A 57,671-nucleotide genomic window follows, 5' to 3' on the forward strand; every position below is an offset into this window, starting at 1 on the left:
CAATCCCCCGTCAGCCGCTACGTAGCCCGCGCCCGAACGATCAGCGACAAAAAAGATATCCGCATCCGGGAAGCCCTGCTGCATGAAGCCGGTTATACCCCCTATATCAAACATTTTGAAAAGCTGCTGCCGCAGGACCTCAGCACGGATTCCTCCGCATCGTATCCTGTAAAAGTGGCGGACGGCTATTATCTCCGCGCCGGCTATTTTGAAGAAGTGATGTGGCCCGCCACACTGGCATCGCCGGTGCTGACCCGGGGAAAGTTCGTGTACAGCGATGTAAGCATGTACATGCTGCGGGAGGTTATCGAAAAGATCGTTCACCGGCCGATGAACGAATACCTGCATGATATGCTTTACAGGCCGCTGGGATTGCAGACCACAGGTTTCCTTCCCCGCAACCGTTTTGACAGTACACGCATCGTTCCCACTACGGAAAACGACAGCTGGTTCCGCAATATGCAGCTGCGCGGTTATGCGCACGATCCCGGCGCCGCTATGGCAGGCGGGGTGAGCGGTCATGCCGGCCTGTTCTCCGACGCCAACGATCTTGCCATCCTGTACCAGATGTTCCTGAACCAGGGCGTGTATGGCGGCAAGCGTTATTTCAAGCCCGCTACGGTGGCTTTATTCACCTCCCGGCAATCAACGGTCAGCCACCGCGGCCTGGGATTCGACCGGCCCGATCCGGAGAAAAAATATCCTTCTGCATATGCATCTTCACTATCTTACGGTCACAGCGGCTATACCGGTACCTTTGTGTGGGTGGACCCGTCCAGTAAAATGATCTGTATCATACTGACGAACAGAGTATATCCTGAAGTGACGGATAATGTGAACACCCTGCTGCGTTTGAATACCCGCGGACTTATCCTGGACCAGGTGTACCGCTCGACAGGCAAAAAGAATAATTCATCAACAAAATAAAAGCATGTCTCCTGTAATCTTGTTTTCACTTGTCATCGTTTATTTTCTGTTGTTGCTCGGAGTAGCCTGGTTTACTTCCCGTAATGCGAACAATGAATCGTTTTTCATCGGAAACCGTGGTTCCAACTGGATGCTGGTAGCTTTTGGCATGATCGGCACCTCGCTGAGCGGCGTTACTTTCGTTAGCGTACCGGGCACTGTGGGCATAGAATCCTTTACCTATTTCCAGATCGTGATCGGGAACCTGGTCGGATACGGCGTAGTGGCATTCGTATTGCTGCCGATCTATTACCGGCTGCAGCTCACATCCATCTACAATTATTTACAGGGGCGGCTTGGATTTTTGTCTTACAAAACCGGTGCATCGTTCTTCATCCTTTCCCGCACGCTGGGCGCTACCGCCCGCCTGTACCTGGTGGTGAACGTATTGCATCTTACCATCCTGCAGGATTTTGGCATGCCTTTCTGGGTAGGGGCTTTCGTGATCCTGCTGATGATATTGCTGTACACTTTTGAAGGTGGTGTTAAGACCATTGTGTGGACGGATATGCTGCAAACGGCCTGTATGCTCATCGGTCTGGTGGTATGCGTGGTGTATATCCTCAGCGATCTTGGCCTTAGCCTGGAAGCCGGAACAAAAGCGCTGGCGGATAAAGGGTATTCCAATATTTTCATCACCGATCCTGCCAGCAAATATTTCTTTGTGAAGCAGATCGTGGCGGGCGCATTCATCTCTATTACAATGACCGGGATGGATCAGGAGATGATGCAGAAGAATATAAGCGTACGCACACTGAAAGATTCCCAGAAGAACATGATGACCTTCGCGGTGATCTTCATGCTGGTGGTATTGTTGTTCCTCTTCCTCGGCGGCCTGCTGCATCTTTTCGCGGAAAGCAAGGGGATAGCGGCTCGCGGGGATGCACTGTTTCCGACTATTGCGCTGGAATACATGCCGGGCGCCGTGTCCATCATCTTTATCATTGCATTGATTTCCGCTTTATTCCCCAGTGCGGATGGCGCTATTACTGCGCTGACTTCCTCATTCTGCATAGATATTCTGGGCATTCAGCGGGATGCTTCGCTGGATGATAAAAAGCGGAAACGTATCCGGCAGATCGTGCACCTGGTGTTTGCTGCAGTGTTCCTCCTGTTCGTAATGGCTTTCAAATGGATGAACAACCCGAGCATGATCGGGCTGATCCTGAAGATCGCGGGATATACCTACGGTCCGTTGCTGGGCCTTTTCGCATTCGGCATTCTCACTAAAAGAACGGTGAACGACAAACTGGTGCCGTTGGTTGTGATCGCTGCTCCCGCTATCTGTTTTATTATAGATGCATATCAGCAGCATATTTTCGGTGGGTTCCAGATAGGGCTGGAACTGCTCTTTATTAACGGGCTGCTGACTTTCCTCGGTCTTTGTATGATCCCTGCAAGGAAAGTGCAGCCATAAATCTGTATGACATGAGCCCCTCAACAAAAGCAAAATTTGTAAAGGTAACGGAACAGGCATCCCGTTACCGGCATCTCGAAAAAATGAGCGTGAAGGAATTACTGGTGAATATCAATACAGAGGATAGCGGAGTGCCTGCCGCTGTTGCCGCAGCGATCCCCGGGATCGAGGCCTTTGTGCTGGCCGCAACGGACAGAATGCTGGCCGGTGGCCGTCTCTTTTATATCGGCGCGGGCACCAGCGGCAGGCTGGGTATCCTTGATGCCTCGGAATGCCCGCCAACTTATGGCGTACCGTTCGACCTGGTGATCGGCCTTATTGCGGGAGGCGATAATGCCATCCGCAGGGCGGTGGAAAATGCGGAGGATGATACTGCCCAGGGCTGGAAAGACCTGCAGCAGTACAATATTTCAGATAAAGATGTACTGTTGGGCATTGCCGCCAGCGGCACAACGCCCTATGTGATCGGGGCATTGCAGGCCGGCAGGGAGTTGGGTGTGCTGACCGGCAGTATTTCCTGCAACCCGGGAAGTCCCGTCAGCGAAGCGGCGGAATTTCCGATAGAAGTAGTGGTAGGGCCGGAGTTTGTGACCGGCAGCACCCGCATGAAAAGCGGCACCGCGCAGAAGCTCGTGCTGAACATGATATCCACTTCATTGATGATCCAGTTGGGCAGGGTGGAAGACAATAAGATGGTGAATATGCAGCTTACTAATGACAAGCTGGTGGACCGGGGGGTGAAGATGCTGATGGAAAAAGCCGGCATCCCGGATTATGAAGCAGCAAAAGCGTTGCTGGTGCAGCATGGCTCCGTAAAAAGGGCAATGAGCGCAATGGGCGTTTGATCAAACTATGCAGTATGAACACGGAACAGATCGTGCAGGCCTTCCGGGAAGTAAAAACCGGGCTGGAAGGGGATATTTTTTTTGAAGATACCGTGCCGGACCGGACGGTGCTGATGGCCTATGCCACAGACGCCTCCGTGTACCAGGAACATCCGATGGGTGTGGCACTGCCGAAGAACAAAGCAGATATCTGCCGGCTGGTAAAGCTGAGCAAAACGTACAACATCCCGCTGATCCCCCGCACGGCCGGCACTTCACTGGCCGGACAGGTGGTGGGGAACGGGCTCGTAGTAGATGTGTCCCGCTACATGAACCGGATACTGGAAGTGAATACAGCGGAAAAATGGGTGCGTGTGGAACCCGGCCTGGAGCGCGATGTGCTGAACGAGTTGTTGTTGCCGCACGGGCTTTTTTTCGGTCCTGAAACGTCCACCTCCAATCGTGCAATGATCGGGGGGATGATCGGGAACAATTCCTGCGGGCTGCATTCCATGGTCTGGGGCACTACAAGGGATAATCTGCTTTCCGTCAATGTGGTGCTTGGGAATGGTAATGAAGCAGTATTTGCGGATGTGGATGAGCATAGCCTGCAGGAGAAGCTGGCATTGGAGGGCTTTGAAGGATCGATCTATCGCTCCCTGCATGCACTGTTATCGGATAAGGATAACCAGCAGGCAATTGAAGACGGATATCCGGCAAAGTCGCTGCGCCGCCGGAATACAGGCTACGCATTGGATGCGCTGGTAAATACAACGCCTTACCTGGGCGGCTTCGTACCTTTTAATCTCTCTCACCTGATCGCAGGCTCCGAAGGCACGCTGGCCTTCATAACGGAGGCAAAACTCCGGCTGATGGAGCTGCCACCGAAGGTGAACGGCCTTGTCTGCGTGCATTGCACCAGCCTGAAAGAATCCCTGCAGGTGAACCTGATCGCGGTACGCCATCCCGTTACGGCATCTGAGCTGGTGGATGATGTGATCATGAATTTTACAAAAGATCATCCAGAGCATCAGCAGAACCGGTTCTTCATTGCAGGCGATCCTGCAGCCGTACTGATGGTGGAATTCATGTGCCATACGGAAGAAGCATTGAAAGCGCAGACAGATGCTTTTATTAATGAAGTAAAAGCGCAGGGGCTTGGTTATGCATATCCTTTGCTGCGCGGGGCGGAGATCAACCCCGCCTGGAACCTGCGCAAATCCGGACTGGGCCTGCTGCGCAATATCAAGGGCGATGCGCAGCCAGTAAACCTTATCGAGGACTGTGCAGTGGACCCGGAATATCTGCCGGACTATATTGCGGACCTGCAGGAGGTGCTGCGTTCCATGAACCTGCAGGCGTCCTATTACGCCCATGCCGGCGCAGGCGAGCTGCATGTGGAGCCGCTCATCAACCTGAAAAGCAGTGAAGGGAAGATCATCTTCCGTTCCCTGCTGGCGAAAACAGCGGCGATCGTAAAAAAGTATAAGGGGTCGCTGAGCGGGGAACATGGCGACGGCCGCTTACGGGGCGAGTTCATCCGCTTCATGCTGGGTGAGCATTGCTACCGGCTCTGTAAAACGGTCAAACAGATATTTGATCCTTCGAACATGCTGAATCCCGGCAAGATCGTTGATCCGCCGCCGATGGACCAGTCGTTCCGCTTCAAGGAACCGGCCCGGGGGCCGAAGGTCAAAACCCATTTTGATTTTTCTGAAGAGGGCGGTATTCTGGCGCTGGCGGAAAAATGCTCCGGTTCCGGAGATTGCCGCAAGACCCATTTCGCCGGAGGTACGATGTGCCCCAGCTATATGGCCACCCGCTTTGAAAGGGATACGACCCGTGCAAGGGCCAATGTGCTGCGGCAGTTCCTTGCGCAGGACAATACGGCCAAAGCATTTGATCATGACGAGATACACGAGGCAATGGACCTCTGCCTTTCCTGCAAAGGCTGCAAATCGGAATGCCCCTCCAGTGTGGATGTATCCAAACTCAAAGCAGAGTTCCTCCAACAATATTACGATCAGCATGGGATTCCCCTGAAAGCCCGGATGATAGCAGAATTCCCCAGGCTTACTAAGCTGGCTTCCGCCATGCCGCGGTTATTCAACTTCGCGATAGCGAACAAGTACACCGGCGGGCTGTTGAAACGGGTGATGAATATGGCGCCGGAGCGTGAAGTGCCGGCATTGCATGCATTCACCCTCAGATCCTGGTACCGGCGGTTCAGGCGGGAGAAAAAAGGGATGGAATATACCGGCAAAGTGTACCTGTTCTGCGATGAATTCACCAATTATAACGATGTGGGCATCGGGATGCGGTGCATTGAACTGCTGACGGCACTGGGTTATGAAGTGGTCATACCGGACCACCAGGAGAGCGGGCGCACGCATCTCTCCAAAGGCCTTGTGAAAAGAGCGAAGGCCATTGCCGCGAAGAATGTGGAGCAGCTGGCGTTCATCGCTGACGGCCCTTATCCGCTCATCGGTCTGGAACCTTCCGCTATATTGACCTTCAGGGATGAGTACGTGGATCTTGTGCCAGCCGCGCTGAAAGACAAAGCCAGGGCGCTGGCGGGGAAGGTGATGTTGTTCGAGGAGTTCATGGCCGCGGAGATGGACGCCGGAAGAATATCCAAAGAACGTTTCCGGACGGAAAAGCGCGAAGTGGTCATTCACGGGCATTGCCACCAGAAAGCCCTGTCATCCGTCAATTTTATAAAGAAAGTATTATCGTTTCCCGAGCATTATGAAGCCAGTGTGATCGCATCCGGCTGTTGCGGCATGGCCGGGTCTTTCGGGTTCGACCGGGAGCATTACAGCACATCCATGCAGATAGGGGAGCTGGTGTTGTTCCCCGCGGTGCGGAAACAGGCGGAGGATGTGATCATTGCGGCGCCCGGCACCAGCTGCCGGCACCAGATCAAGGATGGTACCGGCAGGGAGGCTTTGCATCCTGCGGAGGTGTTGTGGGAAGCGCTGGTATGATGCTGGCCTTTGAGCACCCTCCCATCAGTGAGGTGGGGGGAAGCATTGGTCTGTTTGTTTTATCAGGGCCGTTCCAGGGCAGATATGTGGAGCCCCGGAGCGGCAGCTTTTTGCTTATTCCGCCGGAGGTGAATATTTCACGATATCGATACCAATGCCGTTGGGGTCCTGCACCGCAAAGTGACGGTCGCCCCAAGGTTCATCCCGTATATCGATCTTGATAGGGATTCCTTTTTTCTTCAGCTCATTGTACATTTTGTCAACATCTTCTACTTCTATCGTCAGGTACATGCCCTGCCCGGTGAATGGCTTCCGGAAAAGCGGCTGCTGCGATGGATGGTCAGGCAGCAGGAAGCTGATGGCCGTTTCCCCGCCCGGAGTGTGCAGCAAAAGATAGAATTCATTCTCGAAGGTTACGCCCATGCCCAGTACTGTTGTGTAAAAGGCTTTGCTTTCCACCAGTTTGGAGGTTACGATGCCTGCATTCAGTTTCATTTTCGTGTTGTTTTGATGCGTTTGTGCGTACAGACCGGCTGTGCAGCAAACTGCAATGAGGGTGATCAATAATGTTTTCATACCCCAAAGTTGCCGCAGCGGCGCGGGAAAACATAGTAAAAATCGGACATTATCGGTCCTGTTGCGCCTGGCGGGGAGTGGCGCCGTAAAAGGTCTTGAAATCCTTGATGAAGTGGGACTGGTCGTAATACCCTGCATCGAATGACCCGGCCCCTTTTCGCAGGCTGTTCTGGAAGCGCACCACTTTGCTGAAGGTCTTCGGGGTATCGCCGATGTAATATTCAAACAGCCTGCGGAGTTGCCGGGGACTGATGCCGGTGTCCAGCATTTTTTCCGTGCTCAGTGTTCCTTCGTGTTGCAGGATGATGCGGATCGCTTCATACAGTCGCCCATCTGCATTGAACGAACGGTCTTCCGTGAGCCGGCCAAGATGGATATTGAGCATTGCGCTGATCTGTTCCAGGTCATGGTCCGGGTGAATATTGTCCGCAATAAATCCCGCCATGGAAGGAACAACCGCCCGGAGGTCTTCAAAACGGTTGCTCAGCTCGGCAGCGTTTACCGGGAACAGTTGCGGGAACATGGTAGGGAGGAACCTTATGCCGATATAATGAAAGCTGTGCTCCAGCCGGAATTCGGTGTACTGGTTGCAGAAGCCCATCACGAAGTTCTCCTGCGGCTGCTGCAGTTCAAAGAATATATCGATGCAGCCGTCCGCCACTACGCGGTAATTGAATGGTGTTTTCAGCGGCCGGATGGTCTCCAGTTCCCAGTAACAGTGAATGAAAGGCGCCAGTGCCGCTGCGGGCAGTATCTCCCGGTAGCGCACATCGTTCCCTGCTTGCCGGATCAATGGCTGAAGGGGTTGATAGAGGTTTTTTATGTCCGTAATGATCTTCAGCGGAATGTTTTTGTAAAGATAAGGTGGATTTTGGCACAATCATCCCCGTAAAAGGCACATTTGCACGCGCCGGAGCAGGCAAATGGGGTCTAAGTTTGTGAAAACTCATGTTATGTTACTTTCCAACAAAAATGCTGTTATATACGGGGCTGGCGGCTCTATTGGCGGAGCGGTGGCGCGTGCTTTCGCTGCAGAAGGCGCAACAGTTTTCCTGACCGGTCCGCACCGGGCATCATTACAGATCGTTGCGGACGATATCCTGGGCGCCGGCGGCAAGGCTGAGATATCGGAACTGGATGCGCTGGACAAAGGCGCGGTAGATGCGCATCTGGGTATGATGGTGCAAAAAGCCGGTTCCGTGGATATTTCCTTTAATGCGGTAGGCCTTAAAGACACGCAGAGCATTCCATTGACAGAAATGGTACTGGATGATTTTCTGCGTCCCGTCAGCATTGCGATGCAAACACAATTCCTGACGGCAACCGCGGCCGGCCGGGCAATGATGAAACAGGGAGCAGGGGTGATCTTGTCCATAACGGCAACACCCGGCGGGATCGGGTATCCGCTGGTAGGCGGTTTTGGGCCGGCCTGCTGCGCGATCGAGAGCTTTTCCCGGGACCTGGCCTCGGAACTTGGGATATATGGTGTGCGGGTAGTGAACATCCGGTCCGGCGGCTCGCCGGACACGAGGATATTCCGGGAAGCGCTGGAAAGCGAACCGCAGATAGGCGCCGGTTTTCTGCAAAAACTGGAGGACGATACCATGCTCAAGAAATTGCCGCTGATGGCGGATATTGCCAATACAGCGGTTTTTCTGGCATCCGATAAAGCAGGAAGAATAACCGGCAATACGGTGGATGTGACCTGCGGCACTACTGCCGCGCTGAATTACAAAATGCAGGTTATCCCGTTCGTGTAACCAATATGCATAAACGACCGGAGCAGTCATTCAGGCCGCTCCGGTCAAAAAAAGAGAGAACGGTCCGTTTACAGCGCGGAGATGCTCGCCTGGTTGCGAATGAGGCGGGTGCATAGCTGCTGCCTGCTGGCAGCATTCCAAATATCTTCATATTGTCGCAATACCCCTCCAACAAATGCATTTTTGCCTCCCTTAAAATTTGCCGGATTATCTCACTTTTGTTGTGAAGCCACGGGGCCTGATCATTACCATTTAACAATCCTAAAACCGTATAATCATGAAAAAGACAAACATCATCTTCTGGATCCTGACCGCACTCTTTGCACTTTACATGGGAGGGGGAGCTATTCCCGGCCTGATGGGCGATGCCCAATCCGCTGCAGTGATGGAACAGCTGGGATATCCTCCTTATCTCATGGTATTCCTGAGCCTGGCGAAGTTGCTTGGTTCCATAGCGATACTTGTTCCTGGTTTTCAAAGGATCAAGGAGTGGGCATATGCCGGGCTTTTTTTCGATCTGACCGGTGCTACCTATTCTCTGCTGATGAGCGGAGAAGGCGCGGGCGCGATGGCTTTTATGCTGGTGGGCTTCCTGCTCTTCGCCGGATCATATATCTTCTATCATAAAAGGCGAAAAGCCGCCGTTGAAGCAGGTTTGCGCCCGGCTTACTGAGATGCTTCAAAAGTTTTTATTCCGGACAGGCGCCGGGGAAATGCGTAAACGCTGCTCCCCGGCGTTTTCATTTTTGAATAACCATCATTTAACAATTTACCCCGCTGGAATTACTTTAATTAGCCATCGTTAACTCGTTTTTGTTACCCGATACACAAACAAAATGACAGCAACTTCAATGAGGTTCTTCTATCAAAAAGAACAATTCCGGGACCCGGATCAATGGTCCGTTATCTGTTATTCCACAGTTCATGAAATTTCTTGATTATGGAAAAAAGTTTTTAATTCCGGAAAATATTTCTAAATTTGTAAAGCGATAAAGCATGGTAATTATTTCAAAAGCTCCACTCAGGGAGTTTTATGAAAAGCATCCTGATGCCCAGGATGCATTGGAAAAATGGTATGACGAAACGAAAGCCGCGGACTGGCGGAACTTTGCGGAATTGAAATGTACATTCAATTCCGCCGATGCGGTAGGCAAAGACAGGTATATATTCAATATCAGAGGAAATCACTACCGTTTGATCGCATTGATCATTTTCAGGATAAGAACGGTTTTTATATTATTTGTTGGCACGCACTGCGAATACGACGGGGTGAATGCCGCAACCATAACTTTCAAGTAACATCATGAAACACCAGATCACTTCCCGGAAAGCTTACCATGAAACCATGGTAACCATCTACAAACTGATGGACAAAGGCGAGGACAACCTGAAGCCCGAAGAGCTGAAAAAACTTTCGGCGATGGTCGTTGCCGCAGAAAAATACGAAGACGAAGTGCTTGGGCTGAAGCCGCAGAAGGAACCGGAGACGATAGCCGAGGCGGTTGAGCTGAAGATGTTCGAGCACAAACTGACCCAGTCCAAACTCGCGGAAAAGCTTGGGCTGGCGAACTCAAAACTTTCCGAGATACTTTCCGGTAAACGGAAACCGGACGTACAATTCTTAAAGGTACTGTACAAAGTCCTGAAGATCGACGCAGGCTTTTTGCTGGAACACGCGTAGGCAGCTATTACCAGCCAACGTATGCCGGCGGTTTGATGCCATTCAGCCGCAGGTAGACCAGCAGCTGCCCCCGGTGATGGGTTTGATGGTCATTCAGCAGGTTGATGATCTGCAGGCGGGTCATCGGGCCGGCAAAGAATTTCACGTTGTCTGACAGTTTCTCCGGCGAGAAATTCCGGAGCGCATTCAACGCAAAGTCGTAGGCCCTTTCCAGTGTCTTTATTATTTCTTCTTTCTTTTGCAGCGTTGCATCGGCTTTTGTAACGGGATTATTTCCCTCGCCAATGTAGGAGGAACTTAACCAGCCGAGGTTGGTGCCCAGGTGCAGCAGCTGCTCCCCGAAGGACATTTCTTCCGGTACAGGTTTGTAGGCATATTTTTCCTCCGGCATCAGCCGGGCTACTTTCAATGTGTATGCTCTCGCGTTTTCCAGTTTGATGACGGCCGCTTTGAGGAACAGGGAATCTGTTGTTTGTGCGGTTACGGAAAGGTTGAGCAGTAAGATGCTGCAAAGCAGTGACCAGGAAAATCGCATATCTCGGTTTTTAGCCAATGAAGATAATCATTGATCGCAGGAATCTGGCCTTTTTATTAATCTTTGTAGATCAGTATCCCGATCCTGCCGTCTTTGGTCGCACTGCCGCGGTACATCCCTTCGGTATTAAATGGCATGGCCATGTTCCCGTTTTTGTCCAGCGCTATCAGCCCTCCGTTGCCGCCGAGGTCTCCCACTTTTTTGATAACGGTTTTACCGGCTTCCTGTACAGACAGCCCTTTGTATTCCATGAGCGCGGAGAGATCGTAGGCCACTACATTGCGGATATAGAACTCCCCCCATCCGGTGCCGGAAACAGCAACGGTATTGTTATTGGCATAGGTACCGGCGCCGATGACAGGGGAGTCCCCGATGCGCCCGAATTTTTTGTTGGTCATGCCACCGGTGGAAGTGCCTGCGGCCAGGTTGCCTTGTTTATCCAGCGCAACGCAGCCTACGGTGCCGAATTTTGTATCAGGGTTTGCCAGGGCTTTCAGGGAATCCTGTTGCAAGGCCCTTTGTAACCCTTTCCAGCTTTTCTCTGTTCTGAAATACGCTGTGTCCACTATTTCGATGCCCGCTTCCTTTGCGAATTGCTCCGCGCCGCGGCCTGCCATCATCACGTGCGGGGATTTTTCCATCACGGCACGGGCGAGCGTAATGGGGTTCCGGACGGTGCGTACTCCTGCCACAGCACCGGCAGCCAGCGTTTTACCATCCATCACGGAGGCATCCAGCTCATTGCTGCCGTCATGTGTGAAAACTGCGCCTTTGCCGGCATTGAACAGCGAATCGTCTTCCAGCATGCGGATGCATGCTTCCACTGCATCAAGACTGGAACCGCCGGACTGCAGGATGGCATATCCTTTTTTCAGCGAGCTTTCCAGTGCTGCGGTATAAGCCGCTTCCATGTCTGCCGTCATGTTGTTCCTGGTAATGGTGCCGGCGCCGCCATGGATCACCAGGACGTAATTTCCGGCCGGTTCTTCCTGGGCGCTTGTACAGGAAGATGCAAGCAAAAGTAACAGCAATGCGGGAAGCCATTGTCTCCGGGTCATGTGGGTGTGTTTTAATATGATCTTTCATCAAGATAATATTTTCCACCCGGTCATCCTACAGTTCCCCTTTCCGGTGTTTATCGCAATGGGGTAAATTCTACCCGGCGGTTCCGGGATTTTCCTTCTGCCGAGTTATTGTCTGCGATGGGTGCGGATTCGCCTTTACCTTCGGTTTCCAGTCGTGCGGCTGTTATACCGTACTGTTCTTCCAGGGCTTTTTTGATGGCTTCCGCTCGTCGTTTCGACAATTCCATGTTGGCATTGTCCGATCCATCCCCGTCCGTATGCCCGGTAATTTTCAGACGCAGGGCCTTGTTCTCCTGCATGACCATCGCTATTTCCCGGATGACGCCATAGGACAGGGGTTTGATACCGGCGGTATTTACATCGAAAAGAATGGCTGTTGTCGTTATCTTTTCTCCGGCCAGCAGTTTGCTCCTGAAGTCGGAATTACCTTCGGCAATGCGGAGGTTCCCCACAAAAAACGGCTGCCTGGCGGCTGGCAATATATCCACCGCCCTGAAATGGAAATTGTTGCGCAGGCTGGCAGGCTCAAAGGCCCTGGGCAGATCGAATACCTTATCCTGTTCAAGATACAGGCGTATCCGGGTTTTATTGACACTGATACTGACCCGCAAAGGTTTGCCGGCCGCGCTGTTCACCGGCCAGGATTTATTGTCCTCCCTCCCGGAATATATGCTGGTGCTGCTGCCTACGAGGTCTTTGATATGATCGACTTTGAAATAGAGGAGTTTTTTACCGGCCAGTTTATTTTTTACAGGATTGATGTGCTCGGAAAAACCGAAGGTGATAGGCGGACGCGCGCCGGCTTCCGGATAGAACAGATCGAATGTTATGGTGAAGTTTTCCGGCAGTGGTTTATTGTTTTCAGGATAGGTGATGGTGTTGTGCGGAATTTTCAGCCATCTTTCCGGTTGCCCGTTGAGCGTGACCACTTCGCCGGATCCGTTGGTGTTCCAGTGTGCGGGAAAATCACCGATGTTGTCTGACAGCAGGTCATCGCTGAACAGTGCGGTCTCTCCCGGAACGAAGTCGTACCGGGAGTCTATTTTTGCCTGCGTTGTTACAGCGGGGGCTTGCCTGCCGGCGGCAGGCTTCTCTTTTTTGGCAGCATCGTCAATTCCCTTTTCTGCTTTGTCAAGCCCTTTATCTATTGTTCTGTCAATTTTCCGGTCTACCCGGTTCCTGACCTTTCTTTCGATCTTGTCCAGTATCTGGGCCTGGCATTCGTTGATCGTAAGCAGGGTGGCAGCCAGCATGGTCAGCAGGGGGAGGAGTTTCATATGCACACGGTTTAATGGATCGTAATAGCGTTTTCATCATATAGATCGAAAGCGGCTTTTACGGCCTCATAGTCTTTCAGGTCAACGGGAGGGCCTGCCTTCCGGGAAATGGTATTCATCTCGTCTGCCGGGATGAGGATCACCCTGAGCTTGTTGGCGTTCGGCGGGTTGGTGCCGGCCGGAAGGTCGCTTCCATCTTCGTTATAGGCCACGATCCTGATATAGGTTGGCGCCACTCTTGTGCCGATGAAGTAATAATTCACAGCAGGATTAGCAAGAAAGATATGCCCCGGGATCTGGTGCCAGGTATCGGTGGTGAGCGTTCCGCGGATGACGATGTACATCAATATGACGCCGTTTTCTTTGATGTCCGCCGGAATGGGCAGGATGGTATTCCCGATATCGAGCAGGTGCGAGGTGTTCCAGGCAAGCTCGGAAGGTCTGGTGACCATATAGGATATGACCCGCGCGATGCGCAGCGGAACACCTGTGCCCCAGCTGCTTGCCGTTTTAGGGCCATACATCACGGCGGCAGCCCGGTCAAAATAAAAATCACCGGCAACGCCGGTTGCGGCGCTGGGTGCGCCGGTGCCGCTGTGTATGCGTGAACCATTGGCGCCGTTAGTGCCAGCGGCGCCTGCGGGGCCTCTCAGCGCAACGGGCGTCCCCCAGCCAGTGGCAGTTTTGGGACCGTATAGCTGGGCCGCAGTTTTATCCACGAAATAGTCCCCGTTCACACCGATAGTCGTGGCGGGAACACCGGTGCCGCTGTGTATCTGTGATCCGGGCACACCGGCCGGACCGGCAATGCCTTGTACACCCTGAGGCCCGGTGGGGCCCGGTTCGCCTTGTGCGCCGGTAGCGCCGTCCTTACTGCATCGTACGGCGGCAAAGGAGAGGAATAATAGTAAAAACAGGTAGTGCTTCATTTTTTTGCAGCTTGATAGTGTATTCATCATGCAAGCTTAGCACTTCCGTTTGACGTGAAATTGTAAAAAAGAAGCAAATTTCAAATGCGGTCATTGAGCAATATTGGTCAGCAATTCATCCCCGGCAGAATAGGCGGAGGGTATTTTACCATAGAACAGCTTGAATTCCCTGATGAAATGCGCCTGGTCATAGTACCCGAACTGATGTGCGATCTCCGTCCAGTGGCGCCTGGTCGCTTGCTGCTTTATATGGAGCAGCAGGCTGTTGAAACGGGCAATGCGCTGAAATTGCTTCGGCCCCATTCCGATGATTTCCTTCAACTGGCGTACCAGCGTACTTTTAGATACACCTTCATCTTTACATATTTTTTTTATGAGCCGCGGCTCCTGGCTTTGTCTCTGGATCTTTTTACGGATATCGTCAAATTGCCGGACGATGGCCGTATCTTTTTGCCGGCAAAGACATTGCAAAAGGAATTGCTCCACGATAGACCGGGTCGTTTCCAATGTCGGGCTGTCTTCCAGTTGATGTTGGAAGGCAATTGCCTTCCTGCCCAGTATATCAGACAGGTCGAATGTTTCATTCAGGCAGCTGTGCTGGCCAATGCCGAGCAACTGGTATGCGCCGCAAGGTTTGAATACGACAAAGAAAACCTGGTACTGGTCATCAATACCCACATTCCAGAACTGTGTAGCCTGACCGGCAAAAGAAACGGATGAAAACTTGCGTACCGGCTTGTCCCCGGGCTTTAAGCAGACGTTCCTGCCGTGCATCACGATTGACAGGCTCGTGCAACCAGGCGGTACCATGCCGAAAGCTGACCATTGGCCGGGCACACCCACCGACATGAATGCATACTGGTGAATATAAGGCTGTAAAGCCGGATGCGGTAATAGCAATATGGGATGCATAATTGAATTGATGGGGTCGAACGATTAAAAGACAGTGACTGATCATTATAAAAGTACAACAAATTCCTTGCGAAACGATGGGGATGTGATCGCCGCCCGGCAAAGGAAGTAAGTATTCCGGGCCGGTGTGCTGTGCCGCAAAGGTGCCGCAGCCGGGAAGTACTTAAATATGGGCATTTCCGGTTTTTTACTATTTTTAGGGCAGAATCAACCAAACTACTGCCGGGGAGACAGGCTTTACCAGGAATGTACCGAAACTCAGATAATGAAAGCGGACTGCTGCAGCGGATTTCCGAAGGCGATGAACAGGCCTTTGCAGCATTATACAAGATATATGTCCCTCGCCTTGTCCCCGTTATCCGCCGCACGGTACAATCAGAAATAATGGTCAATGAAGTGATACAGGAAACATTTGTCAGGCTGTGGATCGGAAGGGACAAGCTTGGTGGTGTCAGGGATGCCGGGGCCTGGATATACCGGATCGCGGCGAATGTATCGTACAATTATCTGAAACGAAGGCTTGTGGAACAAAAAGCGCTGAAAGTGGCCGGTACAAGCCGTACAGAAGAGCATGAAGATATTTCAGCCGGTATCTACCTCCGGGAATTGCTCGGCTCCGTCAGGGAAGCGGTTCAGCACATGTCCCCACAACGGCAGAAAATTTACCGCCTTAGCCGGGAACAGGGCCTGACCGTTCCTGAAATTGCGGCTGAACTTGGCCTTTCAACAAACACCGTACGTAATACCCTGAGCAGCGCTCTTGATTTTTTACGTGACTATCTGCAGAAAAAAGGTCATTCTCTCCTGCTGATCTCAATCGTACTCAGCCATTTTCTTGATGATTGCATAACATCCTGCAGGCAACTGGCCGGCTGAATTTTTTTTTACCGGCATTGGTACAAAACGGTTTTTCAATTTACTTATAGGTTAGATGGTGGCACGAACATGTTGTTCGGGTGCCCGTAATTCCCCTGACATGGAAAAGGAAACACTGATCAACTTGATGAATAAGCACTTCTCCCGGGAAATGACGGAAGAAGAAAGCAGAATGCTGACGGCATTTGTTGAAGATGAACGCAACAGGCCGGAGGTGACTGCAGTGCTGGAAGCATGGCTGGCGGGTGAGCAGGAGGAAGAAGTATTTGACAGCGAACGGTATATGCCGTTGCTGCACGAGATATTGCGTGCGGACAAATCATCTGCCCTGCCTGAGCGCGTTCCGGTCAGGCTATGGTTTACACGTTACCGGGCCGCTGCCGCGGCGATATTGTTCTTGTTATGTGCCGGGGGATATTTAATGGTCCGCGAGGCCCTCAGGCCGGATGTTGCGACCGTTTTACCGGACACCGGTATTCCTCCCGGCCGGGACAAAGCCATGCTGACGCTTGGTGATGGTGCTGTTGTATCGCTGGACAGCGGCGCAGCCCGGGTTATTCAGCAGGGGGCGACCATGGTCACGCAACAGGGCGGGCAATTGCGCTATAACGTAACCGGTGGTAATGGCCCGGTAAGTCTCAATACCTTAACCACTCCCAGAGGAGGCCAGTTCAGGGTAGTGTTGCCGGACGGCACAGCGGTCTGGCTGAATGCCGCCAGTTCATTAAGATACCCTACCGCGTTTGAAGGAAAATACCGCAGGGTTTCGGTTACCGGAGAGGCCTATTTTGAGGTAGCGGCCAATGCGGACATGCCTTTCCTGGTTACCGTTGCTGACCGGATGGAGGTGTCCGTCCTGGGTACACATTTCAATATAAATGCCTATCCTGACGAAAGCGGTATCCACACTACCCTGCTGGAAGGAAGTGTGCGTGTCAGCGAACGCTCTGCCAAAAGCGCCGTACTGCTGAAGCCGGGGCAACAGGCACAACTCCGGTTACCGGCAACCGGTGAACCTGCCGGCATCATGATAACGGATGATGTCAACACCGCGCAGATCGTAGCCTGGAAAAACGGCGCCTTTGACTTTGACGGCAAGAAACTGGAGGAAGTCATGCGGCAATTATCCCGGTGGTATGATGTAGATGTGATCTATGAAGGAACGGTCCCGGACAAGCAGTTCTGGGGCCGGATGGGAAGAGATCTTACGTTGTCCCAATGCCTTGCCATTCTGGAAAAGATGGAAGTCCGTTTCCGGCTGGAGAACGGGCGCCGGCTGGTTGTACTGCCATAAAAGAACCGCTACGGTTCGGACCCGTAGCGGCAGACAGTTTGATATATGCTGAAAAAGTCCTGTGGGGGACATTCTTTATCAACCAAACCATTGCAAAAGTATGCAAAAAACTCTTTTTCGTGCAAGCCCGCCTGACGGGTGTTGCCTTTACCGGGTTGTCGGACCCCTTGTTGTAAAGGCGGTCATTTTTCTTTTCTTTTGTTTCACACAGTTGACAGCCCGTGCACAGACCGGGCAGATCACCTGGACCGGTGAGAAAGTAAAACTGGCACAGGTCTTCCGGATGATCGAGAAGCAAACCGGCTTTTTTGTGATCTGTGATGCTGCGTTGCTGAAGCGGGCAAAGCCGGTAAGTATCAAGGCCGACCATCTGCCCCTGAAAACATTTATGCAGCAAGTGCTGGAAGGGCAGCACCTTGAATACGCGATCGAGAACAACACGATCGTTATTTCGCGGAAGCCGCCGATGCAACCGGCTTCTACCCCGCGGCCCGTCCAGCCTTTTGATCCGCCTTCCGCTGTTGCGGGGCAGGTGACGGACGAAGAAGGTCAGCCGCTTGCAGGCGCGTCTATCCTCAACAAAAGATCCGGGAAAGCGGCCGCAAGTGATCAGCAGGGACGATTCACGCTGGATGCCGGAGAGGGAGACGAGATACTGATCTCTTATCTCGGCTTTAAATCGCGGCAACAGAAAATAACCCTTCCCGCACAACCCTTGTCTATAGCACTGGATCATGATGTGTCCGTGCTCCCTGATGTACAGGTAACGGTGTCAACCGGTTATCAGAATATCCCGCGGGAGCGGGCTACAGGCTCTTTTGCCGTTGTTTCGGCAGACAGGTTCCGGGACAAGCTGCGCCCTGATCTCAAGGCTGCGCTGGAAGGACAGGTAGCCGGTATGGTGCTGACCAAGGAAGGGGATATGGAAATTCGCGGCGTGTCCACCTTTCAGGCGGAAACAGCCCCGCTGATCGTGGTGGATGGTTATCCCATCTCCGGCGGGCTGGAGACCATCAATATCGACAATATTGAAACGATCACTGTCTTAAAGGATGCGGTAGCCGCGTCTATTTACGGTGCAAGATCTTCCAATGGCGTGATCGTGATCACAACAAAAAAAGGCCGTTTGGGAGCATTGCAGGTGGAATACAGAGGTTCCGCCGGGATAACGCTCAAACCGCTCCTGTCCAGGCTCAACCGGTCCACCGCCGCCGATTATGTGGATGCGGAGATGGCCCTGTTCAACGAGAACCCCAACCGGATGATCAATACCTATAACAACTACGGTTATCTTTCCCGTGTCAATTACCTGATGGTCGCCAAAGCCCGCGGGCTGATGAGTGAGGCAGCCGTGGATGAGGAAATTGCCAGGTTAAGGACAAATGACGGATTAGGCCAGCTGGAAAAATATCTTTTCCGTCATCAGCAAACGCATCAGCATAATATCTCGCTTTCCGGCGGCAGTGAAAAGAACCTGATGCATACCGCCGTAAAATATATCGGGAACAGGGGCAATATGCTGTACGCCGGGGATGAAAGGCTCATTATCGATTTCAACAATGAATGGAGGGCGGCAGATAATATCACCGTAAAAGTATTCTCCAATGTAAACTACAACACATCCAGGGCGCCGGCGAGAACCACGCAGGAGCTGCTGAACTACCTGTCCAATTCCTTGCTGCATCCCTATGACCTGGTGGTGGACCCGGAAACAGGGAATTACCAGGAAATATATGCCACCAATCCCAACAAGATCGACCGTTATGCCCAACTCCCGGGTATGAAAACGATGGAATACAACCCGCTGGCGGATCTTGGTCTGGAGCGCACCAGTGTGGAAAATCTGCAGCTTCGCCTGGGCGGCAGCATCAATGTACGCATTGCCAAAGGGTTGAGCATGGATGCCGGCGGCGTATGGACAAGAGGCAGCGCCCTCAACCGTACCCTGGTCAGCAAAGACGCATACAGGATGCGCCTGTTCTATAATGACGGCACTTCGCGTACTACCGCGGGCAAACACTATATTCCGGATGGCGATATGGTGAATGAATCGAGGAGCGTGAATCAGGCCTATACGCTGCGTGCGCAGCTAAATTACAGCGGAAAGTTCAACAAGCACGACATCATTGCCATTGCCGGCGGAGAGCTTATCAGGGATGTACTGAACAATAATACTTATCCTACCCGTTTCGGATATAATGACCAGGCAGGCACCTCTGCCGTTTTTAATTATGCTGATTACAATGCGGGAATGTACAATCCGGATATGCTGGGCACTAACCGTCCCCCGGTGCTGAATGGCGGTTACCAGTACCGTGACAACCGTTTTGCCTCCTGGTATGCCAATGCTTCCTATGAGTATGACCGGCGTTTCCTGTTCAGCGGGAGCATCCGGCTGGACCAGACGAATTTCTTCGGTACAGATCCCAGGTACCGGTACCGGCCCTTATGGTCCGCCGGCGGAACCTACAAGATGTCCAATGAAAAGTACTTTGACATCAGCTGGATAAACAGGCTGCACTTCAGAGGTTCCTACGGCATCAACGGAAATATTTCGCTGGACAATGGCCCGTTCCTGATCCTTTATGCCGGTACATATTCCAACATGACAGGGGATATCGCCTATGGGATCGTTTCACCACCCAACCGTTCGCTGCGTTGGGAAAAAACCAATACCATCAATGCCGGTACGGATATTTCGGTACTGAATTCCCGCCTGAACCTCTCGTTCGACTATTACCGGAGACGCAGTACAGATCTGTTATCTCCCGCTACTGTAGATCCTACTATCGGGTTTCCTTTTCTGACCAAGAACCTGGGGAAGATAGATAACAACGGGATAGAGCTGTCCCTCGAAGGCAATGTGCTGAAGGCCGGTGCATTTACCTGGAATATGCATGCAACGTTCAGCAGGAATTACAATAAGGTAATAGCGTACGATAATGAATACCTGTATGCCAGCTCGCTGACCGGCCCTGTGAACATTGCCGGTTATTCGTCTGATGCGCTGTTCAGTTACCGCTTTGCGCAGCTGGACAATAACGGCAATACGAAATACTACGATCATGAGAACAAGGTGACCGGCGGAGAGAACCTGATGATAGAAGATGTCGTGTACAGCGGCACGCTTCGCCCCAAGAATATTTATGCGGTCACCAATACCTTCCGGTACAACAATTTCGAACTGTCTTTCATGGTGATTGCCAAAACGGGAAATGTGCTGCGGAAAGACGCTTTCACCGGCGGCAATTACCAGAACAAACATGTGGCTGACCGCTGGCGGATGCCGGGAGATGAAGCCAATACGATATATCCCCGGCTGGCGGGATTCTCCAGCGATGCGTTCTATTTTCCGTTTGCCGACATTTTTGTGGAAAGCGCCAATTATCTCAAGCTGAGAGATGCCGCATTGTCCTGGTCGTTTGACCGCAGTTTCCTGCGGAATATCGGCCTCCGGCAGGCCAGGCTTACGCTGCAGGGAAGAAATCTCCTGTTGCTGGCGGCTAACAGCGACAAGAGAGATCCCGAAACATCGCAGGTGAACACCACACCGGGATTAGGCGGAACGATCGAACAGGGTTTCAGCTCATTGCCATTGCGTCCGGAAGTCTATCTCGGCCTTACGGTGAATTTCTAAATTATAAACTCATTTTATGATACGCTTCCTGACAAGTATTGGTGTTTGCCTGCTCCTCTTCGGATCATGTAAGGAGTACCTGGATGTAACACCGAAAGGCAGGCTTATTCCAACACAGGTTTCTGAATTTGACAGGCTGCTGGATAATGAAGAGATCGTGATGTCCTTTTTCCTGGATAATAACCTGGGATGCATGCTTGCCTATATGACGGATAACATTGCACTGTCCGAAGGCCTGGCCAATATCCATTACAAAGCCTTCAATCATCCGAATATCGATCGTTACTACGGCCATATTTACCGCGCTCCTTATAAAAATCCCAATGTCAAGGATGAGTTCTGGGACGGCGGAATTTACGGCACGGTAAAATATTTCAACAATGTTATTGATGGTGTGACGGCACTGAAGAATGCACAAAACGAGGCAGAGGCCAACAAAGTGCTGGCCCAGGCATATGCCGGCAGGGCCTGGGTGTACCTGCACGCAGCACTGGCCTACGGTCCGGTGTACCAGCCCGGAGCCTCCAATGATACCCGTACGGTCCCCTACGTTACCAGTGCGGACATCAGTACGCCGGTACCGGATCTTTCAACACAACAGGAGATGTTCAGGAGGATTGGGGAGGACTTGCATGCTGCCCTGCCATACGCCCCCGCCACCACCAATTACCCTTCCCGGCCTAACAAAACAGCCACGCTGGCCATGCTGGCTTACTACCACCTGTTCACGCAGGAATACGACAGCACCGTGTATTATGCCAACCTGGCCTGGACCGCGGCCACGGCTGCCGGAGGCCCCGCCCAGGTGTTATACGATTTTAATGCCTTGTCCTTTTCCGACCCCGGCAACCCGCTCTTCAGCAGTATTGTTAGTCCGGATAATAAAGCGCATTTACCCACGAGCCGCGAAATGCTGTTCTTCCGTTTTACGGACAACGGCGCCGGCAGCATGGATGATTCCTATCCTTCAGAGGAATTCGTCGCCCTGTTCGATCAGGATGATGATCTGCGGTTCCGGTATTTCCTGCAGGCCGCGCCCGGTTTTCAGACCGTTTTTGGCGGTACGCCTTATGATGACGGGGAGCGGATCCAGTATTACCGCGGCGCCTATACATTCGGCAATGCTCCACGGTTCCAGATGACGGCAGGGCTCAGTTACCCGGAAGTGCTGCTGATGCGCGCGGAAGGATATGCGAGAACCAACCGGCCGGATGAAGCGATCGCGGACCTGAACACTTTGCGCCGGTACCGTTTCAAAACAGGCACGCCGGAACTGACCGTTCCGGGAGACCAGGATGAGGTCATCCGCCTCGTACTGGAAGAAAGAAGACGGGAGCTGCCCCTCGGGCATGTGAAAAGGTTCATGGACCTGAAACGTTTATGCCTGGATCAGGGAAAGCCCTGGAGCAAAGCAATAATAACGCATACCGTGGGCACAACACATTTTGAAGCAACGGTAAACTCACCGGCATTCCGGCTGAATATTCCCAATACCATTCTGCAGTTCAATTCGGAATGGGGGATACCGCTGGATACACGACCATTCTAAAAAATCAAATAAAAACCAATAAGAATTATGAAAAAGAGTCTGGTAAAATTGTTCAGTAGAAGAGCCGGCCATTGGTTGTTCGCCTTTCTGATCATTAATGGTATGGCGGCCGGAACGGTTCATGCGCAAACACCCGCTGCCCGCCCGCCTTCAGCCACTGCGGCGCCCGCACCTGTAGCCGGAGACGAAGATATGCCTTCCCTGAAGGTAGGCGACCCCGCACCTCCGCTGACCGTGGAGAAGTGGATCAAGGGAAAACCCGTCAGCAAATTTGTACCCGGACATATCTATGTGATAGAATTCTGGGCAACCTGGTGCGGGCCCTGCCGCGCGGTAATGCCGCATTTGTCTGAAATGGCCGCCAGGTATAAGGACAAGGTCACGATCATCGGGTTCAACGTACTGGAGATAAGCGCCGGCAAGAACAAGAGCGGAGACTACGTCACCAAGGTGGCGAATTTTGTAAAGAACCTGGGCGACGGCATGGATTATACCGTTGCGGCGGATGTGAGGGAAGAAACCACTTATAAGGAATGGATGACAGCTGCCGGTATGGGAGGCATTCCCAGCTCCTTTATTGTGGACGGCAACGGAAAAATCGCCTGGTGGGGGCATCCGATGGTGCTGGAAGATGCCCTGGAACTGGTGATGGACGGCCAGATGACGCCCACCAAGAGAATGAGCTTGTGGCAGGAATTCAAAGCCAAAAATGAAAAACGCATGGCGCTGGCAGAACAGATGCAGCAGCTGAAGAAAGCGGGAGACAATGCAAAAGCCCTGCAGCTGGCAGATCAGCTGATCGCGGAAACCATCATGGGAAAATCGCCTTTCGTTATCGCGAAATATGAACTGCTGAAAAGCACAGACCCTGCTAAAGCAAAAGCATACGGGAATGAGATATTGAAAACATTTGCCAATGACCCGCTGACCCTGCAGGATGTTGCCAGAACCATTATCAACAATGAAGATGCGGCAGACAAAGCCCTTGCATTAGGAATAATGGAGCAGGCCATTCAGCGTTGCGCCCCTGACGATCCGTTTGCCTACAGTACGCTGGCGGGTATATATTTCAAAAACGGTGATCATAAAAAAGCGGTGAGCACACAGCAGTATGTCGTGAAACTGCTGGAAGATACTTCGCTCGTAGAGCAGCGACAGGAAATAAAAGATAAAGCCAGGGAAGATCTGGCCAAATATAAAGCCGGGAAATGATCCCCTCGTATCACGTCATCTGAAACCGCCATTATAATCCATTACAGGGAGCCTTCTTTCAGGGAGGCTCCTTTTTTGATATTTTTCTCCCCACTCTCCCGAATAACATTTTATTTATTATTTTAAAGTTATCTTATGCCCGGCTGAAAGGGAATTTATCATCGCTTTTTTACTTTTATCGCGTTTTTAACTTTTTAAACTATAGTTTAAAATGCACAAGATTTCTGAATTAAAGGGAAATAATGAAGCTGTTTTCAGGGACATCTTCAATGAGTATCAATATCCTTTATATAAGTTTTTATATCAAAAGATTGATTCGGAGTTCTATGCGAAAGAAGTTGTGCAGCTGACTTTCATCAAACTCTGGAAGTACAGGCAGCACCTGGACCCTGACCTGGATGTCTCTATCCAGTTGTTCAGGATCGCCAGAACCACCCTGATCGATGAGATCAGGAAACTGCAAACCCGGCAGCGGCATTACCAGGCTTTTCAGCCGGTGGGAAATACGGCTGACGACACCATGCACCTGGTATCCTACAAAGAAACAAAGGCCCGTCTCTTCAGATTGATCAATATGCTGCCGCCAAAGCGCAGAGAGGTTTTCAAGCTGAGCCGTATCCACTGCCATACCAATAACGAGATCGCCAGTATGCTGTCTATTTCCCCCAAAACAGTGGAGAATCACCTGACGCATGCCTTGCGTTTTATCAAGCCATTTTTTACCTTGCTGATAATATTTTCCTGATCTTGCGGGATTGCAAGCAGCGAAATTATTAGTTTTGTTTCCGCTGATCAACTTGAATGAAAGATAACAACAGAAATAATGACGATGCACAAAAGGAAAAGAAGATAGCCGATCTGGCAAAGTATCTTGAGGAGAACTCATTGACCATTGATGAATATCTTTCAGAAGAGGAGTGGAGCAAATTCCTCGAAAGCTCCGGCCCCGCAAAGGAAGGGGCGGTACCCGATGAAACCTACGGCCCCGTCTACAATGCCACCCTTCGCAAAAGCAAAATCAAACGTAATATCTATACCGGCGCAAAACTGGCGGCCGTCCTTGTCATATGCGTGAGCGCCTGGTTCCTGCTGGATGTGAACAGTTATTTTTCAAGATCCCCGGCAGTATTGCAGACGGCTTTTACCCATAAGAACATTACCGACGGAACGGAAAAGATCACCCTGCCCGATGGCTCGGGCATCCTGCTGCATCCAGGCAGCGAGATCAGCTATCGTGCGGGTTTCAATAAGGAGCGCCGGGACCTGGACCTGACGGGCAGCGCCATTTTCGATGTGGCCAGGAACGATCGCAGCCCCTTTACCGTGTACTGCCGTACCATTGCCACCACCGCCATCGGCACGAGATTCCAGGTGAACGGCTGGGGAGAGCATCCCTATGTGCATTTGTATGAGGGAAAAGTGATCGTTAAAGGGACCGGGGACAGTACTGTCAGCCGCTATCTCGCACCCGGGCAAGCCATTGCCTATGTGGAAAAGGAAAATACTTTTATGTCCATGAACGGGCCGGTAGAGCCGGTACGCGGAATGAAGGCAGCCAGCGTTGGCAAAACAAAAGCAAGCACACCGCAGCCCGCAGCCGCTACGCCGGTTGAGATCAAGGATGAGACCACCGGGGGACGGTCGTACCTGAACTTCCAGAATAAAAAGCTCAGCACTATTTTCGATTACCTGGCGGTGCGTTACAACGTAGAGATCCGCTATCCCACGGATATCGCCCTCTCCACCAATATGCTGCTTTCCGTGGATGCCGGCCAGCCGATCGACAAGATACTGGAGAATATTTGCCGCGTGAATGGATTGAAAGCCAACAAGTTGGATGACCGCACCTATCTGATCACAAAATAAGTTACGGCAGCATTAGGGGATCGTTGAACCCACATACGTATTGCGGATGAGATTTCATTTCCAAAGTCAATCCGCAGATATGCAGAAATTTTTACCGCTACGCAAGAAGTATCTCTTATTATCCCTTTTGCTGTTGATGGCAGGCGCCGGCTTTGCCCAGGAGAAAACAGCAACGATACAAGGTGTTGTATCGGATGAATCCGGGAAACCGCTTCCCTTTGTCTCCATTTCATCAAAGAACTCCGTTACGAAGAAATTGTACCGTGCGATCTCCGATACGCTGGGCAGGTTCAGCTTTGCGAATATGCCGGTGGAAGGAACATACAGCTTCGATTTCTCTTCCGCGGGTTATCAGAAACGTTCCATCACCGGGTATGTGATACAGGTGGGCGTACCGAACAGCGTATATGTGAGCATGACCATTGATGAAGCCAAGCTGAATGAAGTGGTGGTGGTAGGTTACGGTACACAAAAGAAAGTGAACCTTACGGGAGCTGTGAACCAGATCAGCGGCGATGATCTGCGGGACCGGCCGGTGACCAATATCAGCTCCATGCTGCAGGGCGCCATGCCCAACCTGAATATCAGAGTGGCGAGCGGAACGCCGGGAGAGATGGGCGACCTGAATATCCGCGGCGTGACTTCCATCAGCGGGAATACAGCGCAAACAGGCGCTCCGCTGGTGTTGATCGATGGTATTCCCGGTACGCTGGACCGGTTGAACCCGGAAGAAGTACAATCCATCTCCGTATTGAAAGATGCTGCTTCGGCTGCCGTGTACGGGGCCAGGGGCGCCTTTGGCGTGGTGCTGGTGACCACCAAAAGCGGTAGCTCAGGCAGAACGGTGGTAAGGTATAACAACTCTTTTGGCTTTGCCACACCCACCGTCAGCACCGATTTTATGACCACCGCCTATGACTGGATGAAACTGAATGACGCCGCACTGGCACATATCGGCGGCTATTCCGGTTATACCGAAAGAGATTATGAAGAACTGCTGGCCCGCAGAAACGATAAAACAGAAGATCCCTCCCGCCCCTGGGTCACCATCCAGAACAGGAATGGTCGCGACCAATACGTGTACTACGGCAACTACGACTGGTGGGATATCATGTTCACCAAATACCAGCCGACCCAGAACCACAACCTTTCCCTGAGCGGCGGTAACGACAAGGTGACCTTCATGATCAATGGAAACATGAAAACAATGGATGGCATCATGCGCATCCAGACAGATAAATACAGCTCCAAGACCCTGCGGTCCAAAGTTTCCGCCAAGCTTTACCCATGGCTGAAAGTGTCCAACAAACACCAACTTCTACCATTCCAGCTACGATTACTTCGGCCGCGAAGGCGGCGGCAGCGCGAACTTCACCCACATCAACGTGCATGCTTCACCCGCCTACGCCCCCATCAATCCGGATGGCACGCAGCTATATCACCGGTCTCAACAACTACGATATCGGGGACGGCATTTTTGCCATGCTGATAGACGGCAATACGAGGGGACGTAACCGCAAGTACGAGCTCACCACGATCAATGAGGTGAATATCACGCCGTTCAAAGATTTTAATATCACCGGCAATTACAGCTTCAATATGTACACGGACCCCAGCTATTACCGCCAGGTGCCGGGTAAATATTCGCTGTACCCGGGCGTGATCGAAACTACTCCGAAGTATAATGTGGACAAGCTGACGGAATCCCAGCAATTCAACCAGGTGCATGTGATGAACCTGTATGCGGATTATTTCAAGAGCTTTAACAAGACGCATAATTTCAAGGTGCTGGTGGGCTACAACCAGGAGCTGAATGTGCCAAAGAAGATCACCGCCGCCCGGATGGATATCTCCTCCGAAAGCCTGAACGATCTGAACCTCGGTACCGGCGAACAGACGGTATTCGGCGGTTCCAGCGAATATTCGCTGATCGGTATCTTCTATCGCCTTAACTATGACTATAAAGGCAAATACCTCCTGGAGACCAATGGCCGCTATGACGGCAGCTCCCGTTTCCCGAAGCATGACCGCTGGGGCTTTTTCCCTTCCGTGTCCGCAGGCTGGCGTGTAAGTGAGGAGGATTTTTTCCATCCCCTTAAAAATATTGTCAGCGACCTCAAACTGAGAGGCTCTGTAGGTTCGCTGGGCAACCAGGCGGTAAGCAGCGCCTATCCCTATATTTCCACGCTTGCCCCCGGCACCATGGCTTATATGCTGGATGGAGAACGCGCCAAATATTATGCTGTGCCGGCGCCGGTTTCTGCGGACCTGACCTGGGAGCAGGTGACTTCCTACAACGTGGGTGTTGATGTGAGCTTCCTCAAGAACCGCCTGAACGTCAGTTATGACCAGTATGTACGGAATACTACCGGCATGTTGAGCGGTGGTGTGCAGCTGCCCAGTGTTTTCGGTGCAACAGAACCGCTGGTGAATGTAGCCGATCTGCAAACAAAGGGTTTTGAGTTTACTGCCAACTGGCGGGATCAGTTCATGGTGGCAGGAAAACCCTTTCGCTATAACGCCGGCGTCACGCTGAGCGACAATCACACCGTGATCACGAAGATCATCAATTCTACGAGACTGACCAACAGTCTGTATGAAGGTAAACAGGTGGGTGAGATATGGGGATACGTTACAGACGGGTTCTTCAGGACCGATGCGGAAGCAAAGACCTATCCGGTGGATCAGACTTGGCTGAACCGGGTAAGGCAGGATAATAACATTCCCATCCGCGCAGGCGACCTTCGCTGGCTGGACCTGAACGGGGATGGCAAGATCAGTGCGGGCGCCAATACCGTGGATGATCCGGGCGATCAGCGGGTAGTAGGCAACTCCACTCCGCGGTATATGTATGCCTTCAATCTCGGCGCCAACTGGAACAATTTCGATCTCTCCATATTCTTTCAGGGCCTCGGCAAAATGAACTGGTATCCCGGTAATAACGCAGACCGTTTCTGGGGGCCTTATTCAAGACCTTATTTCTCTTTCATACCGGCCGATTTTGAAAAGGATGTTTATTCCGAAACAAATAAAGATGCCTACTTCCCGAACCTCCTGGCTTATGTGGCGCTGAACGCCAACAACGAGCTGAGAGCGACGAATAACAGGTATATGCAGGACCTGGCTTACCTGCGGCTGAAGAACCTTACGCTGGGTTATACTTTACCGCATAACCTGCTGAGCCGTTTCAAAGTGCAGCGCTTCAGGGTGTTCGTCAGCGGGGAGAACCTGGTGACGTGGACGAAGCTGAGAAGCAAGTACATCGATCCGGAGCAGGCGATGTCGCAAGCCCACGGACGGGTATATCCGTTCAGCAAAAATTATGCGTTCGGCTTCGATGTTTCCTTCTAAACCTGATTTAAAAAGACAACCGCCACCAGATGAAGCCGGCATCCATGGCTCCATCCGGCCCATAAAAAAATAAACGGATGAAAAATATTAACAGCAAATTGCTCCTGCTCATCTCCGCCTTGTGCTTCTCTGCATGCAGCAAGGACTTCCTGGAAAGGTATCCTACGGCCTCCGTTTCGCCGCCTACCTTTTTCCAGACCGAGAATGATTTCAAGACCTACACCAATCTCTTTTATTCTTACCTCCCCGACGGGGCGGATATCTACGGCGAATCTTCCGATAATATCGTGAAATCGTCCGTTGGCCGGGAGATCAGCGGCACCCGCCTGATTCCCACCACGGATGCCAAATGGGGATGGGCCCCGCTGCGCAGCATCAACTTTATGCTCACCAGCGAAAATGTAAAGAATTACAAGGATGTGGCCATACGCGACAAGTACGCGGGCCTCGCCAGGTTCTTCAGGGCCTGGTTCTATTTCGAAAAGGTGCGCTATTTCGGCGATGTGCCCTGGTACAATGTGGTCATAGAGACCACTGATGCGGAAAACCTGTTCAAGCCACGCGATCCCCGCACGCTCATCGTGGATTCCATACTGGCCGATATCGATTTCGCTATCGATCACCTGGATGCAACGAAAAGTGTGGAACGGGTAACGAAATGGACCGCGCTTGCGCTGAAGTCGAGAATATGCCTGTATGAAGGCACCTGGCGCAAGTATCATACGGAATTCAATCTGCCGGATGCGGACAGGCTGCTGAATGAATGTGTGGAAGCCTCGCAGATATTGATGGAAGAAGGGCCGTACACCGTGTACAATAAAACTACAGGGCCAAGTGGCAAACCTTACCAGGACCTGTTCGCGACATTAACGCTGGACCCGGTGGCAGACGAGATCATTCTCGGCCGCCGCTATTCCAATGAACTGTCATTGAAACACGGTCTCCAGTTTTACATCACTGCCAGAACACAGGGCAAGCCCGGTCTGGAGAAAAGGCTCGTCAACAGTTACCTGATGGCGGACGGTTCCCGGTTTACCGATATTCCCGGATATGCCACCATGCAATTCTTCGATGAAGTGCGGGACCGTGATCCGCGCCTGGCGCAGACCATCCGCACACCGGGCTATACGCGTATCGGGCAGACCACGGTTATTGCGCCGGACTTTGAGGCGACCATGACGGGGTATCAGCCCATCAAATGGATGAACGATCCTTCTTTCGACGGCAACGGGCAGTCCATCCAGGACCTGCTGTTGTTCAGGCTGGGAGAAGTGTTGCTGAACTACGCGGAAGCCAAAGCCGAGCTGGGCACCCTTAACCAGACGGATATCGACAAATCCATCAAGCTCCTGAGAGACCGCGTTGGCATGCCCAACCTGGATATAGCCGCCGCCAACGCAAACCCCGATCCTTACCAGGCAGCATTGTACCCGCGCGTGACCGGCGTCAACACAGGCGTTATCCTGGAGATCAGAAGAGAACGCCGCATCGAACTGGTGATGGAGAACGATCTCCGGTGGGAAGACCTCATGCGCTGGAAAGAAGGGCAGCTGCTCACAACACCCTTCCAGGGCATGTATTTTCCCGGCGCAGGGTTTTATGATCTGGACAGGAACGGTGCGATGGACGTGGAGATATATACCGGTGCGAAACCACCGGCCACCGGCCCGTACCAGATACCCGCCAGCGATCTTTCCGGCGGTACAAGCGGCAACATCGTCACTAACCGGAACATCGTTAAAACATTCGATGAATCAAAGGATTACCTCTGGCCGCTGCCGATAGAGGACCTTACACTGAATCCAAAACTGGACCAGAACCCGAACTGGAAGTAAACCTGAGAATATGGACTATATGATACGCAAGATATTTTTACCGTTGGCTTTGTGCGCAGGCATATTATCCTGCAACAAAGACCCTTACTTACCCAACACTGAACCCGTTTATCTTGAACTGGGGAATGGAGATGCTACTTACGGCGGAGATAATGATCAGGAGCAGCGGCTGGATGTGATCCGGTACATGACCTACAACATTCATGCTGCTGCGCCTCCCGCGCTGCCCGGGACCACCGATCTCGATGCCATTGCGGAAGTGATCAACCAGGCTAATGTGGACGTTGTTTTTCTGCAGGAAGTGGATAAGAACACCGGCCGGAACGGTTATTCCGGCGATCAGGCCGCTGAACTGGCGGCCATGACGCAGATGAATTTCAGCTTCTTTTCCGCTATACCCTACCAGCGCGGATTTTACGGCGTAGCTATTTTAAGCAAATATCCGCTGAAAGGGATAAAAAAATACTTCCTCCCGAAAGAAGACGAAGTGCATGAGCAAAGGGTGCTGGGTACGGCGATCGTAGACCTGCCCGGCGTGGATTCCATAGCGGTAGCCGTAACCCATCTGCAGCACAACAGTGCGGGCAGCAGGGTGGAGCAGATAACGGAAGTGGCGGCCATACTGGCTGGTACAAAGCAGCCGCTGCTCCTTGGCGGGGATATGAACGAAAAGCCGGAAACAGCGGCGTTCTTCTCGGTATTTGACGGCGCTTTTACCCGCACCTGTATGGGCGTGAACTGCCCCAATACTTTCAGCGCGCAAAACCCTGCGTCCATCATCGATTATCTGGCATTCCGGCCGGCAAGCGCGTTTACGATCAACAGCCACCTGGTGATCGCGGAGCATAGTGCTTCAGATCATTTGCCGGTATTGTCAGAACTGAAAATTAACCGATAATCATTATTTATGAAATTATATTCATTATTGGCTTTCCTGTCCCTCTCGTTACTGGCAACAATAACAGGATGCAAAAAAGCAGAAGACGATATGCAGGCGCCGGTTATTACGATAAGCGACGAGTTTGCAGACGTGGAGAACTTCAATGTAGGCGAAGAAGTGAGGGTCGCGGTGAACGTGAAATCAGCCATCGGTATAAAAAGGCTGGCCTATTACTTTATCAGCAAAACGGCCAACGGCACAAGCTCCGGCACGCCTGTGTACATCGATAAAACGGATTTCCCAATGGAGCTCAATGAGGAGATCGTATTTACCGTACAGGCAGACATGGTGGAACTGGTGATCATTTCCTTTGATAAAGCGCATAACAATTCCGAAATACATATCGCTCCGAAAAATGTGCGCAACATTCCCCAACTGGCGTTTAAAGACGGTATCCGGTATAGGGAAACGGTGTTTGAGAACAAAAGGCTCACTATTGAAGGCACTATCACCTCCGAGTTCGATATGACGGAAATAACCTGGCAGACGATCGTTAACGGCGTTACTTCAGACGAGCAAGCCATAGCGGTCACCGATCCGAAGGATATGCCCTTTGCCGTAAGCGTTGTGGTACCGAAGCATATGAGCGGCATCATCATCAAGGCAAAAAATACGTACAACGGAACGGCCGTCGATACTTTCAAGATCGGCAACGTGGCGGATGACGATGTAAGCATTACCCTGGAAGGCGGCAATACCAATATTCCCATTGCCTATGTGGGCGTGGATAATACCCTCTCCGGCAATATATCTTCCGGTTCTGAAGTATCCACCCTTACCTACGCCATCAAAACAAACGGCGTGTATGGCGCCGAAATACCGATGACGATCGGGGACCCGAAGGATGAATTTCCGTTCTCCATCGCCTTTGCTGCCACGCAGGGCATTGAAGCGGTGAGGATCACCGGGGAAAATGAAGGCAATAAAACCAGGGTGGCGGAGTATGCCGTAGCAAAGGTCTACAACAAGCTGGTGCATTTTACGGATATCCGCCTGACATCGGAGATCGGCCCCGGCAAGAACAACTGGTTCGCCGCTTACCAGGCCCCGCATGTATTCGACATCACCAATGCTGCTGCCAACCAGCTGATGGTAGACTTTGCCCTTGCGAAGTACAGCGCTACCAGCTTCCGCATCATGCCCGCCGCCATCTTTGATGCCGGCGCAGCTTACAGAACGGCGATGGCCCCGTACATGGTGGGCTTCACCAAAGCGCCTTATACACTGGTAACGGTGAACAGGAGAAGCATTACCCCGGAAGTTTTCAACTCCCTGGCATGGGATGGGGAATTGACGGAATTCCTGAACACGAAGATCATTGCCCCCACTTCCGCTGGCGGTGAAGGCTATAACATTGCCGCCACCAACCGTCGCTTCAACGGCGATCTGAAAGTGGGAGAGGGCTTTATTATCGGATGGGGCCAGTGGAGCCCCATCGAGAACAAAGCCTTTGCGCTCGTTTTCGTGAAGGAATATGCCCTCGTGAACGGCGAGGCTACGGCCACCCTGGAGATAAAGGTGCCGGCGGAAGACAACAGAACGAAATATAACCCGGTCTCTATTTTTGATTATCAGCCGTAAATGGTTTGAATAAAGGAGGCTGTCCCGTACTTTTGGGGCAGCCTCTTTGGTTTTACAATAGCAAATATGACAAGGAACATCGCATTTTTCATATCGGCCTTATGGCTGCTGGCCGCCTGCCGGAGCGCAAAACAGGGCGCATCCCGGAGCGAGCAGCTCTCTCTCGGCGTAATGACCTATAACATCCATCACGCTAACCCGCCCACCCGCGAAAAAGGGTTTATAGACCTGGATACGATTGCGCATACCATCCGCAAAACGGGCGCGGACCTCGTGGCCCTGCAGGAACTGGACAGCGTGACGACCCGTTCCGGCAAAGTATTCCAATTAAGGGCGCTGGCGGAAAAACTGGGTATGCATTACTATTATGGCAAGGCCATCCCTTATGAAGGTGGCGGTTACGGGGTAGGCATCCTGTCAAAATACCCGCTCAGCGAAACACGTACCATCATGCTCCCGAAAATTGAAGGCTTTAAAGGAGAGGACCGTGTGCTGGCGCTGGCGAAAGTAACCCTGCCGGGCGGGAAAACGGTGTATTTCGGCAGCACCCATCTGGATGTGTCGAAGGAAGAGAACAGGGTCTTGCAGGCTAAGGCCATTGCGGAGGTATCCGCGGCGCTGAAGGCCCCGGTGATCATCGGCGGCGATTTCAATTCCACCGATGACAAAACGCCGATGAAGGAGCTTGCCGGTTTCTTCCGGGATGCCAGCACGCTGAAGGCGCCGACCATACCGGTCATCCGCCCCAACCGCCGGATCGATTACATCCTGTATGCCCCGGCAGCGGATTTTGACGTGCAACAGGAAGAAGTGTTGACCGCGGATAATTACGGTTCAGACCATCTGGCTTTTTGGGTGAAGATGAAATATTAGCCGGCCATTTATACAAATGCTGCGCGAAAAATATAGCTGAATGGTTATATTTAGCGCCATGTATCCGCTTCGTGTTATTATCATTATCAGTTTATTGACCGCGGGAATGCGGGCTAATGCTCAGGCGCCCCGCCATTACGTTTGTTACCAGACGCGGGAAGCGATCAGCATAGACGGTCTTCCCACCGAGACTTCGTGGCAGCAGGCAGTGTGGACGGAAGATTTTTCCGATATCGAAGGAGATGCCCGGCCCGCGCCCTTACACCGCACCCGCGTGAAAATGTGCTGGGACGCACAACATCTTTACATCTTCGCGGAACTGACGGAACCGCATATATGGGCAACCCTGCGGCAGCATGATACCATCATTTTCCATGACAATGATTTCGAGGTGTTCATTGATCCGGACGGAGATACGCACCAGTATTTCGAGATAGAGATCAATGCGCTGAATACGGTGATGGACCTGTTCATGTCCAAACCCTACCGCAACGGCGGCCCTGCCATGCTCAACTGGGATACGAAAGGCCTCCGCACCGCTGTACATATCAACGGCACCCTGAACAATCCCGCCGATAAAGACCGGTCATGGACGGTGGAGATGGCTATCCCGTTCAAGGCGCTTGCGTTCTTCAATACCCGCATTACCCCGGAAGAAGGCGCTACCTGGCGGATCAATTTCTCGCGTGTGCAATGGCAAACGGATGTTGTGAACGGGCGCTACGTCAAACGCCCGAAAACCCCGGAATACAACTGGGTATGGTCACCGCAGGGCATCATCAACATGCATGCCCCTGAAAAATGGGGCTACCTGCAGTTCAGCGCCATCCCCGGAACGCCTTTCCGGGAGCCTGCTACCGCCGGGGCGCAGCAGGCATTGCGGGAGTTGTATCACCGTCAGCAACGCTACCGCCGGCAGCATGGGCATTACACCAGTGACCCCGCTGCGCTGGGCTGGCAGGATACGGCCTACCAGCCGGTGATAGAAGCTACTTCCACCCAATTCACCGCCACCATCCGGCAGGCGGGATTTGTAAATATTATCGATCACGAAGGCAAAATCATTTTTCGTCATGAATAAGCGTCACTTCATCAAATCGCTGGGGCTGGGCAGCCTGGCGCTCATGCAACCGGGACTGACAAGCAGGGCCGGTATCCTGCCCGTTACCGCCGCACCTGAAAAGGTACAGCACCGCGTGTGGATCAATCCGGACCATAAGGACACTGCCGCGGAGCTGAAGGTACGCTATCGCTCTTACCGGCAGGCCGGTATCGGTGTGATCTATTTTGAGGAAGACAGCCTGCTGCATTTCTCGGCAGCGAAGGAAGCGGGGATCGCTGCACACCGCTGGTTCTGGACGATGAACCGGGGGGATAAGGACCTGCTGGCCAACCACCCGGAATGGTATTCAGAGAACAGGAAAGGCGAATCCTGCGCCACCAACCCGCCGTATGTGAACTATTACCGTTTCCTTTGCCCGAATAAAGAAGCGGTGGTAGCACATCTCCGGGGGCAGGCGGAGCAGATATTGTCCAAAGACTATGTGGACGGCCTTCACCTGGATTATATCCGTTTTGTGGATGTAGTGCTGCCCGTGAACCTTTGGGCGCAGTACGGTATAGACCAGTCCCGCGAATTGCCCGAATATGATTTTTGTTATTGCAATGCCTGTCGTACAAAATACAAAGCCGCTTATGGAACAGACCCGATGGACATGGCGCATCCTGATCAAAGCCCCTCCTGGCGCAAATTCCGTTATGACAGTATCACGCATGTGGTCAGCAATATGGCCGAAGTGGCCCGCGCGCACCGCAAGCCCATTACCGCCGCCGTGTTCCCCACGCCCGAGATAGCGAAACGTATTGTGCGGCAGGACTGGGTCAACTGGCCGCTGGACGCCATTTGCCCGATGATCTATCACGGTTTTTACAAAGAGAGCGTCAAGTGGATCGGTGATGCCGTAGCGGAAGGCGTGCATGCCTTGCATGGTGCGTTCCCTTTATACGCCGGCCTGTTCCTGCCGGATTTCAAGGGAGATGCAGCGCAGATCCGCGAGGGCGTGCAGCTGGCCGTGGAAAACGGGGCCGCGGGGGTGTCCGTGTTCGGGTCGCTTACACCGGAGGTATTGAAGATATTGCAAGAGACCGCCGGTTGATAACACATCAGTCCGCACGCTCCAGCCTGATCACCAGCCCTTCATCCCCATCCAGGCTGATCATATCACTTATCTTGCTGCCTTCCGATTCCCGGGATGCGGAGAGTTCCACCGTTCCGCTGAATGTGAAATCCTGCGGCCGGAAATAACCGGGGCGGTGGGTGAGGTTCAGCACGATCAGGAATCCATCGCAGCCCTCCTGCTGACGGGTAAAAGCCAGGAGCTGGGTGTCTGCATAAACGGTCCTGTAGCTGCCTGTGGCAAGCGCAGGCTCTTTACGCCGCAGGCTGATCAGCCTGCGGTACAGGCGCAGCATGGAATGGCGGTCTTCCCGCTGTTCCAACACATTCATACGCGCATAGGCCTTGTCCAGCCGCAGCCATGGTTTATTTTCCGTAAACCCGGCATTCTTGCCGGTATCCCACTGCATGGGTGTGCGCGCAGGATCGCGGCTGAGGTTTTTATCCGGCATATTCAGCCCCTGCGGGTCCATGATCTCTTCAAAAGGAATGGCTACATCGCGCATCCCTATCTCGTCACCATAATAAATAGTTGGCGTACCCCGCAAGGTAAGCAGCAGCATGGCGGCAATGCGGGCCTGCCCAGCGCCAACGCGACTGGTGATCCGGGGCCTGTCGTGATTGCTGAGCACCCAGTTCGGCCAGCTCTGCGGCGGCAAAGCGCCTTCGTATTGATCGATGGTAGCGGCGATCTGCAGGGCGTCCCAGGGGAGGGACAGCAGCAGGAAGTTGAAGGGGAGATGTGCGCCTTTGTTATCGGCGCCATAATAGGCCATCAGTTCCCTGATCGGCAGATACACTTCCGCGATCAGTACCCGTGCATCTTCGTATTCTTCCAGCACGCTGCGCATCCGGCGGGTGATCTCCTGCACCTCCGGCTGATCTGTAGAATACACCGGCAGCAACTGGTCATAGTCCGGCATATGCTGCGCGAAGTCCGGATTAGGCGGATTGTTCCGCAACTGTTCATCTTTGAAGATGAACCACAATACATCCACCCTGAAGCCATTCACCCCCTTGTCCAGCCAGAACCGCATGACATCGAACATCGCTTCCTGTACGTCAGGATTCCGCCAGTTCAGGTCCGGCTGTTCTTTCAGGAAGGAGTGATAGTAGTATTGCTGTGTTGTCTCATCCCATTCCCAGGCGCTGCCGCCGAAAACGCTCAGCCAGTTGTTGGGCGGAGAACCATCGGGTTTCGGGTCTTTCCAGATATACCAGTCGCGTTTCGGATCTTTCCGCGAGGAGCGGGATGACAGGAACCAGGGATGCTGGTGGGAAGTATGGTTCGGTACCAGGTCCAGCAGCAGCTTCATACCCCGGGCATGCACGGCGGCCAGCAGCTCATCGAAATCCGACAGGTTGCCGAAAATGGGATGGATATTGGTATAATCGCTTACATCGTATCCAAAATCAGCCATGGGAGATGGGAAAATGGGCGATATCCAGATGGCGTCTATACCCAGCCAGTGGAGATGGTCCAGCCGCCGGATGATCCCTTTCAGGTCACCGATGCCGTCGTTGTTGCTGTCCTGATAAGACCGGGGGTAAATCTGGTAAATGACGCCCGTTTGCCACCATGGTTTTTGCTGCTCTTTCATATCCTGCTTTTTGATCAGAATAGTGCACAATATTTCTGCCAGAAATGGATATGCGCATACTTGTTCGGGCAATTACCGGATGCAGGCCGGAAATTGCACCGTTATTTTTGGTTCCTGTCTTCCATCTTCAGGATCAGATCGATGATCTGTTGTTTGGCTTGCTGCGACTCCGGGAAGTGCAGCAGTATCCAGCCGTGGATCATGTCTGCATACTCATAATAATCCAGGTCGGCTCCGATGGATTCGGCCATGGCTTTCAGTTTCCGGGTATCGGCGGACAATATTTCATGAGAGCCTGCAAAAACGGTGATGCTGCCCAGGTCTTTCAGCGGGCCGTTTATGGGGCTGAGCAAATAATGATCGGGGCTTGTTCCGCCTGCATACAGTTTGCCTGCCTGCCGCAGGCTTTCTCTTCCCAGAAACGGGTCTTTATTATCCAGGGCTTTTATGGCAGGGTTTTCCAGGGCAATGTCAAGCCAGGGGGATAGCAGAATGATGCGGCCCGGCATCGGCATATGATCGTTTTTCATTTTTTGCGCCAGGGCCAGCGCGAATCCCCCGCCTGCGGAATCACCCATCAGCACCAGCGAGGAGGGATCATGCACGGAGATCAGCTGTTTATACAGTGATTCCACCATGGCAAACGCCTCCCGGTAAGTATGCTGCGGGGCCAGCGGATAATCCGGCGCGGTAATTCCGGCGCCGGTGCCTTTGAGCAATCCCGACAGGAAATACCAGTGCGGCAGGGTAAAGGATTGCACATATGCGCCGCCATGCAGGTATAAAATATGCGTGCGGCTGCCGGTTGCGCGGGCCGGCTGGAGCGTGAACACATTCCTGGCATATAATTGATGTTTTTCAATACGGCCGAAGAGTGAGGCCGGGGGAACCGGGCAATCAAAGCGATCGAATCTCCCGGATCTCAGCTGTCGCTGGAGAAAGTTTTTTTTATCGATCAACCGTAAGAGAAAAGTGAATATCTTGCTTTGGTAACTTGCCAAAATAATTGATTGCTGTTAACGCCGGTGAAATCTGCATTACATCCCGAAGATAGTCATAAATGGCGTCAACATTGAGGGGATAACATATCACGGAACAAATCTTATTGTTGTTATGGAAGGTCAGGTACATCACAGCGATCGCTGGCTTCGCCTGGATAATGCGGCCAAAATATATCCCGCCATAAAAGGTGAGGAGCTGACCGCCGTTTTCCGGGTAGGCGTTGAGCTGAAGGACCGGATCAGGGCCAGGCCGTTTCAGCAGGCAGCACAGGCCATAGAGGACCGTTTCCCGTATTATAAAATGCAGTTGAAATCAGGTTTCTTCTGGTATTACCTGGAGGCGGAGAATCTGCCTGTTGCCATAGAGGCAGATCAAGGGATTCCCTGCCGGGCCTTCGGTAAAAATGAACTGATGTTCAGGGTGCTGGTGAGAGAGAACCGTATCAGTGTGGAATTTTCTCACATCCTTACAGATGGCACCGGCGCCTTTGCTTTCCTGAAAACACTGCTGGCTGTTTATTTTGACAAATGCGGCATACCGGTTCCCGCGGACCTGGAATATCTCCATCCCGGGGAACAGCCACATCCTGAAGAATCGGCAGATGCGTATAACCAGTATTTCAGGAAGATCGATGTAAAGCCGGTAAAGGTCCCTTTGGCATTTCACGTTCCCTTCCGGCTGAAAGGCACTCCCCGTTTTGAAGTGCTGAAAGCGGTGATGCCGGTGACGGATGTGATCAGGGCAGCCAAAGCATATAACGTGAGCCTCACGGAGTACCTGACGGCCGTTTATCTCTATGCTTTACAGGAGGTCTATCAGCAGCTTTCGGAATTCGGTAAACGCACCAGCCGCAAGATATTGAGAATTGAAGTGCCGGTGAACCTCCGGCGGATATTCCCTTCCCGCACCATGCGGAACTTTTCCCTGTATGTAATGCCGGGCATCGATCTGCGGTTAGGACATTTTACTTTTGAAGAGATCGTGAAAACGGTTTATCACCAGATGCAGCTGGAAACCGATAAAAAACTGATCAGCAAAATGATATCGCGTAATGTGGGTGGTGAGCGGAATGCGTTCCTGAGACGGGTGCCGCTGTTCTTCAAGTCCTTCATCATGTCCAGATTGTACACATCGGGAACAAAGCAATACAGCGGCGTGGTGACGAATCTGGGCAAGGTGAGTTTTGGAGAGGAGATCGATGCGCTGATCAACAGGTTCGTATTTGTTCCCCCGCCACCCAATAAAGTGCTGCGTGTCAGTTGCGGTGTGGTTGGGTTTGGAGATGAACTGGTGCTGGCTTTTGGCAATATCACGCGGTCGAGGGAGCTGGAGCGGGTTTTTCTGACGTACCTGGTGAAGAATGGCATACCTGTCAAGATCATTAAATAATCAGCTATGTATTGTAAAAACTGCGGTGTAGAGCTGGAAGAAGATATGCTGGTCTGCCCTTTATGCGGCAAACCGGTACATGACCAGGATGCGGAATCTGCGGTTGACGACAAGCCTGCAAGTTATCTGAAGGCTTCGTTGAACAGAACGCAACGCAGGTTCACCTGGGAGATCATTTCCATCATTTTAGGTTCCGGTATCGTTGCCGCCCTGATCGTCAATTTGATCATCAGTAAAAAGATCACCTGGTCGGAATACACCACGGCATCCGGACTGGTCATCTTTTGTTATGTGTCCATCTTCGCTTTCTGGACAAAGAACAAGCTGGCCGGGATAGCCAGCGCTTTTATACTGGCTTCCGGCGGCCTGTTGCTGCTGGATGTGATCACCGGGGGAGTGAGCTGGGCGGACCGGCTGGCGATCCCCCTGCTGCTGGGAGTGAATGTGATCGGGCTGATCTATATGAAGGTTGTTCAATCGGCGCGGTATAAAGGGATCAACCTGATCGCCTATGCTTTTATGGGTGCGGCATTGTTGTGCATATCCGCTGAGTGGATCATTTCGTTCTTCATGTGGGGAACATGGCGGCTGAACTGGAGTGTAATTGTCGCGGCATGTGTAGTACCTGTCGTGGTAATTTTGCTTTTTATCCATTTCAGGCTGAAGAAAGGGCAGGACCTGAAGCGGACGTTCCATGTCTGACGGGCGGACTGCCGCCGGCAGTGCATAGGGGCGGATTGGTAAATCCCGCTATAAATACATAACTTGTAAGGCATAAATTCTCAGAAGCATGAAAAGAGTTACTCCTATGTTTTTTGCAGCGGCCATGCTGGCATTGGCTTCCTGTGATTCTGCCCAAAAGCAGGGAACGGCAGCAACGGACACATTACCGCCGGTGGAATCGAAAGCGGCCAATACATCCTATGCACCCGCATTTCCCGGCCAGACCAGGATTGCAGGTGTAAAAACTGCCACACCCTATGAGGTGAAAGTGCTGGACAGCACCCTTAAATTCCCCTGGGGCATTGCCAGTCTCCCTGACGGCAGGTTCATCATTACCGAAAAAAGCGGCACCATGGTGATTGCGTCCGCTACGGGAGAATTGAGCGAGCGGCTCACCGGTATTCCGGAAGTGAACCCCAAAGGTCAGGGTGGTCTGCTGGGCATCTTCGTTGATCCCGGTTTCGAGACGAACAGGATGTTATACTGGGTGTTTTCCGAAGCGCTGCCGGAAGGTAACCTGACCGCGGTAGCGAAAGGAAAGCTTTCCGCGGATGAAAAGACGATCGAAGGCGCTACCGTGATATACCGCGCTACGCCGGCTTATAAAGGCACCCTGCATTATGGCGGGAGGATATTGATGGATAAAAGCGGTAACCTGCTGGTGAGCACCGGGGAACGTTCCGATCTGGAAACAAGGCCCCAGGCGCAGGACCTTAAATCCGCATTAGGGAAGATCGTACGCATCACTACAGACGGTCAGCCTGCGGCAGGCAATCCCTTCGAGAACAATGCGGATGCGCGGCCGGAGCTTTATTCCTACGGTCACCGGAATGTGCAGGGATTAGCTTTTCACCCGGGGACGGGGGATCTGTGGGAAACAGAGTTCGGTCCACGCGGTGGTGACGAGCTGAACAGGGTGGAAGCCGGCAAGAACTACGGCTGGCCGGTGATCACTTATGGTATTGAGTATAGCGGTCCCAAGATCGGAGACAGCATACAGCAAAAGGAAGGTATGGAGCAACCTGTTTATTACTGGGACCCTGTGCTTTCCCCCAGCGGCATCACGTTTTACAGCGGCAAGGGCATTGAAGAGTGGAAGAATAATCTCTTCATCTGCGGCCTCAGCAGCATTCATATCGCCAGGCTTGTTATTGAGGATAACAAGGTGACAGGGGAGGAAAGGCTGCTGGAAGGAGAAGGCCAGCGTTTCCGCGATATCACGGAAGGGAAGGACGGTGCGCTGTATGCCGTTACGGACCAGGGGAAATTGTACAGGATATCGAAGCAGTAGATTCGTGGTGGTGGATCTTTAGCCCCGCATGGAAGAATATCATTGGTAATTGGTCAGGCTGTGCCTGGCCAATTTGCTTTTTTGGATGTTCTTCAATACCGGTTGCATCAGCATTCGTTGCTGTTTAATAGGGCATTTGCACCTATTGACCGTTTTTCGTTAATGCATCACATCATCCAGCAGTAGTTCGGTTTCCTGCTTCGCCGAAGCCTGCTTTAAACAAGCACCCGGAACTAAAGAAGAAGCCCCCGGCAGGCCGGGGGCTTTCCTGTTATATGCAGTCAAGGCTTACCCTTTTCCGCATTTGTTTTTGTCGCAGTTTACCGGTAGGCAAGGTTTCGGACAAGGCTTTGGGCAGGGCTTGGTACAGGTTTGTGCTGTACATGCGGGTTTCCTGCCTTTGTCCTTGTCCTTTTTTTCGGCGTTTGCAAAAACTGCCGATCCGCTCAGCAATACGAATGCTGAAGCCAATAGAAATGCCTTTTTCATATGTAATGTTTAAAATGAAAGTAAAATTGGTTCCGAAGAATGGCGATATGTGTCAGTGTACATTCGGAGGTTTCCAGGTCGTTGAGCAGAAGATGAAAACGTAGTCTGACCTGAATAGCGGATATTCTCTTTTTATAAGGCCGGGTGATTTGCCTGGCAGCACTGCACCCGTTAGCGTCATAACATAGCAAAGGGGACAGTTCAGATAGCAATTGGTCTCCTGCCTGTCCGATGTATCCTTTGGCGGCTTCTTGCAGGGGCTGCAAGCCGTTTTGGCTGTACATGCTTCCTCCGGAGCAGGCATGCAGTAAGCAGGCAGGGCCGCCAGTTCTGTTATATAGGTAAACAGGCAAATGAATAATATGGAGGCTCTTATCTTCAAAGAAGATGATCTTTCATTCTAAAATAATGAAAAAATCATACAGGGATTATCTTTTTGTTATGAACGGCGGATTGCGGCGGGGGAAATCAATTTCAGAAGCGTGGATTTGATGGAATGCTACCTTGAAAGCAAGCGCCGAAAAAGAACTTCATCTTGTACATGACGCAATAGTTCGGGATTAGAGGCTAACATGCGCTACTTCTTTTAAGATATGGGGTTGACGTTGATATTTGAACGTGTAAAATATTCATATTTGGAGTGTACTTCAGATTTGAAGGGAATAGATGCAAAAGCTCATAATAATGATCCGGATACTGTACTTGAAAAAATAAGGAACTGGTTAACTGCTGCATCAAGAAGAAGAACAATTCCTGGTGTTAATAAACTTAGGAGAGATTTCAAAGAGTTTAAAGCCAGGCTCCCGGCAATTTTAGACGATTTGGGAATTGACGGAGGGGAAACTTTATATAATGACTATTGCCAAATAGTGGAAGAGGCAATAAAGGAGAAAATTTAGCTTCTTCTAAAAGACAGAGAAGTGTGGCTAACTACCCGGTTGCGTCAATTTCGGAAGGGAATCCCACCACCGCAACAATTTGTCTTTCAGCTTTTCAACAATGGCCGGCTCGCTCTCCTGAATATTATTCGTTTCGTATTTATCCTCTTTTATGTTATACAGCTGAATATCCGTACTGTCGCTATTCATCAGCAGTTTCCAGTCTTCGGAACGGATCGCAAGATTGGGGCTTTTATCTCTGGGTGGAGGATATCTGAAGGCAATGTCGTTACGGCCATATTCCCAGAACATTTCTTTGTTTCTTGTCGCCGGCTTTCCCAATAATACGGCGCTTCTGTCGATGCCATCGCTGCGGTAATCTCCTGGAAGGGAAATGTTGCTCAGGCTGGCGAGGGACGGGATCAGATCTACGGCGCTCATTGCAGAGGAACTGTCAACAGTGCCGGGGGGAATATGTCCCGGCCAGGATATGATGAAAGGCATGCGTACGCCTCCTTCGTATAAGGATAGCTTTGTGCCTCTCAACCCCGCGGCCCTGCTGCCCCTGAAACTTGGCAGCGGTACATCAGCTTTGATGAAGACTTTTTGTAATCACACATTTGAGCCGCTCCTCATAATCATCCCCCCATTGCCCTAACGTATTGATGATGGGAATCAGGGTTTTGCCGAATTCGGTAAGGCTATATTCTACCTTCGGGGGTACAACGGGGTAGACGATTTTCGTGATCAACTCATGATCTTCCAGTTCTTTCAATTGTACGTTTAAAACTCTGCGGGATGCATCCGGGATCTGGCGCTGCAGCTGACTCGGCCGCTGATGCCCTTCATTGATAAACCAGAGCAAACGCATTTTCCATTTACCGAACAGAACTTCGCCAACCAGGTCAAGCCCGCAATTTAATGTTGGTAAACTTTTTCTTTGATACATAGGACAAAATTAAGACTTATGCTTAAAGTAGCATAGGGGATAAATTTATCCCTATATGATTCGCTTTTCCGTACTTGCAGGGAAGGTGCATACATCCGAAATTTGTACGGTAAAATAAAAAAATAAAAACGATGAAATTGCCAAAAGTGATTAAAGAAATGATAGATGCTCAGAACAATTATGATAGCATCGCCCATACCGGGTGTTTCTCGGAAACAGCTGTGGTTGCAGATGAAGGTAATGAGTATTCGGGAAGGTCCGAAATCAGGAGCTGGATTGAAAAGTGTAACGAGCATCTGCGCCCTTTTTTGAAACCGTTGGCGTACAACGAAAATGGAACGCAGAATATTCTTTTGGCAGAAGTTTCGGGAAACTTCGATGGAAGCCCGTTGGTCATGAAATTTCACCACACCATTGAAAACGGACTAATACAGCACCTGAACATTACCACCTGATGGTTTCGATGAATCGCCGGATTTTATCAACGGGGAAGAGATGTTACTGCAGGAGGGTTTAAGCGCTATTATTCATCGGAATATCTCGTGAACTGTTTAAATCATTACCCTTTCATCTTGCAATAGCTACTTGATAATGGATTTGCGCATATCCTTTGCTCTGTCAAAATTTGCCAGACAACTATCCAGTGGCAGACCTTGTTTATAAATGCAGTCGCAGAAAATTTCGCAGGCCGCGGGATTTTTGCTGCCGGCACATTGATTTCTGCACGCAGCTTCGGAGTTGCACGGCCCGATCTCATACAAATAGGAGGTGCCGATGATGATAAAGGCCAGGACTGCAAAGCAACCGCCAAAAAATATGATCCGGAGCCGCATACCCAACGGCTTTTCTGTCACCATAGGATCTGCTTTGGGCTGCTTGAACGGCAAAATGTGTTTTAAGCGGTTATAATCCCAAATCAATAAAAACAAGCTTGCCAATACCATCATCGTGACAATGCGGGTGCCTTCAAAACGGGTAGCATAAGTCAACACACAAATATTGACGATGACCGGAAAATACATCAGTGCACCGAGAAGGGAAGTTCGCGGGATCAGTAATAATATAGCTGTTATGATTTGGACAATTCCAATAAAGGTATAGTAGTATCCCGTTTGGTGCAAGGCATCGAAGTAATGGCCTAAAGGGTTATTGGACGGCAGGCCTGCAGCAAATCGTTCATTCATGATTTTAACGGAGCCTGCTGGAATAAAACTCGCGGCCAGCGCGATGCGGCAAAAAACAGCAAACCGCTTGAACCATTTGTCAGCCTTTGCCTCATGATATATTTTTTCCATCCGGTTCATACTTGCATATTGAATGATCTATAAAAGATATAACGCCGAACCTTTTTGTTGGGTTCACCACAGACTTTCGAATTAGCCAATAGCGGGAATATTGATCCCTTTAAATTCATGTTTTTTTTCGCGTGATTATTTTACGGAAGAGATAGCAGAGATAGTAAAGCACCAATGCTATTGCCGCCCAGTAAATAGCAAATGCAATCAACAGTATGGGAGGTACCGGATCCGGATCTTGAGCCAGGAATGATAAGGGTTCCACCAGGATATATTTGACAGGGTATATGATAGCACCCGCTGTATTTTTCCAGGCTATTGACGAGCCACCCCCCGGATACCACTCTCCGTTGCGTGGAAAGAGCGAAATTTCGTCTCCCAAAAGTGAATTGGAGATAAATTGAAAGGCAAAAGCCGAAATAAGGAAGATGGTGATAAATCTTGTTTTTGAAATTTTCATGGTGTCGATTTTATGTGATGTAATTCAAAGTTAATGAAAAGTACTTTGAATTACAAAGTGAATGTAATATTTTGAGGTGTTTTGCTTTGGATCTCTGGCTTTGGTTTTTGGGGTATCTGGTTCTTTACTTCTCAAATAACCCAATCAGCTTATAAATTCCAGGATTTGCTGAATTTTTGCGATTTACAACATTAAGTTTCAGCTTAGCGAAGATGCATTCACCCTCAAGCGGGCGGTTTCGTGTCTGTATAGAAATTCTTGGTTTTAATCAACTATTAAATATAACATATGATACATCCTGTGCTGAATGAAGATTGGTCAGATTATGATGACAGGCGTATTCGAGATGGGGGAGATCGTTCAAAATTCTCTTGTGAAGAACAATGGGAAGTAGATTATCTTGTCAGTAAGTTGAGAAAACATTTTCCACATAAAACAGATATCGCTATTCGTAATGCAATTACATCTTGCTGTGGTGTTGTAAGGGCTCCCCGTCCCAGGTAGCAATTTGTTTTGAAGTATGACAATAGCGGGTTATAAAAAGTTGAAAGCGGCGCTGATTGCACAAAATCAGAAAGTTCGTCATTCGCAGAAGGCTGCGTCCGCTCTAATAGATGATTTGGGGATTCGAGATATTATTGTTTCAACTACCCCGAAGAAAGTAGCGGCTAAAAAAGCCGTTAAAAGATCCCCTGCTTCGAAATAGTTAATACTCTTCCCATTAATGATGATTATAAAAACTCAAAAGATCGGGTACTTCGTAAGTTGGATTGTGCGGTTATAAAAAACATTCATGAACTTAACAATAAAACCGGAGAACCGCCATTCGATACCGTAAGGGGAATTTTTATCGAAGGAGAACCTATTTACGATGGTGCGGGCTTCCATGAAAAGACGCATGTGCAAATATGTGTAAGAAACCCAAATTGCATTTTAGGTTTTTTTAATCCGCGAAAGGAAGTGAGTTGGCCTTGAAGGGATTGGAGAATTTGCTTTATCTGTACCCATTCATCTGCTTGCAATTCCCTGAAAATAACAAAGGCCTCCTTTCGGAAGCCTTTATACCTGATTGAAAATCAGTACCCGGGACGGGAGTCGAACCCGTACGAGCCTTGCAGCTCACAGGATTTTAAGTCCGGCGTGTCTACCAATTCCACCACCCGGGTATCCTGCCTTGTAAATGTATAAAAACATTCACAAAGAACTTTAAACAAAAATTCCAAACCGCTTTGGACAGTTTGGAATATCGTCTGGAGCGGAAGACCGGGCTCGAACCGGCCACCCCGACCTTGGCAAGGTCGTGCTCTACCAAATGAGCTACTTCCGCTTATAAATAAGAACTTTTTTCGTTGGGATGGCAAAGATAGGAATTGTTTTAATTCTGCAAAGTATTTTTTTTACGTCTACTTAAAATATTCATACTGGTACCGTACCATCCCCAACAGCTCATTCCCTTTCCCATAGCAGTCTTCCCGCTCCGGCAGTCCCTTGCCGTCATAACTGTATTTCCAGATCATATAATCTCCCCGTTCAATATTTACCACCGTCATCTGCGCCAGCTTCCCCGCGGCATCATACTCAAAACTGTAATCCGGCAGCATCCGCTTGCGGCTGGGATGATAACGCAGCACATCGGTCAGCCTGCCTTGCGCATCATAATTGTAATACACCCGCTGGCGGCCGGGGTGCGCTTCTTCGGTCACCCGTCCCGCCGTATCGGTCACCACCGTCACAAAAACGGAGTCCAGCCCCTCTTTTTTGATCACCAGCCCGGTAAGATGCCCGAGTGTGTCATACACGAAATACCGGCTTTCCATCATCCGGAACTTGTCCTCACGCCCCTTCGAGCTGTTCTGTATCTGCAGCAACCGTCCTGCGCCGTCATATTGATAGGTGATCGTATTGATGGCGGTTTCGGAACTATCCACGGTTTTAGTGAGCCTGCCGGCATTGTTGAAAGAGGAGGTAAGCGTGGAGCGGCCGCTGACGCTGCTTTGCGTAACGGCGCGCATCTGCCGGTGGCTGGCATTCATGCCGCGGATGCAGATGAAATCATTGTCCGTCTGCTGATTGGCATCCAGTGTTCTTACATGCTGGAAGCTGACCTTGTTGGCCTTGAACGCTGCCATGGTAGCCATTGTCTGCTGTGTGTTGTACACATCCTGGTAAAAATACTGGGCTTTGGCCTGGCCTGCCACCAGTAAAAGGCCTGCGAATAGTGTTTTCAATATATTCATAATGCTGATGCCCCTTTGGGGGAGCTGCAAAAATACTAACGTTCGAACAAAACAAAACGTATAAATCTTTTATCTTTAGCCATCGTTAACTGAAATCTAAACTGTGAAAACACAACACCTGAGGGGAAAGACAAGAACTGCCTGAACTGCGGTACAGAGGTGCCGGACCGGTTCTGTTCGCACTGCGGACAGGAAAATGTGGAAACGAAAGAGTCATTCGGTCATCTGGTCAATCATTTTTTTCAGGATATCACGCATTACGATTCAAAATTCCTTTCCACCCTCAAATACCTTTTCTTTTACCCGGGCTACCTTACCAAGCGCTACCTGGCAGGCCATCGCGCAGATTTTGTGAACCCGATCCGCCTGTATGTATTCACCTCTTTCGTTTTTTTTCTTATCCTGAGCATGGTCAACAGCGGCGGCGATACGGTGCGCGCGGAGGAAGTGGAAAGCAGTGTCAGGCAAACGGCGGGGCGTGCGCTGGAAGCGGCGAAGCTGAGACTGGAGGATTCCCTGTCCCGCGCCACCAACAGGACCGATTCCATCGACATCGAAAAAGCCATCCGCGGGCTGGAATTTGGCGGACAGCCCTTTCTGGGCGTGCAGAAACGCACCGTCCGCGAGTATGATTCCCTCCAGCGCGCACTCACTCCTGAAGAGCGGGATGGCTTCCTGCAGCGCAAATTCATTGGCAAGATGCTGAGCCTCCGCGAACGCCACGGCAGCAGAGCGGAGGAGGTGCTGAAAAACAAATTCACGCACAACTATCCGAAGCTGATGTTCATTCTCCTGCCATTCTTCGCCCTCGTGCTGAAGTGGTTCTTCTCCCGCAGCAAGATGTATTATGCGGAGCACGGGATATTCTCGATCCACATCCATACGTTCATCTTCCTCCTGTCTATCCCGCTGATGCTGATCAACCTGCTGCTGCGTTATGACGACCTGTACGGATGGATGCTGCTGCTGGTTTTCATCTACTACGTCTTTGCCCTGCGCAATGTGTACGGGAAAACGTTCGGCGGCGCTTTGTGGCGGGCGGCACTGTCCCTCGTCGTATATTTCGCAGGCACGGTCGTTGTATTGCTGCTGTTTTTATTATTTATTCTGATATTTGCCTGATAACGTTATGAATATGCCCCCTGAATTTCTGATCGTACACCAACAGGCGCAGCCTTACATTGCGCATATCCGGCTGAACCGGCCGAAGGAGCTGAATGCCCTCAATCTCCAGCTGATGACGGAGCTGCGTGATACCCTTAAAGCGCTGGACGAAGATGAACAGGTACGGGTGATCGTACTGAGCGGGAATGACAAGGCCTTTGCAGCCGGGGCGGACATTAAACAGATGGCCGGGCGTTCCGCCATGGATATGTATAATGTAGATCAGTTCAGCACCTGGGATGCGATCAAAAAGATCAAAAAGCCGGTGATCGCAGCGGTCAGCGGATTTGCGCTTGGCGGGGGATGTGAGCTGGCGATGCTCTGCGATATGATCGTTGCCAGCGAAACGGCGAAATTCGGCCAACCGGAAATAAAGATAGGGGTGATGCCCGGGGCGGGAGGCACCCAGCGCCTCACCCGCGCGGTAGGCAAAGCCCTGGCGATGGAAATGGTGTTGACGGGCAGGTTTATTTCAGCAGAGGAAGCATTGCATGCCGGGCTGGTGAACAAAATCGTGCCGGTAGAGTTATACCTTGAAGAAGCGTTCCGCCTCGCGGCGGAGATCGCGCAGTTAAGCCCCATCGCTGTAAAAATGGCCAAAGAGTCCGTATTGCGGGCATTTGACAGTACATTGGAAGAAGGGCTGCATTTTGAACGGAAGAATTTTTACCTGCTCTTTGCTTCGGAAGACCAGAAAGAAGGCATGCAGGCCTTCCTGGAGAAGCGGGCGCCGGTATTTAAAGGCAAATAAACAATAACAGGCATGGAACTTTTCAGGCAACTGCTGGAAAATAACAAAGTATGGGCCGCCAAAATGGTGGCGGAAGACAAGGATTTCTTTACCCGCCTGCAACACCAGCAGGCGCCGAAATTCCTGTGGATCGGGTGCTCGGACAGCCGGGTGCCGGCCAACGAGATCACCAATACGCTGCCCGGTGAGATATTCGTGCACCGCAATGTGGCCAATATGGTCGTGCATACGGATATGAACCTGCTCACGGTACTGGAATACGCCGTCAAGATACTGAAGGTAGAGCATGTGCTGGTAGTTGGTCACTACGGATGTGGCGGCGTAAAAGCGGCCATGACCAATGATAACCTGGGCATCATCAACCCCTGGCTGAAACACATCAAGGATGTTTACCGCATCCACCGCGAGGAGGTGGACGGGCTGGACACACCGGAGGTGCAGGCGGACCGCCTGACCGAACTGAACGTGCGGGAACAGGTGATGAACCTGGCCAAGACCATCACCATCCAGGAAACCTGGCGTAAGGAGCAAAGGCCGCACCTGCACGGCTGGGTGTACGGCCTGAAAGACGGGCTGATCAACCCGGTGTTTGACATGCCCCCGGATTCCAGGATAGACCCGATCTATGAATTTGACATCAACCCTTAGGCATATGAAATACATCCGCATCGCGGCCCTTGCCGTCTTCCTATATGCATGCCAGTCCACCGGCGGCAATACAGAAGAACAGCAACCGCCCGATTCCCTGACCATGATACCCACAGATACCATGATCCAGGTAACGGATACCGCACTGACCCCCTCGCTGGTGGAATCCTGGCGCAGCTATGAGAGCTTCAACGGAAAGTATGCGGCAGACACCCGGCTCCTGCAGCAGAAACCCTTAAAAGACCGCCTGAAAACACTGCTCGGAAAAGAAGAGAACGATTTCCTGCAACGCTATAAAGTAACCCCGCCCATCGAAGTGGAAGCCGGTATTCTTTTTAACGAAGGATGCAAACCGCATAACTGCACCGTGGAGGAAGCCGCCCTTGCCGTCAATATGAACGATGATATCCTGTATGTAGGCATTGCCCGGAACAGAACCGTGAAACTCTTCGGTGAAAAGGGCGATACCGCCTGGCCGCAGAAACTGCTGGACTGGAAGAAGAAATTTGACGAAAGGGAAGGGGTGAGATAAACACTCCTTCCCCCGAACGATAGCATAACACGAACATGTAATAGGCACTTGCCAAACTATTGCATAACTTTTCTCCAAATTAATTGTCCCTATGACCTGATCAATGCCCCGAAGGCTTTATTGCCTGTATATGACACCCTGCGCTCCGATAGAATGTTGTTAACACTCGTAAAGAAAACCATACATGGCTATTTTACCCGAAAGGCTCATCCAGTATGAGCCGATGAACGAATGGGACGATATCCTCGCGAAAAAGAAGCTGGACCAGCTTTTTACCAATATCCTTCTGCTGACAGACGGTGAGATCGAATGGTATCACAACTGCCGGAAAAGTAAAGGTACACTGGCCAAGACCATTCGCGTCGCCGCTATTGTGCTGTTCATCTCCAGTACCCTTGCCCCGTATTTTTCCGCCATCAACGGCAATAATATCATGGTGTTGTACATCGGGTACATTCTGGCGGGCCTGGGCGGCGGCTTGTTGTTATTCGACCGCTATTACGGGCTGTCCAGCAGCTGGATACGGTTCATGCTTACCGGAATGGAACTGGAAAGCCTGCGTAACAGCTTTGTGCAGAACTGGCAATTGCTCTATTTCAGCAATCTGCCCCTGACACAGGAACGTTTTGCCATTATGGTAGATGCGCTCCTGAAATTCCAGGAGACCTTCAATGCCGCCGTAAAGGCGGAAACCGAACAATGGGCCAGGGAATTCCAGCAAAACCTCAAAGACCTGGCCGCTGCCCTGAAAGCCCAGAGTGATCAGCTGAAAGCAGATGTGGAGGCCAGCAAAACGGCATCCGGTCATACGGAAACACCGGAAGCCCAGGTGCCGATGGAGATCATCCGCGAGGCCATAGAAAGGAAATTCAGCGAATGGAAAGAGGTCTTCCATGTCGTAGCCGTTGCGGCAGGGAAAAAAATGACAAAGGGGGAAATGACGGACATCAATTGCCTGGTGTTCAGCCCCGTGGAAAAGGTGAAAGAAGGGGATCAATACTATACACCCATCCCTCCGGATATCCGGTTCACCTCCGTGAATGGCCGCACCTACAGTATTCCTACGGACGTGCGGGAGGAGGGAAGCCGGATCTACGCTTCCAGCCGCCCAAAACTGCTTTGTGATTCCACTGTTCCCAAACGGCCGGGTTGCTCCGTTTCCCGCAAAGTGGACATCAGCGGCTCCGGCACACTGGGCCTGAAGGTCTGGAAAGACGGGAAGACATACTTTCTAAGCTGCTATCATGTGCTATGCGCCCCGGAACTGAATGATGAACAATTCGACTTTTCACCCCTGAACTCCCTCGGCGATACCATTGTTGTTTCCCCAAGTGTGGAAGACGGCGGCGCTACCGGCAATGAACCGCTTGAGCTGGGAAGGGTCACGGAAGGGTGCCTGAACGGGCAGCTGGACTGTGCCATCGCCCTGATCGAAAATTCCGCCAGCGTCACGGACCGCATCTGCAAGATAGACAAACCGCCGTTGCTGCCGCTCACCATCACGGACGATCATGCCACGCATCGTTATCCCGTAAAGTCCGTGGGCCGCACTACCGGCATCATCAGCGGCGCCATACAGGAGGCCGCCGCCAGATGCGAGATCAATTATTGGATAAAAGGGAAATGGAAAACGGTTTCCATCAGCGGGCTTGTGCGCACGGACCAGCTCACGGATGGCGGCGATTCCGGCGCCCCGGTTGTGGATGAGGAGAACAACATCGTGGGCATCATCATCGCCAACTCGGCATCATTCACCTATATCGTACCTATTCAACGAATACTATCAAAATTCTCTGTCACACTAAATCAGATCCAATGAAATTCATCTTTACGTTGCTTGTTTTATGGAGCCCGCTGTTTGTTGCGGCCCAACAGTATGTTATTCCCAAAGCTGACCTGGGCGCCTCTCCCTTTGTGGACCGGGACGGCAACAAGATCGATCTTGCAAAGGACGGCTGGCAAAAGGATGCCAAGCTGGTATTTACAGGCCTTGCAGCAGGGGACCATGCAAAGATCGAAGTGAAATACCAGAGCAATGAAGTGAAAAAAGTAACGGCCGAACCTGATCAGAACGACGGCAATGCGGTATTTGATCTCAGTACGGCTGTGGATACCGATAAAGAGCATGCTTTTAACATCTACTTCGGTGGCGCCAAGCTCGGTACCGCCAGCTTTGACGTGACCCGGAGCAACAACGCCGCAGCGGAAACGGAGACCTCCAACGCCAGCTCGATCGACAGTATTTTTCACAGTTATCTCGGCGCGCTGGCCAGTGCGAACTTCACGGGCAACAACAAATTCCTGTCCAACCTCACGCCCATTGTGAACCTCGGTGGCGTCATATCGCTGGTGCCGAAGAAAGCGGACAAATGGTTCTCCTGGGACCTGGATGTAAATCCCTACCTGGGCGCGGCCATAGATGCCAAAGATTCGGTGGCCTATCTGCCGGCCCTGATGCTGTACGGCAGAGGCGGTATTGTGCTGAACAACTATCTGAATGCGGAGTTCGGTCCCGTTACGATCACGCTCATGCCGCTAGGTTTCGGGATGAAAGCGATCCCCAATTTCATGGATTCCGCCAATGTGATCACCCAGCATAACCTCCGTTTCGGCCTGGCGCTGAAATACACCAATGCCTTCCTGTTAAGCGCACAGCTCACCCAGGGCTGGCATAACCTCACTTCACAGGCGGAGGAGAATTATAAGAAAGCATTTGGCGGATCGGCTACGGATATTACCTATCTGACCGTAGCGGGACAGTTTGCGCTGAAAGGGAAAAGCAATGAGATAACGAACTACATTTTCATGGAATGGCGCGGATTGCTCAGCAAGGAGCCTTACGCAGCCTTTACCAATAACAGGATACTCACAATAGGCCTGAGAAAAACACTGGAGATCTCCGGCGGGATATTTTCTGCCAGTGACCGCCAGAGGAGAGGAAGCCGTGGGAGAGCTGTGCATTACGGGCTTTAACAGGTTGCTCAGTTGCAAAAACTATTGCTGAGACATTACCGGTTGCCGCAGCTTTTACAGCAAATGATTATTCGCCTTTCCTGCACCGTCATTCTTGTAAACGCCTGCAACCGCTTATTTTCCGGGACGATCATATCCGGAAGTCCACACCTTGAAGCGTGCTGCATATCCAGGTATCAGGGCAACAAAAAACCGGATAGACCATTTCGTCTATCCGGTTTTTCCTGTTTTCAGCAATGCCGTTCAATACTATTTGAATTTCGATTTCAATGCCAGCAGTTTGGCCTGGAAGTCGTTCACCGGCGCTTCCTTCGCAGGCTTGTTGTCCTTCCGCTCACGGCGTTGCCCACCGCCGCCGCCACCAGCGGGTTCATTGGTTTTCATGGATAAAGAGATGCGCTTGCGCGCGATATCCACTTCCAGCACCGTTACCATCACTTTCTGGTTCAGCTTCACCGCTTCATTGGGATTGCTGATGAATTTGTTGGAGAGATGGGAAATGTGCACCAGCCCGTCCTGTTTCACGCCGATATCCACAAAGGCCCCGAAGGCGGTGATGTTCGTCACCACGCCGGGCAGCACCATGCCGGGTTTCACGTCTTCCATGCTTTTGATGCCTTCGGCGTATTCGAAGATGGCGATCTCGTCACGGGGGTCCCGGCTGGGTTTGGCCAGTTCCTTAAGGATGTCTTCCAGTGTAACCTGGCCTACTTCCTCGCTGATGAAATCCTTCATATTGATATTCTTCCGGAGGTCCTCACGCCCCATCAGCTCCTGCACACTGCATTGCTGCTTTGTGGCGATGGCTTCCACCACGGGATAGCGCTCGGGATGCACTGCGGAATTGTCCAGCGGGTTATCTCCGTTCTCAATGCGCAAAAAGCCCGCGCACTGCTCGAATGCTTTATCTCCGAGGCGGGTCACGTTCTTCAGTTCCTTACGGTTTTTGAACGCGCCGTTCTCTTTGCGGTATTTCACGATGTTTTCCGCCAGGGAAGGCCCAAGACCGGAGATGTACGCCAGCAGGTGCTTGGAAGCCGTGTTCAGGTTTACGCCCACATTGTTCACGCAACTCACCACCACACGGTCCAGGCTCTGTTTGAGGTGGCTTTGGTTCACATCATGCTGGTACTGGCCTACACCGATCGCTTTCGGATCGATCTTTACCAGTTCCGCCAGCGGGTCTATCAGCCTGCGGCCGATGGACACGGAACCCCGCACGGTCACATCATGCTCGGGGAATTCTTCCCGCGCTACTTCGGAAGCGGAATATACCGAGGCGCCGCTTTCATTCACCATGAACACATTCACCTTGCGGCCGAAATCGATCTTCTTCACGAACTCTTCCGTTTCACGGCCTGCCGTGCCATTACCTACTGCAATGGCAGCAATATCGTATTTATTCACCCAGCTGTGCAGCAGTTGCTCGGCAGCCTGGCTTTTGTAGTTCTTTTCCAGTGGATAGATCACATCATGGTCCAGCATATTGCCCTGGCTGTCCAGCGCCACGGTCTTGCAACCGGTGCGGTAACCGGGGTCTATGGCGATCACGGCTTTTGGACCGAGCGGAGCGGCGAGCAGCAACTGGCGCAGGTTTTCTGCAAACACCTCTATAGCCTCTGTATCTGCTTTTTCCTTGGCGGCAGCGCGGAACTCGTTTTCCAGCGAGGGGCGCAGCAGACGTTTGTAAGCATCTGCCGCCGCTTTGGTCACCTGTTCTGCGCTGGCATTATGACCGGTCACGAATTGTTTGTTGATGATCTCCAGCGCTTCTTCTTCCACAGGCGTGATGCTGGCAAAGAGAAAACCTTCCGATTCCCCCCTGAAAATGGCCAGTACCCGGTGGGAGGGGATGGAAAACAGCTCTTCGCGGAAATCGAAATAATCCTTGTATTTCTCGCCCTCGCTTTCCTTGCCTTCATTTACTTTGGAAGAGAGTACGGCGGTATGGGTGAAGAGCTTGCGCAGCTTGTCGCGCAGCTCTGCATTTTCATTGATCCACTCTGCGATGATATCGCGGGCGCCTTTGAGGGCTTCCTCGGTGGTGGCTACCTGTTCATTGAGGAATGACTTCGCGGCTTCTTCGGGGGTATTTTCCTGCTGCTCCAGCAACAGCTTCGCCAGCGGCTCCAGGCCTTTTTCAATGGCCACCGTGGCACGGGTCTTGCGTTTGGGCTTATAAGGAAGATACATGTCCTCCAGCTCTGCCAGCACCCAGGACGATTCCAGTTTCGCCAGCAGCTCGGGGGTCATTTTCTCCTGCTCGGTAATGGTCTTGATAATGAACGCACGACGATCATCCACCTCTTCATACCGCTTTTTCATATCCTCCACTTTGCCGATCTGTACCTCGTCCAGACTACCCGTCTGTTCTTTCCGGTAACGGCTGATGAAGGGCACAGTAGAACCTTCTGCCAATAAGGTCATGGTATTCTCAGCCTGCTTTTGGGAGATGCCCAGCTCAGCAGAAATGAGCGCCACGTGTTTCGGATTCATATAAGTTTCTTTTACAATTTTGCTAAGGCCGCAAAGCTAAGTAAATTGGATTTTCTGCCAAGAAAAAGAAATTAACAATAGACCGGCCGGAAATTTGCGGGAAGGGGGATGTCCTGATTTTGCATTATTTTTCCGTTTCTTGGCAAGATTTCATTAATATTCAAGTTTATGCAGCCTGAACAAGCCTTTAGCCGATTATTGCAGATCATGGACGATCTGAGGGTAAAATGCCCATGGGACAGGAAACAGACCATCCAGTCACTCCGGCAGCTCACCATCGAAGAGTTGTATGAACTGACGGATGCCATTACGGACCAGGATTATAAAGGCATCCGTGAAGAGCTGGGAGACCTCCTGCTGCATATCGTATTCTACGCAAAGATAGGATCGGAACAGCAGCAATTCACCATCACGGACGTGATTACCGGTGTTTGCGACAAACTGGTGGCCCGTCATCCGCATATCTACGGCGATGTGAAAGTGAACAACGAAGAAGATGTAAAACAGAACTGGGAGAAGCTGAAGCTGAAAGAAGGGAAGGATTCCGTATTGAGCGGAGTGCCGGCATCCCTGCCGGCATTGGTAAAATCCATGCGCCTGCAGGAAAAGGCAAAACAGGTAGGCTTTGAATGGGAGAACCGGGACCAGGTTTGG

50 protein-coding genes and 2 tRNA genes (2 of these 52 cut by a window edge) are annotated in these 57,671 nt (G+C 51.5%); 35 read left to right on the top strand and 17 right to left on the bottom strand.

All coding sequences use genetic code 11. The annotated features are described in order from the left end of the window. The 4 genes in view from FW415_RS12310 to FW415_RS12325 are tightly spaced (at most 14 nt apart) and all read left to right on the top strand, a layout consistent with a single transcriptional unit that may run on beyond the window. A protein-coding gene (locus FW415_RS12310) for a serine hydrolase (RefSeq protein WP_148385309.1) crosses the window boundary here: on the top strand, nt 1–927 show its 3' portion. Its footprint begins 786 nt before the window's first position; the window shows 927 of its 1,713 coding nt (coding positions 787–1,713); the start codon falls outside the window, past its left edge; its stop codon occupies nt 925–927. Between the two features lie 4 nt (nt 928–931). Further along, complete coding sequence (locus tag FW415_RS12315; protein WP_148385311.1) at nt 932–2,383, top strand: sodium:solute symporter; 1,452 nt, start codon at nt 932–934, stop codon at nt 2,381–2,383. An 11-nt stretch (nt 2,384–2,394) separates the two neighbouring features. Continuing rightward, nucleotides 2,395–3,228, top strand: a complete 834-nt coding sequence (gene murQ / locus FW415_RS12320) for an N-acetylmuramic acid 6-phosphate etherase (RefSeq protein ID WP_148385314.1) — start codon at nt 2,395–2,397, stop codon at nt 3,226–3,228. A gap of 14 nt (nt 3,229–3,242) precedes the next feature. Next, a complete protein-coding gene (locus tag FW415_RS12325; protein ID WP_148385317.1) occupies nt 3,243–6,194 on the top strand; it encodes an FAD-binding and (Fe-S)-binding domain-containing protein in 2,952 nt (983 codons plus the stop codon). A 114-nt stretch (nt 6,195–6,308) separates the two neighbouring features. Here the strand turns inward: FW415_RS12325 and FW415_RS12330 are convergent, their stop codons facing one another. Together FW415_RS12330 and FW415_RS12335 are read right to left on the bottom strand one after the other, a co-directional pair. Continuing rightward, nucleotides 6,309–6,689, bottom strand: a complete 381-nt coding sequence (locus tag FW415_RS12330; RefSeq protein WP_148385319.1) for a VOC family protein — start codon at nt 6,687–6,689, stop codon at nt 6,309–6,311. A 130-nt stretch (nt 6,690–6,819) separates the two neighbouring features. Then, the gene (locus FW415_RS12335; protein ID WP_210420874.1) at nt 6,820–7,563 is read right to left on the bottom strand and encodes a helix-turn-helix domain-containing protein; all 744 of its coding nucleotides are present in this window, start codon (nt 7,561–7,563) and stop codon (nt 6,820–6,822) included. A 160-nt stretch (nt 7,564–7,723) separates the two neighbouring features. On the opposite strand from FW415_RS12335, the gene FW415_RS12340 reads away from it, so the two are divergent. From FW415_RS12340 to FW415_RS12355, 4 genes are all read left to right on the top strand, one after another. Then, nucleotides 7,724–8,530, top strand: a complete 807-nt coding sequence (locus FW415_RS12340) for an SDR family NAD(P)-dependent oxidoreductase (protein WP_148385321.1) — start codon at nt 7,724–7,726, stop codon at nt 8,528–8,530. Between the two features lie 277 nt (nt 8,531–8,807). Further along, a complete protein-coding gene (locus FW415_RS12345) occupies nt 8,808–9,203 on the top strand; it encodes a DoxX family protein (protein ID WP_148385324.1) in 396 nt (131 codons plus the stop codon). A 323-nt stretch (nt 9,204–9,526) separates the two neighbouring features. Then, nucleotides 9,527–9,829: a type II toxin-antitoxin system HigB family toxin gene (locus tag FW415_RS12350; RefSeq protein ID WP_148385326.1), complete on the top strand. Its 303-nt coding sequence runs from the start codon at nt 9,527–9,529 to the stop codon at nt 9,827–9,829. Between the two features lie 4 nt (nt 9,830–9,833). Beyond that, nucleotides 9,834–10,211, top strand: coding sequence for a helix-turn-helix domain-containing protein (locus FW415_RS12355; RefSeq protein WP_148385328.1), 378 nt, complete (start codon nt 9,834–9,836; stop codon nt 10,209–10,211). Between the two features lie 7 nt (nt 10,212–10,218). On the opposite strand, the gene FW415_RS12360 is transcribed toward FW415_RS12355, so the two are convergent. The 5 genes from FW415_RS12360 to FW415_RS12380 all read right to left on the bottom strand — a co-directional run bounded on the left by FW415_RS12360 (nt 10,219) and on the right by FW415_RS12380 (nt 14,949). Further along, on the bottom strand, nt 10,219–10,746 hold the full coding sequence (locus FW415_RS12360) for a DinB family protein (protein ID WP_148385330.1): 528 nt from the start codon (nt 10,744–10,746) through the stop codon (nt 10,219–10,221). Nucleotides 10,747–10,802: 56 nt separating this feature from the next. Next, nucleotides 10,803–11,804 (bottom strand): isoaspartyl peptidase/L-asparaginase family protein, encoded by a 1,002-nt coding sequence (locus tag FW415_RS12365; RefSeq protein WP_148385333.1) that lies wholly within the window; start codon nt 11,802–11,804, stop codon nt 10,803–10,805. Between the two features lie 77 nt (nt 11,805–11,881). Continuing rightward, nucleotides 11,882–13,108, bottom strand: a complete 1,227-nt coding sequence (locus FW415_RS12370; protein WP_148385335.1) for an OmpA family protein — start codon at nt 13,106–13,108, stop codon at nt 11,882–11,884. 11 nt (nt 13,109–13,119) lie between these two features. After that, complete coding sequence (locus tag FW415_RS12375) at nt 13,120–14,037, bottom strand: collagen-like protein (protein WP_148385337.1); 918 nt, start codon at nt 14,035–14,037, stop codon at nt 13,120–13,122. A 90-nt stretch (nt 14,038–14,127) separates the two neighbouring features. Beyond that, entirely contained in the window at nt 14,128–14,949 is an 822-nt protein-coding gene (locus tag FW415_RS12380; RefSeq protein ID WP_148385339.1) for an AraC family transcriptional regulator, read from the bottom strand. A gap of 246 nt (nt 14,950–15,195) precedes the next feature. On the opposite strand from FW415_RS12380, the gene FW415_RS12385 reads away from it, so the two are divergent. The 15 genes from FW415_RS12385 (at nt 15,196) to FW415_RS12455 (ending at nt 36,119) form a co-directional block, all read left to right on the top strand. Then, the gene (locus FW415_RS12385) at nt 15,196–15,825 is read left to right on the top strand and encodes an RNA polymerase sigma factor (protein ID WP_148385341.1); all 630 of its coding nucleotides are present in this window, start codon (nt 15,196–15,198) and stop codon (nt 15,823–15,825) included. A 100-nt stretch (nt 15,826–15,925) separates the two neighbouring features. Next, nucleotides 15,926–17,119 carry a FecR family protein gene (locus tag FW415_RS12390; protein ID WP_168208792.1) on the top strand — a complete coding sequence of 398 codons (1,194 nt, stop codon included), beginning with the start codon at nt 15,926–15,928 and terminating at the stop codon, nt 17,117–17,119. 211 nt (nt 17,120–17,330) lie between these two features. Beyond that, nucleotides 17,331–20,756, top strand: coding sequence for a SusC/RagA family TonB-linked outer membrane protein (locus tag FW415_RS12395; protein ID WP_168208793.1), 3,426 nt, complete (start codon nt 17,331–17,333; stop codon nt 20,754–20,756). A 16-nt stretch (nt 20,757–20,772) separates the two neighbouring features. Then, entirely contained in the window at nt 20,773–22,305 is a 1,533-nt protein-coding gene (locus FW415_RS12400; RefSeq protein WP_148385349.1) for a RagB/SusD family nutrient uptake outer membrane protein, read from the top strand. A 27-nt stretch (nt 22,306–22,332) separates the two neighbouring features. Then, nucleotides 22,333–23,517 (top strand): TlpA disulfide reductase family protein, encoded by a 1,185-nt coding sequence (locus FW415_RS12405; RefSeq protein ID WP_148385351.1) that lies wholly within the window; start codon nt 22,333–22,335, stop codon nt 23,515–23,517. Between the two features lie 211 nt (nt 23,518–23,728). Then, complete coding sequence (locus FW415_RS12410) at nt 23,729–24,262, top strand: sigma-70 family RNA polymerase sigma factor (protein ID WP_148385353.1); 534 nt, start codon at nt 23,729–23,731, stop codon at nt 24,260–24,262. Nucleotides 24,263–24,318: 56 nt separating this feature from the next. Next, nucleotides 24,319–25,383, top strand: a complete 1,065-nt coding sequence (locus tag FW415_RS12415) for a FecR family protein (RefSeq protein ID WP_148385355.1) — start codon at nt 24,319–24,321, stop codon at nt 25,381–25,383. A gap of 79 nt (nt 25,384–25,462) precedes the next feature. Continuing rightward, on the top strand, nt 25,463–26,872 hold the full coding sequence (locus FW415_RS12420) for a TonB-dependent receptor plug domain-containing protein (protein ID WP_168208794.1): 1,410 nt from the start codon (nt 25,463–25,465) through the stop codon (nt 26,870–26,872). Continuing rightward, nucleotides 26,806–28,734 carry a SusC/RagA family TonB-linked outer membrane protein gene (locus tag FW415_RS12425; RefSeq protein WP_168208795.1) on the top strand — a complete coding sequence of 643 codons (1,929 nt, stop codon included), beginning with the start codon at nt 26,806–26,808 and terminating at the stop codon, nt 28,732–28,734. Before FW415_RS12420 ends, FW415_RS12425 begins: the two co-directional genes overlap by 67 nt. 77 nt (nt 28,735–28,811) lie before the next feature. Further along, on the top strand, nt 28,812–30,569 hold the full coding sequence (locus FW415_RS12430; RefSeq protein ID WP_148385364.1) for a RagB/SusD family nutrient uptake outer membrane protein: 1,758 nt from the start codon (nt 28,812–28,814) through the stop codon (nt 30,567–30,569). Nucleotides 30,570–30,579: 10 nt separating this feature from the next. Further along, on the top strand, nt 30,580–31,467 hold the full coding sequence (locus tag FW415_RS12435) for an endonuclease/exonuclease/phosphatase family protein (protein ID WP_148385366.1): 888 nt from the start codon (nt 30,580–30,582) through the stop codon (nt 31,465–31,467). 9 nt (nt 31,468–31,476) lie between these two features. After that, nucleotides 31,477–33,090 (top strand): hypothetical protein, encoded by a 1,614-nt coding sequence (locus tag FW415_RS12440; RefSeq protein WP_148385369.1) that lies wholly within the window; start codon nt 31,477–31,479, stop codon nt 33,088–33,090. Between the two features lie 66 nt (nt 33,091–33,156). Beyond that, nucleotides 33,157–33,963: an endonuclease/exonuclease/phosphatase family protein gene (locus tag FW415_RS12445; RefSeq protein WP_148385371.1), complete on the top strand. Its 807-nt coding sequence runs from the start codon at nt 33,157–33,159 to the stop codon at nt 33,961–33,963. A 40-nt stretch (nt 33,964–34,003) separates the two neighbouring features. After that, complete coding sequence (locus tag FW415_RS12450) at nt 34,004–35,044, top strand: carbohydrate-binding family 9-like protein (RefSeq protein WP_148385373.1); 1,041 nt, start codon at nt 34,004–34,006, stop codon at nt 35,042–35,044. After that, nucleotides 35,037–36,119 carry a Tat pathway signal protein gene (locus FW415_RS12455; protein WP_148385376.1) on the top strand — a complete coding sequence of 361 codons (1,083 nt, stop codon included), beginning with the start codon at nt 35,037–35,039 and terminating at the stop codon, nt 36,117–36,119. Before FW415_RS12450 ends, FW415_RS12455 begins: the two co-directional genes overlap by 8 nt. Before the next feature lie 7 nt (nt 36,120–36,126). Here the strand turns inward: FW415_RS12455 and FW415_RS12460 are convergent, their stop codons facing one another. Then, nucleotides 36,127–37,740, bottom strand: coding sequence for an alpha-amylase family glycosyl hydrolase (locus tag FW415_RS12460; RefSeq protein ID WP_148385378.1), 1,614 nt, complete (start codon nt 37,738–37,740; stop codon nt 36,127–36,129). Between the two features lie 101 nt (nt 37,741–37,841). Beyond that, nucleotides 37,842–38,573, bottom strand: a complete 732-nt coding sequence (locus FW415_RS12465) for an alpha/beta hydrolase fold domain-containing protein (RefSeq protein WP_168208796.1) — start codon at nt 38,571–38,573, stop codon at nt 37,842–37,844. Between the two features lie 280 nt (nt 38,574–38,853). Between FW415_RS12465 and FW415_RS12470 the strand changes: the two genes are divergently transcribed. From FW415_RS12470 to FW415_RS12485, 4 genes are all read left to right on the top strand, one after another. Next, on the top strand, nt 38,854–40,131 hold the full coding sequence (locus FW415_RS12470; RefSeq protein ID WP_148385383.1) for a hypothetical protein: 1,278 nt from the start codon (nt 38,854–38,856) through the stop codon (nt 40,129–40,131). Nucleotides 40,132–40,137: 6 nt separating this feature from the next. Next, the gene (locus FW415_RS12475) at nt 40,138–40,833 is read left to right on the top strand and encodes a DUF6320 domain-containing protein (RefSeq protein ID WP_148385386.1); all 696 of its coding nucleotides are present in this window, start codon (nt 40,138–40,140) and stop codon (nt 40,831–40,833) included. An 88-nt stretch (nt 40,834–40,921) separates the two neighbouring features. After that, on the top strand, nt 40,922–42,145 hold the full coding sequence (locus FW415_RS12480; RefSeq protein ID WP_148385388.1) for a PQQ-dependent sugar dehydrogenase: 1,224 nt from the start codon (nt 40,922–40,924) through the stop codon (nt 42,143–42,145). A gap of 1,124 nt (nt 42,146–43,269) precedes the next feature. After that, nucleotides 43,270–43,533, top strand: coding sequence for a hypothetical protein (locus FW415_RS12485; protein WP_148385390.1), 264 nt, complete (start codon nt 43,270–43,272; stop codon nt 43,531–43,533). A 27-nt stretch (nt 43,534–43,560) separates the two neighbouring features. Here FW415_RS12485 and FW415_RS12490 read toward each other — a convergent pair whose 3' ends face one another. Further along, on the bottom strand, nt 43,561–44,058 hold the full coding sequence (locus FW415_RS12490) for a sulfatase (RefSeq protein ID WP_210420875.1): 498 nt from the start codon (nt 44,056–44,058) through the stop codon (nt 43,561–43,563). 40 nt (nt 44,059–44,098) lie between these two features. Next, nucleotides 44,099–44,461 (bottom strand): helix-turn-helix domain-containing protein, encoded by a 363-nt coding sequence (locus tag FW415_RS12495; protein ID WP_148385396.1) that lies wholly within the window; start codon nt 44,459–44,461, stop codon nt 44,099–44,101. A gap of 131 nt (nt 44,462–44,592) precedes the next feature. Between FW415_RS12495 and FW415_RS12500 the strand changes: the two genes are divergently transcribed. Continuing rightward, on the top strand, nt 44,593–44,916 hold the full coding sequence (locus tag FW415_RS12500) for a nuclear transport factor 2 family protein (protein WP_148385398.1): 324 nt from the start codon (nt 44,593–44,595) through the stop codon (nt 44,914–44,916). A gap of 126 nt (nt 44,917–45,042) precedes the next feature. Here the strand turns inward: FW415_RS12500 and FW415_RS12505 are convergent, their stop codons facing one another. From FW415_RS12505 to FW415_RS12525, 5 genes are all read right to left on the bottom strand, one after another. Beyond that, complete coding sequence (locus FW415_RS12505; protein WP_148385401.1) at nt 45,043–45,765, bottom strand: DoxX family protein; 723 nt, start codon at nt 45,763–45,765, stop codon at nt 45,043–45,045. Nucleotides 45,766–45,871: 106 nt separating this feature from the next. Next, nucleotides 45,872–46,216 (bottom strand): hypothetical protein, encoded by a 345-nt coding sequence (locus tag FW415_RS12510; RefSeq protein ID WP_148385403.1) that lies wholly within the window; start codon nt 46,214–46,216, stop codon nt 45,872–45,874. 1,080 nt (nt 46,217–47,296) lie between these two features. Next, nucleotides 47,297–47,382, bottom strand: a tRNA-Leu gene (locus FW415_RS12515). Between the two features lie 85 nt (nt 47,383–47,467). Then, a tRNA-Gly gene (locus FW415_RS12520) sits at nt 47,468–47,543 on the bottom strand. Between the two features lie 76 nt (nt 47,544–47,619). Beyond that, a complete protein-coding gene (locus tag FW415_RS12525; RefSeq protein ID WP_148385406.1) occupies nt 47,620–48,453 on the bottom strand; it encodes an RHS repeat domain-containing protein in 834 nt (277 codons plus the stop codon). 198 nt (nt 48,454–48,651) lie between these two features. Between FW415_RS12525 and FW415_RS12530 the strand changes: the two genes are divergently transcribed. The 6 genes from FW415_RS12530 (at nt 48,652) to FW415_RS12555 (ending at nt 54,521) form a co-directional block, all read left to right on the top strand. Beyond that, complete coding sequence (locus FW415_RS12530; RefSeq protein WP_168208797.1) at nt 48,652–49,575, top strand: DUF3667 domain-containing protein; 924 nt, start codon at nt 48,652–48,654, stop codon at nt 49,573–49,575. 13 nt (nt 49,576–49,588) lie between these two features. Then, nucleotides 49,589–50,368 carry an enoyl-CoA hydratase-related protein gene (locus FW415_RS12535; RefSeq protein ID WP_148385411.1) on the top strand — a complete coding sequence of 260 codons (780 nt, stop codon included), beginning with the start codon at nt 49,589–49,591 and terminating at the stop codon, nt 50,366–50,368. 12 nt (nt 50,369–50,380) lie between these two features. Then, nucleotides 50,381–51,016 carry a carbonic anhydrase gene (locus FW415_RS12540; RefSeq protein ID WP_148385413.1) on the top strand — a complete coding sequence of 212 codons (636 nt, stop codon included), beginning with the start codon at nt 50,381–50,383 and terminating at the stop codon, nt 51,014–51,016. A 4-nt stretch (nt 51,017–51,020) separates the two neighbouring features. Beyond that, on the top strand, nt 51,021–51,548 hold the full coding sequence (locus FW415_RS12545) for a hypothetical protein (protein WP_148385416.1): 528 nt from the start codon (nt 51,021–51,023) through the stop codon (nt 51,546–51,548). Between the two features lie 184 nt (nt 51,549–51,732). Then, nucleotides 51,733–53,367, top strand: a complete 1,635-nt coding sequence (locus tag FW415_RS12550) for an SLATT domain-containing protein (protein ID WP_148385418.1) — start codon at nt 51,733–51,735, stop codon at nt 53,365–53,367. Further along, on the top strand, nt 53,364–54,521 hold the full coding sequence (locus FW415_RS12555; RefSeq protein WP_148385421.1) for a hypothetical protein: 1,158 nt from the start codon (nt 53,364–53,366) through the stop codon (nt 54,519–54,521). The genes FW415_RS12550 and FW415_RS12555 overlap by 4 nt, the downstream gene beginning before the upstream one ends. A 249-nt stretch (nt 54,522–54,770) precedes the next feature. On the opposite strand, the gene FW415_RS12560 is transcribed toward FW415_RS12555, so the two are convergent. Further along, nucleotides 54,771–57,017: a Tex family protein gene (locus FW415_RS12560; protein WP_148385424.1), complete on the bottom strand. Its 2,247-nt coding sequence runs from the start codon at nt 57,015–57,017 to the stop codon at nt 54,771–54,773. 168 nt (nt 57,018–57,185) lie between these two features. Here FW415_RS12560 and mazG point away from each other — a divergent pair, with 168 nt between their 5' ends. After that, on the top strand, nt 57,186–57,671 hold the 5' portion of the coding sequence (gene mazG, locus FW415_RS12565) for a nucleoside triphosphate pyrophosphohydrolase (protein ID WP_148385437.1). The gene runs 279 nt beyond the window's last position; 486 of the gene's 765 nt are visible here — the first part of the coding sequence; its start codon is at nt 57,186–57,188; its stop codon lies beyond the right edge, outside the window.

The sequence above is a fragment of the Chitinophaga sp. XS-30 genome, assembly GCF_008086345.1.
Classification (GTDB): domain Bacteria; phylum Bacteroidota; class Bacteroidia; order Chitinophagales; family Chitinophagaceae; genus Chitinophaga.

Bases quoted from the DNA above. Each gene is read 5' to 3' on its own strand.
- FW415_RS12315 (WP_148385311.1), top strand. From the start codon at position 932: ATGTCTCCTGTAATCTTGTTTTCACTTGTCATCGTTTATTTTCTGTTG.
- murQ (WP_148385314.1), top strand. From the start codon at position 2,395: ATGAGCCCCTCAACAAAAGCAAAATTTGTAAAGGTAACGGAACAGGCA.
- FW415_RS12325 (WP_148385317.1), top strand. From the start codon at position 3,243: ATGAACACGGAACAGATCGTGCAGGCCTTCCGGGAAGTAAAAACCGGG.
- FW415_RS12330 (WP_148385319.1), bottom strand. From the start codon at position 6,689: ATGAAACTGAATGCAGGCATCGTAACCTCCAAACTGGTGGAAAGCAAA.
- FW415_RS12340 (WP_148385321.1), top strand. From the start codon at position 7,724: ATGTTACTTTCCAACAAAAATGCTGTTATATACGGGGCTGGCGGCTCT.
- FW415_RS12345 (WP_148385324.1), top strand. From the start codon at position 8,808: ATGAAAAAGACAAACATCATCTTCTGGATCCTGACCGCACTCTTTGCA.
- FW415_RS12350 (WP_148385326.1), top strand. From the start codon at position 9,527: ATGGTAATTATTTCAAAAGCTCCACTCAGGGAGTTTTATGAAAAGCAT.
- FW415_RS12355 (WP_148385328.1), top strand. From the start codon at position 9,834: ATGAAACACCAGATCACTTCCCGGAAAGCTTACCATGAAACCATGGTA.
- FW415_RS12360 (WP_148385330.1), bottom strand. From the start codon at position 10,746: ATGCGATTTTCCTGGTCACTGCTTTGCAGCATCTTACTGCTCAACCTT.
- FW415_RS12365 (WP_148385333.1), bottom strand. From the start codon at position 11,804: ATGACCCGGAGACAATGGCTTCCCGCATTGCTGTTACTTTTGCTTGCA.
- FW415_RS12370 (WP_148385335.1), bottom strand. From the start codon at position 13,108: ATGAAACTCCTCCCCCTGCTGACCATGCTGGCTGCCACCCTGCTTACG.
- FW415_RS12375 (WP_148385337.1), bottom strand. From the start codon at position 14,037: ATGAAGCACTACCTGTTTTTACTATTATTCCTCTCCTTTGCCGCCGTA.
- FW415_RS12380 (WP_148385339.1), bottom strand. From the start codon at position 14,949: ATGCATCCCATATTGCTATTACCGCATCCGGCTTTACAGCCTTATATT.
- FW415_RS12385 (WP_148385341.1), top strand. From the start codon at position 15,196: ATGTACCGAAACTCAGATAATGAAAGCGGACTGCTGCAGCGGATTTCC.
- FW415_RS12390 (WP_168208792.1), top strand. From the start codon at position 15,926: ATGGAAAAGGAAACACTGATCAACTTGATGAATAAGCACTTCTCCCGG.
- FW415_RS12400 (WP_148385349.1), top strand. From the start codon at position 20,773: ATGATACGCTTCCTGACAAGTATTGGTGTTTGCCTGCTCCTCTTCGGA.
- FW415_RS12405 (WP_148385351.1), top strand. From the start codon at position 22,333: ATGAAAAAGAGTCTGGTAAAATTGTTCAGTAGAAGAGCCGGCCATTGG.
- FW415_RS12410 (WP_148385353.1), top strand. From the start codon at position 23,729: ATGCACAAGATTTCTGAATTAAAGGGAAATAATGAAGCTGTTTTCAGG.
- FW415_RS12415 (WP_148385355.1), top strand. From the start codon at position 24,319: ATGAAAGATAACAACAGAAATAATGACGATGCACAAAAGGAAAAGAAG.
- FW415_RS12420 (WP_168208794.1), top strand. From the start codon at position 25,463: ATGCAGAAATTTTTACCGCTACGCAAGAAGTATCTCTTATTATCCCTT.
- FW415_RS12425 (WP_168208795.1), top strand. From the start codon at position 26,806: ATGGCACGCAGCTATATCACCGGTCTCAACAACTACGATATCGGGGAC.
- FW415_RS12430 (WP_148385364.1), top strand. From the start codon at position 28,812: ATGAAAAATATTAACAGCAAATTGCTCCTGCTCATCTCCGCCTTGTGC.
- FW415_RS12435 (WP_148385366.1), top strand. From the start codon at position 30,580: ATGGACTATATGATACGCAAGATATTTTTACCGTTGGCTTTGTGCGCA.
- FW415_RS12440 (WP_148385369.1), top strand. From the start codon at position 31,477: ATGAAATTATATTCATTATTGGCTTTCCTGTCCCTCTCGTTACTGGCA.
- FW415_RS12445 (WP_148385371.1), top strand. From the start codon at position 33,157: ATGACAAGGAACATCGCATTTTTCATATCGGCCTTATGGCTGCTGGCC.
- FW415_RS12450 (WP_148385373.1), top strand. From the start codon at position 34,004: ATGGTTATATTTAGCGCCATGTATCCGCTTCGTGTTATTATCATTATC.
- FW415_RS12455 (WP_148385376.1), top strand. From the start codon at position 35,037: ATGAATAAGCGTCACTTCATCAAATCGCTGGGGCTGGGCAGCCTGGCG.
- FW415_RS12460 (WP_148385378.1), bottom strand. From the start codon at position 37,740: ATGAAAGAGCAGCAAAAACCATGGTGGCAAACGGGCGTCATTTACCAG.
- FW415_RS12470 (WP_148385383.1), top strand. From the start codon at position 38,854: ATGGAAGGTCAGGTACATCACAGCGATCGCTGGCTTCGCCTGGATAAT.
- FW415_RS12475 (WP_148385386.1), top strand. From the start codon at position 40,138: ATGTATTGTAAAAACTGCGGTGTAGAGCTGGAAGAAGATATGCTGGTC.
- FW415_RS12480 (WP_148385388.1), top strand. From the start codon at position 40,922: ATGAAAAGAGTTACTCCTATGTTTTTTGCAGCGGCCATGCTGGCATTG.
- FW415_RS12495 (WP_148385396.1), bottom strand. From the start codon at position 44,461: ATGTATCAAAGAAAAAGTTTACCAACATTAAATTGCGGGCTTGACCTG.
- FW415_RS12500 (WP_148385398.1), top strand. From the start codon at position 44,593: ATGAAATTGCCAAAAGTGATTAAAGAAATGATAGATGCTCAGAACAAT.
- FW415_RS12505 (WP_148385401.1), bottom strand. From the start codon at position 45,765: ATGAACCGGATGGAAAAAATATATCATGAGGCAAAGGCTGACAAATGG.
- FW415_RS12510 (WP_148385403.1), bottom strand. From the start codon at position 46,216: ATGAAAATTTCAAAAACAAGATTTATCACCATCTTCCTTATTTCGGCT.
- FW415_RS12525 (WP_148385406.1), bottom strand. From the start codon at position 48,453: ATGAATATATTGAAAACACTATTCGCAGGCCTTTTACTGGTGGCAGGC.
- FW415_RS12535 (WP_148385411.1), top strand. From the start codon at position 49,589: ATGCCCCCTGAATTTCTGATCGTACACCAACAGGCGCAGCCTTACATT.
- FW415_RS12540 (WP_148385413.1), top strand. From the start codon at position 50,381: ATGGAACTTTTCAGGCAACTGCTGGAAAATAACAAAGTATGGGCCGCC.
- FW415_RS12545 (WP_148385416.1), top strand. From the start codon at position 51,021: ATGAAATACATCCGCATCGCGGCCCTTGCCGTCTTCCTATATGCATGC.
- FW415_RS12550 (WP_148385418.1), top strand. From the start codon at position 51,733: ATGGCTATTTTACCCGAAAGGCTCATCCAGTATGAGCCGATGAACGAA.
- FW415_RS12555 (WP_148385421.1), top strand. From the start codon at position 53,364: ATGAAATTCATCTTTACGTTGCTTGTTTTATGGAGCCCGCTGTTTGTT.
- FW415_RS12560 (WP_148385424.1), bottom strand. From the start codon at position 57,017: ATGAATCCGAAACACGTGGCGCTCATTTCTGCTGAGCTGGGCATCTCC.